This window comes from Candidatus Thiosymbion oneisti, from assembly GCF_004359955.1.
Classification (GTDB): Bacteria; Pseudomonadota; Gammaproteobacteria; order Chromatiales; family Chromatiaceae; genus Thiosymbion; species Thiosymbion oneisti.
In genome coordinates this window covers 1-43,088 of the sequence record NZ_SMSC01000032.1, presented here as the reverse complement: position 1 = coordinate 43,088, position 43,088 = coordinate 1, and the positions used below count along the sequence as shown (strand labels likewise).

Below are 43,088 nucleotides of genomic sequence, written 5' to 3'. Positions count from 1 at the left end.
TTGAAAGTAAATCTTTGCTGATATCTCCTTGATGAGGATTTGGTACCCTTAAAGTGACACTATTTCTAATCATAAATTGGTGTTTACCTCCGGAATATGGACCTTCAAAACCGGCATTATTGAGATACGCTATGAAATCTCGCCGTTTTATCGGTCCAAATTTTGGCATTATGCAGCTTCTCTTATTTTTATTTCAATACCATCTATTTGTGGTAATGGCAAATTTTTATAAACCCTGAAAAGTACCCATTCTTCCAAGACCTCTTTAAGTTGTTCACGACACTCTTCCAAGGTGGAGGCATTCGCGTAGACTCCCTGGAAGCCTGGAATTTCTCCGTAGAAACTCTTGTCTTCTTCAAGAATTTCATAATGTGCGTGTCGTAAACTTGTTTGTAGATATTCTACCAGCATAATACTCTCCACATTACGGTAAGCTCAACGGCACAGGCTTATGAGCGTCCGCTAGAGCTTTTTATTAGAGCAAAGGAACAATTTGCCCTCCCTGAATCATAAAACTTTTTCCTTAATGTCATTAATGGAATAGAGGCTAGGTTCATCTTCCATGCCATGCATTGCGTTTGATATGCTAATATTTGCCCATTCTTGGTCTCCATTGTCTTTTTCAGACTTCAATTCGAGGAATTTCACAAAATCAAGCACCTCAGCCTGAGAAGATTCCGGAAGACGTTTTACATGGCTAAGGATTTCTTTTGCTAATTGCATATCAATCGACTTTTTTTATCGCAGATTGCGCAGATTCTTGCAGATTGTTTTTTCATCTGCGGGAATCTGCGCAATCTGTGGATAAAACATGTCCGTGATGCTGCGGTTCGCTGGCCGCCTGCGCGCCCTGCACGCAGACAGGCGCTCACCACATCCTACGTCGCCCCCGGAAGTTGGGCAGCAGCAGGACGGCCAGGAGCAGTAGGGGCAGATAGAAGCGTTCGTTCCAGATCCGGGTGCGCTCGTCACTTGCCTCCGGGGGCAGACGGGTGATGGCCGCCGCTTCCAGGATCTCTTCCGTGTCGTCGTCCCGGTAGTCCGCCACCTGGTAAATCCCTTGGCCGGCAGCAGCCAGCTCCTCGAGCAGGGTTTCGTTGAGGGAGGAGAGGACAGGCTGGCCGGTGCGGTCGAGGATCCACCCACCCTGCTGCGCCGGGATCCGTGCGCCTTCCTCGGTACCGATGCCGAGCACATGAAAACGGATGCCCTGCCCCGCCAGCTTTTCGATCCGTGCGGTCAGCCCTGGTTCGTCCAAGTCACCGTCGGAGATGAGTAGGATGGAGCGGGCACTGTCCTCCGGCAGGCTGCCGAGCAGGTTCTCGGCGCGGTCCAGGGCCTGGTGCAGGCGGCTGCCCTGGAGCCGGGCCAGGTCCGTGGACAGGGCCGGGAGGGAATTCAGAATAGTGTAGGTATCCTCGGTGATGGGGGAGAGCACATGGGGCACCGAGGCGAAGGCGATCAGCCCGAGGCGTACCTGGCGATTCTGTAGGATCAGGTCCTGGATCTCCTGGCGGGCGCGGCCGAGGCGGCTGGGAGGCACGTCGTCTACCTGCATGGAGCGGGAGATGTCCAGGAGGATCAACAGGTTATTGCCGGGATGGAAGAGGCGGATGTCTTCGTAGTCCCATCTGGGCCCGGCCATGGCGAGGATCAGCAGTGCCCACAGACCCGACCAGCGCAGGAAACGGCCCCAGCGTTCGGTGGTCTTGAGCGCCCGGGTACCGGTCAAGTGGGGCAACAGGTGCGGGTCGGCGTAGCGGTGGATGGGTCCGCGCGCGGCCTTGGCGGAGCTGCGCCATAGCCAGACGGCCACCGGGACCAGGGCCAGCAGGGCCCACAACCAGCCGGGCTGCTCGAAGTGAAAGCCGGTCTCAGGCACTGGCTACCCTCGTCACGAAGCGTTTGCGCCCCTCCGGGAACAGGCCGAGCCCCAGCAGGGCCAGCAAGGCCAGGGCCAAGGGGATGCGGTACAGGGGCGTGGGCAGGAAGGCGGTACGGGCCTCCGCCTCGGTCTTTTCGAGCTGACTGATCCGGGTGGAGATTTCTTCCAGGGCCCGGGTGTCGGTGGCGCGGAAGTAGGCCCCGCCGCCGATATTGGCGATGCGTTGCAGGGTGTCCTCGTCCATGGTCAGGTCGTCCCGGTATTTGATGACCCCCTCTTCCACGATGGGGATGCGTTCCTGCTTGCTGCCGACGCCGATGACATAGATGCGCACCCCCGCCGCGCGGGCCAGCACGGCCGACTCGAGCGGCGCGAAGCCCCCGGCGGAGTTGTCGCCGTCGGCGATCAGGATCATGACCCGGGAGCCTTCGGGGCGCTCACGCAGCTTCTTCACGCCCAGGGCGATGGCATCCCCCAGGGCGGTGCCTTGACCCGCAATGCTGGGCACCACGCCGTCCAGCAACTGACGCACGGCCAGCCGGTCCACGCTCAGGGGCGAGAGCACGAAGGCCTGGCTGCCGAAGACGATGAGCCCGATGCGGTCTCCCTTGCGGGCATCCACGAAGCGGCCCATGACCCCTTTGACGACCTGCATCCGGCTCACCTGCCGACCCTCGACGGTGAAGTCCAGGGCGTCCATCGAGTGGGAGGCGTCTACCGCCAGCATCAGGTCATAGCCCGGGGTGCTGACTTGGGTGTGGGGTTCGAGCCATTGGGGACGCATGAGGGCCAGGACCAGACCGGCCCACAGCAGATACAGCAGGGCCTTGTGAAACCAGCCGGCGAGCCGGCGGCGTGGTCGGCGGGCCTGGAAGGCGGACTTAAGCTCCTGCAGATGGGGATGTAGCAGGGTGGTCCGTTGTCCTTCCAATTCCTCATCTCGGCCTGCGCGGCGATCCGGCCACAGGAAGGGCAGTAGCAAGGGGAGCGGCAGGAGAAGACCGACCCAGGGCCAGTGGAACTCAAACATCCGGTTTTCTCCGCGCCTCTTTTTTCCGCTCCTCTGTCTCGACCCAATCGTAGGCGGCATCGATGAGCACGAGCAGCTCTTGGGAACGCTTGGGGTCCGCAGGTGGGGCGTAGGGGATCTCCAGCAACGCCTGTCCCCGTCGGGACCAGTCGAAACCGCTGGGGTCATTGCCTTGGAGCCAGGCCAGCCAGTCTTGGCCCGTGAGTCCCGCGCAGGCATCACGCCCCAAGCGGGCCATGGCGATCCGCCGCAGCAGCTCGGAGAGCTCGCCCGCGGTCTGCTTGCTGTCCTGGGTGCCAGCGCGTTTGCGCAGGTCCCGTAGCCGCCGGGCCGCGTCCCAGCGCCAACTGCCGACAGTGAAGAAGGGAACGGGCGGTATCGTCACACGGAGCTTGGCGCGAAAGCGCCAGATCAGAAAGGCCAGCGCCAGCACCGCCGCCGTCAGGAGCCACCAACCGAGTCCAGGCGGCCACCAGGGCACGCCCTGGATGCCGTGGATATCGCGCAGCTGCTCTACACCCGGGAACATTCAGACCGCCCGCGACCGTGCCCGGTGCTCCAGGTCGTGGATGAGGGTAAGGTGGATCTCCTGGTCGGTGCGGACCGGCAGGAGGATGATATTGAGCCGGTAGGCCATGGCTTGGAGCATCTTCCGCCGCTCCTCCCAGGTCTCGCGGTAGATCAGCCGCGCCTGAGGGTCATCGGTGTCGATCTCGATCAGCTGGCCGTCGGTGCCGGTGAAGGTGGTCACGCCCATGGCCGGGATCTCCCAATCCGCCGGGTCATCCACCGGGATCAGGGCCACCGCGTTGCGTTGAACCAGGGTGCCCAGGACCCGCTCCAGGTCGATGGCCTCTCGGTTGAGATCGGCGATGACGAAGACCAGGGATCCGGTCGGCAGGCCGCGGGTAGCCCGCCGCAGGGCGCCGCCCAGGTAGTCGCTGGGGGCATCGCCGGCCGCCGCCGGTTCGGTGAGGGTGCGCAGGAGCCGCCACAGGGCGCGGCGGCCGCGGGCGGGCCTGAAGTGCTGTAACCCTGCCTCCACGTCACCGAAGACCATACCGCCCACCCGGTCGTTGAGGCGGCTTGCCGCCCACCCGATGAGGGCGGCGGCGCGGGCCGCCTGCACCGATTTGAAGGTACCGCGGGTGCCGAAGCCCATGTGAGGACCCCGGTCCACACACAAGACCACGGAGCGCTCGCGCTCCTCGCGGAAGACCTTGAGATGGGGCTCGTTGGTGCGGGCCGTGACCTTCCAGTCCATGTAGCGGATATCGTCGCCCTCGCGGTACTGGCGCACCTCCTCGAAGTTGACGCCGGCGCCCCGGAACACCGAGGCGTAGAGTCCGGCGAAGGTGGAGCTGACCAGGTGGTGCGAGGGCAAGCCCAGGGTATGGGCCTGGTGGCGGAGCTCCAGCAGGTCGTCGAGGCGGGGATAGAGACTCATCGAGTGGGAGGCTTGTCCCTCAGGGAATCGCGACCAGATTGAGCAACCGATTGATAAACTCGTCGGTGGTGATGCCTTCGGCCTCCGCCTCGAAGGTCAGGAGCAACCGGTGGCGCAGGATCTCCGGGGCGACGGCCTGAATATGGTGCGGGGCGACGAACTGGTCGCCATCCATCCAGGCCCGGGCCCGGGCGCACCGGGCCAGGGCGATACTGGCGCGGGGCGAGGCCCCGAACCGACACCAACGGCCAAGATCCGGGTCATAGACCTTGGGATTGCGCGTCGCCTGGATCAGATCGACGATATAGTTGTTGAGCTTAGGATCCAGATACAGATTGGCCACGTCCCGACGCATCGCGAACAGCTCGGTCTGGGACAGGGGCTTGGACGGTGCCGTATAGCTGGTCCGTTGCTGCTGGAGGTCGAGCTCCAGGATCTTGAGTTCTTCTTCCCGGGTGGGATAGTCCACCACCGCCTCCATCAGGAAGCGGTCGAGCTGGGCCTCCGGCAGATGGTAGGTACCTTCCTGCTCCACCGGGTTCTGGGTCGCCAACACTATGAACAGCTTGGGCAGGGGATAGGTGCGCTGGCCCACAGTGATCTGATGCTCGGCCATGGACTCCAGCAGGGCCGATTGCACCTTAGCCGGGGCCCGGTTGACCTCATCGGCGAGCAGCACATTGTGAAACAGGGGGCCGGGACGGAACTCGAACTCACCCTTTTCGTGCCGGTAGATGTCGGTGCCGATCAGATCCGACGGCAACAGATCCGGGGTGAACTGGATGCGGTGAAAATCCCCTTCCACCGCCTCCGCCATGGCCTTGATCGCCGTGGTCTTAGCCAGGCCCGGCATGCCCTCCACCAGGAGATGACCGTCGCTGAGCAGGCAGATGAGCATGCTGTCGACGAATCGCTGTTGGCCGATGATGCGTGCGGCGATGTGATCGCGGACTGGCTTGAGATCTTCGGGGGTCATGCGGTACGACTTCGGCTGCTTGGGGCGATTGCCATCAGACAATCGCCCTTTAGATGGATGGGACGGCCATTCCGGTAAGCGCCATCTTCCCTCTGGACGACCGCTCGCAGATACCAATCCTGACTGCTTTTCGGGTTGAGTGCAACCCCCGGATAAATCGCAACCGAGCGAGCCTGTATAAACCTTGCCCGCAGACATGACCCTGGCGGGTCGGTTTGAGTCGCCGGTAGGGTGGGCTGTGCCTCAATTCTCGTAGGGAACGCCCGACCCGGCGTTCTGAACCGCCTGCGGAACGACTCTGCGGAATGGCAGGTCGGCCGTTCCCTACAGGAGATTCCATTAACAACCGGAAAGAGAACCACGGATGAACACGGATCGACACGGATGGAAACCAATCCGTGTTGATCCGTGTCGATCCGTGGTTCGAGAGGGCTAACGCCGTTGCGGATGCACCGCCGGCGGGGTGCGACCGGATTGAACTTATACACATCCGGGCCTTGACATCAGGACGATTGCATGAAACCCCAGCTCGGCCTAGATCGGTCTATTAGAAAATCATTTAAGTCTTTGATTAAAATTGAAAATCAGGGGGCTGATAAAAAAGCGCCAATCCCTCTAATAGCTTGATTTCTCGCCGTGTTCGGCACCCTGCACAGGGATTATTCACAGAGATATCCACAGATTCTGTTGGTAAGTGGAAATCTCTCAATTCCTACAAGCAGCTTGTATCTGTAACCGAAGAAACAAGGTTAACAAATGCTGCCAACTGATTACGATGGGAAGGGTGATAGGGGTTCGCTACCGCGGGCATCCTGACTCCACACCGGGGTGCCGCTGAAGCCCGGCAGAAATCTGTACTCGCCCTCGGCCTCCAGCTGAATATGGCCGCCCGCGCGCCCTGCCAGGATCTTGCCCAAGCCCGGCACGCCCTGGTCGTGACCCTGGGGAAATCCCTGAGTGGTAGTGGTTAATATCTAAGTTGGAACATGACCAACAGCACTGGCCGCTATGCCCCCTCTCCCGCTGGGAGAGGGTTGGGGAGAGGGGATCAAAAAGATGAACCGCTCTACTTTAACACTTATGAATTTGCCACTACCGAAACCTCATTTGGGCAATCCGCCCGACGCGGGCTATATTTTCCTATACTCAATATAGGTCTTTGGGGCTCAAATTGTCCTGCGGCCTCATCGGAACCGGACGAGTCGGTGGGCACAGCCCACCCTACGGGTAATAGGCCCTGTCGGCAGCGGGAAGTCCATCCATCCAGCGCCGGATATGGCCTGCCAGCACGGGCCTAAGCGGATGCTCGAGCTTCGGATGCTCGGGCGCGAGGGAATCCAGCTTCTTCCGCAGCAGGACAATGTGGTCGTGCAGGACCGGCATCTCCTCGATCCAGGCGATTGCCTGCTGCAAATCCTCCGCCGCTTCACTCCCGCTCCGGCGACTCCCGTCCCGGTGCCGGGCGGCCTCGGAGAGCGCATCGGACTCCCCCCGGCAATCGCCTTGTCCCTCGCCGCTCTGGGCTGGACCCATCAGGAAATCGCCGCTGCGGGCCAGATCACCTGGGAATCCGAGACCGCGGAGGGCCTCTTCCGGCATGTCCTGGCCCCCTCTCCTATCCAAGTGCTTCCCACGCCGATCTCCCATTTCTTCGATTCTTCACGAACGGCAATGGCACTCTTGTCACCAGGGCTCAATTTCGGCGCCGTCCTGTTCGGGGCTATGACGGCGCCGCGGGGCGAGGGGTGTTTTCCAGGCATTAGGGATCTGCTGGGTGCTCTCCACTTTGGTTGGCCATTTTCCCAGTATGTCCGTCACTCGGTCCTGTTGAGGATGGGATTGCGGGACCAGGCTTCCGCCTCCGAGGCGACCGATCGGGACCCCACCAGGGTCGAAACAGTTTTGCTGCGATCTCTGGCTCGGGCTCGGGATCGGAATTGGGATCGGGTTCGGGCTCTGGCTCGGGCTCTGGCTCGGACTCGGGCTCTGGATCTGGATTGGGATCGGGATCGGGTTCGGGCTCGGGCTCTGGATCTGGATCGGGCTCCGGATCTGGATCGGGCTCTAGATCTGGATCTGGATCTGGATCTGGATCTGGATTGGGCTCTGGCTCGGGCTCTGGATCTGGATCTGGATCTAGATCGGGCTCTGGATCTGAGGGTATCCTCCGCGAACAATCAATTGTCCGATGTCACAAGGGCCGTTTGCCAAGAGCTGATCGGGGATACCGAGCGCCGGTCGCTGCTGCTCAATCCCTTCTGCGATCTGCTGCGCCTGGAGCCCAAGGCCCACTGGAAGATGCTACTCACCCGCCGTCATCTGCCCCGGATCGGGCAGGCCATTACCCTGGTGGATCCAAATTTCTGGCGGGCGACCGAGACGGCCATTGCCTCCGGCGAGCCGTCCCCGGTCCAATGCGAGAATGCCGCCTGCCTGCTGCTGCTCGACAGCTGGTTGTGGCTCTACGGCGGCTACGAAACCCCGGAGGAGACCCTGTTCCCGGACTTGATCGAAAAGAGCCGTCCCATGGACCACCCGGCCCTGCGGGTGGCCCATGTGCTGCGGGATCTGGCCTATGGCGATGAGAGCCGGGTGGAGGAACTTGAAGCACTAGTCAAATCCTCGGACCCGGCCTATCGCCAGCTCTTTGTAGACGCCTGCTGGATCGATGGGTAGGCTGGGTTGAGGAACGAAACCCGGCACAGACGGCTCACTCATTTGGAGTGCGGCGGCAGTCGGCTACCTCGGTCGTAATCGGAACCTTAGGGTGCTCGCTGTTACCAAAATCCTGTCGGCATGGCACAGACCCGCCGCCGCTTTGGATTAAAACAAAGCGCCGTCGCCGCGGTGCCTGGGGAATGCGACACCCCTGATCCCTGGTGGTCAAGTTTCGCTGGGTGCATCCCGGCGAGTAGCCGGGGCTTAAGAAACCTCCGTGGAATGACCGGACCTTAGAGGACACCGAGAAGGGCACAGGCCAATTCTCTGCCTTCTCGGTGTCCTCTGTGGTTCAAAATCAAGAAGGATGCAGCCCGCGTAGGCCCGCTGCGGGTGCGAGAAGGCTTGCCGAGGGTTTAGAAAAACCCGCCGAAAGCGCAAGAAAACTATCGGCGATTCGGGAGGGCCTGCCGCGGGTCCGGTAACGCCAACCGGAGGTTCGATAATACCTGCCACGGGTTCTGAAAAGCCCATCGGAGGCGTGGGGAAACCGCTAAAGGCTCGGGAAGGCTTGCCGAGGGTTTAGAAAAACCCGCCGAAAGCGCAAGAAAACTATCGGCGATTCGGGAGGGCCTGCCGCGGGTCCGGTAACGCCCGCCGGAGGTTCGGTAATACCTGCCGAGGATTCGGAAAAGCCCATCGGAGGCGTGAGAAAACCGCTAAAGGCTTGGGAAGGCTTGCCGAGGGTTTAGAAAAACCCGCCGAAAGCGCAAGAAAACTGTTGGCGATTCGGGAGGGCCTGCCGCGGGTCCGGTAACGCCAACCAGAGGTTCGGTAATACCTGCCGCGGGTTCTTCTCGTCCCCACGCGCCGCGTGGGGACGTGGAAGCTCCGCGCTGCGGAGAAGTCGGGTCGAAACAGCCTCTTGCCGGCAAATCCTGGCCGGCAGGATGCCGGCGTTCCCAGCGCCGCGGCGGGATGCACCACGCTTTCCCGCCCTACGGTCCTGTTATCCAATTAGGGCGTGTTGACATTTAGCAGGTCCGCACAGCGGACCCTACAGTCAATCAGATGGTTAGCGTAGGGTCCGCTGTGCGGACCGCCGGAATGTTGCAGTCATTCAACAGGTGAAAACAGTCGATTAGCATTAAATGTCAACAGGATCTAGTACAGGATTTCCAGGATTCACAGGATTTTTCTTCGTTTTAATTTCGTATCCCATTTCACCTGATTTTGCTATAGGGAATGCCCGACCTGGCATTCCAAACAGTTTATGGAACGGCGGGTCGGCCGTTCCCTACAAAAATGCCGTTCCCTACAAAAATAAAGAATCTTGTTAATCCTGAAAATCCTGTGAATCCTGTCCGATTGGAACTTTGCAATGAGCGTTCAGAACTGGATCACTACATGTTGAGCACTACCGAGTTGGCTTAAGAGACGCCGGAGCGTCAGGATTTGCTCCCACGCCGGCGCGTGGGAGCCAGAAGGAAGAATGAGCTTTTTCGGGACCCCTAGCCGCGGGAAGCCCCGGACCAATCACATGCGGAGAAACCACCATCATGGCGATGTTTCCAAAGGCCGAAACCAAGATCCAATCCCTGGCCCACGAGATCCTCACCGGGCTCAAGGCCCACACGGACCTGTTTCCGAGTCCGCCGATCAGCGCAGAGGAACTCAAGCAGACGCTCGACGCCTTTCTCGACGCCCTGGACGCCGCCAAGGAGCAACAGGCGGCGGCCAGCCATGCCGTCGACCGCAAGAACGAGGCCCTGGAGGCGTTGACAGACCGGATGAAGATGATCCTGAGATACGCGGAGAACGTGACCCATTTCGACGACGCGAGCCTCCAGGTCCTGGGCTGGGGCGGACGCCGGGACGCCACGGCCCTGGCGCCGCCGGGCCAGACCCGCACCCTGGAGGCCCCACGCCAGGGCCGAGGCTGGATCTTCCTGGATTGGAAGCAACCGGACGCCGGCGGCAAGGTGGCGGCCTACAAGGTCCAACGCCGCGTGGAGGGTTCGGAGGACTGGATGGATGTGGGCACGGCGCTCACAACCGAGGCGACCCTCACCGACCAGCCGAGCGGTCAACAGTTCGTCTTTCGCGTCCTGGCCATCAACAAGGCGGGACAAGGCGCGCCCAGCAATGGGATCCTGGCGGTGTTATAAGCCCGCGTAGGGCGGATAAGCTGGCGCCATCCGCCGGATGCCGGCCACCTCCGTCGCCCTGGCCTGACCCCATCTACGCGGGCTCTGATGAATCCGGGATGGATTCATTCAGGGCTTCCCTAGCCACTGAGGCCGAGTACCAGCGAACAATGAGCAAACCATTACAGCAGCGCGTGGAGCACATCCTGGACACGGTCCCCGGTGAGAAGCTGGATGTGATTGTCCAAATGGAGGCGGACCGCGCGATCACCGCCCGTCTGGCCAGGGCCGCCGGCCGGGCCGTCAGGCACCGGCGGCTGGCCTTGACCCCCCGTGATCTGTTGCCACAGCCCTACGGCAAGCCAGCCGTCAAGCCACGGAAAATGGAGGAGACTGCCAGTGACCGCGCCCGGCTCGACCAGGCCCGCGCGGCGACCTTTGCCCTGAAGCGCATCCAGGAATCCGGTTGGCACTCAACCGATGCCCTGATGAACAACCCCATGGTACAGGGCGCGCTGGATCGGATGCTGACCCCGACCCGCAAGAGCAGCCTACCGAAAGGAGAAGGGCCCAATCGCTTCTGGACCTCGCGCGCCATGCCGCTGCGCCTGACCAGATGGGAGCTGGCAAGGCTCCCCGACAAAGTCGCGGGTATCGAGGACATCCACCTCAACCGTCGCCTGAGCGTCCCTGCCCTGCTGCAAACCCGGCGGCCCGAGGTGGAGGAAAAAGAGGTCTTTCATTCCACCTGGGGCCTGGAGCGCTGCAACGCCCTGGCCGCCTGGGGCCTCTTCGGCAACCGGGGCCGGGGCGTGACCATCGGTCTGTTGGACACCGGCGTGGACGCGGAGCACCCGGACCTGAAGGGCAAGATCGCCCACTGGGCCGAGTTCGACTATGCGGGTAACCAGGCAGACAAGTCCCAGCCCCATGACAGCCATACCCACGGCACCCATTGCGCCGGGACCCTGGTCGGCGGCGACGGCTCCGGGCGCTGTATCGGCCTGGCCCCGGAAGCAAAGATAGCGGCCGCCCTGGTGCTGAACGGCGAGCAAGGCGGCACCGATGCCCAGGTATTGGCCGGGATCGATTGGGCGGTCGATCAGGGCGTGGATGTCATCAGCCTCTCCCTGGGCGGCCTGATGATGGACCCGGAGACACCGTCCACCTATACGCAGGCGATCCTCTCTTGTGTCGAGGCCGGCATCCCGGTGGTGGTCGCCATCGGCAACGAAGGCGAACAGACCACCGGCTCGCCAGGAAACGACCTGTTTGCCCTCAGCGTCGGGGCCACCGATCCGCAGGACCGGGTGGCCGCCTTCTCGGGGGGCCGGACCCAGATCATCTATGAGAGCGACTACATCGATCCGGCCGATCTGCCCCTGATTTACTCCAAGCCCGAGCTGACCGCGCCCGGCGTCGCCGTCTATTCGTCCGTGCCCGGCGGCAGCTACCAGTCATTCAGTGGGACCTCCATGGCTACCCCCCACGTGGCTGCCGCCATTGCCTTGCTCCTGAGCACAACCAGTATCCGTGACAAGAAGGCCGGCCTGGAACGGGTCTCTACCATTCAGGACCTTATCATCGGCTCGGTGACGGATCTGGGCGAGTCGGGACCGGACCATCGCTATGGCTTCGGCCGGTTGGACGTACTGCGTGCCATCGGCTTTGCCAAAAAGCTCGGTTATTGAGTCCCTGGTGGCAAGTGGCTGGCCAGGCTTCGCCTCAGACCGGCGAGGTATGAGTCGCTATGGACAAGAACCACGAATGGACACGAATGTTAAATGGCCGCAACATCCAAGCGGTCCGCACAGCGGACCCTACATCAATCAAGTAGGGTCCGCTGTGCGGACCTTCTGATATGTCAACCTACTCTGGCCTCACCACCGAAACCACAACGGAGGCGGCGGTTCCCACCAGCCTGAAACCCTGGCTTTCCGATGAGAAAGGGAAGGCCCGGTCACTGATCGTGGAGGTAAAGGTGCCTGAGCGCCGAGTCGCCTTCGAGCGCGGCAGATTGACTGACAGGGTATTTCCCAAGCGTTTGGTCGAGAGTGACCGGGAGGGCCGCCGTCTTGCCATCCGGGCGCTGGCGGATTTCCTGGAGCATGAAATCGGATTGCAGGCCCGGGTGCTCGAAACCGCCGGGGCGATTGTGGTATCGGCAACCCCCGACCAGGTCCGCCGTTTTCTGCAGCATCCCTTGACCAAAGGGGTCCATCCCAACCGCGCCCTGGCCCGTAGGATGTGGTGAGCCGCCGGGCGCGTCCCGCGCCCGGCGGCGAACCGCATCTTTGGACTATTACCTGACGGAAGATTCCGAACCAACCGCAATGGCTTCATCGATGCATTTCACCCGCATTTACGCTCCGGCAGCGGCGGAGCGGGATACCGCCCGATCTTAAGGTTCCAGTAGGTCCATGAACGGGCGTCGAACACCCCCGGCGGGGCGTTGCGCGGATCGCCTCGGCCAACTCCGCGTCGGAGACCTGCTGCCGCAAGGTCTGCATATCCTCGTGGGTGCCGTAGGTCAGGACATGGGCGATGAAATGCACCGGCTCCCGGACTGCCTCTGCGGGCGACTTGAACTACAGGGTCCGCCGTGCCACGCGCTCCAGCGTGGAAACGCCGTCTTGTCCGCTCCCGCGGACTCAGCTCCTGTGTGCTGATCGGCGTTGGCGGTTAGCCTACCGAGGCGCTTAATCGACGCTGGAGCGTCGGATCCCTCCTCCGTCGGGACCAGGTCTGCTCCCACGCTGGAGCCTGGGGAGCCAGCCGAAAATCAATGCCGGTAGAAAATCAATAGGTTAGTTTTTAGACAGCCTCTAAGCGTTACCGGTCAGCGAAAAAGAGGAAAGGCTCTTTATGGATTCCGGACTGCCAACGATCATGGAAGGGTCCCACCGGACCTTTTGGAGTGCGGCGGCAACCTGACCCCGAGGCTTACCGGAACCTACAGCGCCAGGCATAAGTGGGGGGGCGGCCAAGTGGCACCATCCTGCCGCCGCTTTGGATTTGGCGAGGTATCCGTTCCCAACAAAGCTGTTGCGGCCAGGGGAAAGCGCCGTCGCCGCGGCGCGGGTGGAACCTCAGTGCCCGGATTCCCGGCCAATGCCGCTGGTATCCCCCGTGACTGAGGTTCGATGCAGCCGCGCCGCTTTGCCGGCGCACTCCAAAGCAGTCCGGAATCCATAAAGAGCCACCTTCCGTAATTGAGAGTAGCTGTACTAGGGTGCGTTCTCAATTGAGCTGAATCCTCATGAAAATCAAGCACATCAGGCCCATGCAGCAGTGGCTGCGAGTTTCCGAGACACTCCGCGGCGCGGAGCTTCCGCGTTCCCACGCGGCACGTGGGAACGAGAGAAAATACTTCTCTTAAATCCCACATGAGACAGAATTTAGTATGAAATATGGTGGCTTCATCCCACCACTTCCGGGAAAAACGAATTCTTTCACAGTCTCTGGAGCGTGGGAACGAGCGTGAAAGATCTCTCCCTTCGGTCGAGATGACAGGGAGTGGTTTTACCATGAAATTTTCGGTGAAACCGGGTACTAGGCCGGATGCTCGGCCAGCCAATGCCGGGCGATCGCTTCGCGCCGGCAGATCCATGTCCGGTCTCGGCTCCGCACATAATCGAGAAACCGCGCCAGTGCCAGCGCCCGGGCTGGATGACCACTGATGCGACCATGCAACCCGACGCTCATCATCTTGGGGCAACGCTCGCCTTCCTGCCACAGGATGTCGAAGGCGTCTTGCAAGAGCCGGAAGAAGTCGTCCCCACAGGCAAGACCGTTCGGGAACAAGTACCGGGCGTCATTGTTGACCAGGGTGTAGGGGATCACGAGATGCGGTGGGGATGATCCGGCAAGCCAGTAAGGCAGATCGTCGTTGTAGGCGTCCGAGTCGTAGAGAAATCCGCCCTCCTCCCGCAGCAGGCGGCGGGTGTTGTGACTGACCCGCCCGGTGTACCAACCCACGGGGCGTTTGCCGCACAGCCCCTCGATGGTCTCGATGGTGCGGCGGATGTGCGCGCGCTCTTCGTCTTCAGGGATCTGGCGGTAGTCGAGCCAGCGGTAACCATGCCCGGCGACCTCGTGCCCGGCAGTACGCAGGGCATGGGCGATCTGTGGGTTGAGCGCCAGGGCCAGGCCGACGGCAAAGACGGTCAGCGGCAGACCGCGGGCCTGAAAGAGCTCGAGGATACGCCACACGCCTGCACGTGAACCGTACTCATACATCCCTTCGACGCTGAGGTCCCGCTCTCCGATCCGCGGCGGGCGGCCCGGCAACTCGTGTAGCCAGGCCTCGGATCGGGCATCGCCATTGAGGATGTTCGACTCCGCGCCTTCCTCGATATTGAGCACAAACTGCACGGCGACGCGGGCCTCGCCGGGCCAGCGTGGAGGGGGTGGGCAACCGCCGTAGCCGACGAGGTCGCGCTCGGTCATCAGCCCAGCTCAAAGGTGGTGACGCCGAAGATGCGCCGGTGGGCAATAGCCGGGGCCGGACCCAGATACATCCGGGCACAGCCGAAGACCTCGACCATCCGGTGTCGGTGTACCAGCTCGAGCGCGGCAGGGTTGTTCTCCGGGGCGTCGAGGAACAGGAGGCCGCCGGCGGCACGCTCGGCCAAGTGCGCGTAGAGGGCTTGGGCGGCTTGGGCGTCGTCGGCGAACAGTGGACCGATCTTGTAGCCTTGGCCACAGCGGCGGACCACTCCGTATCCGCTCAGGTTCCCAGCGCGCCGGCAGCCGAGGGCGGCAGCGCCGGGTTGGGATAGCCACCCCTTCAGGAAGGTCGCGCGCGGGGCGGGAAAGCAGGCGCGGTCGTAATCGAGGACCTGATCGAAAGGGACCTCGACCAAGGGGACGATCTCTTGGTTGCCGACGGTCGGGGTAACCGGTCGCGGGGTAATTGGTCGCTTGGGGATCTCCGCGCGAAAACGGAGGTTGCGATGGGAGAAGACGAAGCCACCCTTGGCGTAGTAGTCCTGCATCGTGAGGACGCCATCCAGACCGATGCTCGCACCCGGGCGCAGCCGTGCGAGCAGACGCTCGCGGCGGGCGTGCCAGAGAGTATTGCCGAGCCCCTTGCCGCGAAACTCGGGCCGGACGATGAAGAAGCCCATGAAGCCGAATTCACCCTGGTAGGCGGTGATGGCGCCACCGCCGATCAATTCTCCTGCGAGCTCGGCGGCGATGAAGGCGTCGGGATCGGTAGCCCAGAAAAGCCGGGCATCGTTGAGGCCGGGGTTCCAGCCCTCGCGGGCGGCCCAGCCGACGAGCTCGTCCACCTCGGGACGGGTCATGTTGCGGATTACAAGCTCCTGGGTCATGGTAAGGCCCTCGTCGGTTGGTTATCGCCGCTCCGGAGCTCGCCCGATGCCCGGCATGTGGACGCCGGAAACCGTACGGAGTTTGTCCCGAATTCGGCTGGCTCCCCACGCTCCAGCGTGGGAGCAGACTTGTCCCGACGGAGGAGGGATCTTGACGCTCCAGCGTCGATTAAGCACCTCGGTAGGCTAACAGCCAACGCTGATCAGCACAGGAGCTGAGTCCGCGGGAGCGGACCAGACGGCGTTCCCACGCTGGAGCGTGGGAAGAGCGCGAAATTACAGATTTTATGCCCTAAAATCAGCGTCTTAATTTTTAGACAGCCTCTAAGCCCAAACGACGCGATGGAAAGCCGAAACCAGGAGCCGTCAGGGCGTTGCCGGTTTGTCGCGGCGGCCCTTCCGCAGCAGGACCACCGAATAATACTCACTGCTGAAACAAGATCTTGGCCTGGAATCGAGTCGGGTAGATTGGGCACAGGGGCCAAAAATAGCCCGCCTGCCTGTGCGTCCCGCACGCAAACAGGTACCCAATACCCTGAATTTTCGGCCTGATAGCCACAGGTGATTTACTCATCTGTGGCCACTCGGCCATGAGTCAGGCGGTCAACACGATACGATAGCGGACCTTGTTTGCTGCTACCTTATCCATTGCCTCATTCACTTGGCTCAACGGCATTGTCTCGACCATGGGCGTGATATCGTGGACCGCCGAGAAGTTCAGCATTTCCCGCACGAATCTCCGTCCACCCACGATACTACCGACAACCGCCTTTTGTCCGAATACCAGCGATGTTACCGGAACCTCGATCGCACAAGTCGGCAGTCCGACGATACACAAGGTACCGTTGTTGCCGAGTAGATTCAGCGCGGTTTCGAAATCGGTAGCCGCAGGAGCGGTGTTGATGATGAGATCCTGGCTACTATGGGCCTTTTTCATCTCATCCGCATTTTCCCAAATCTGGAAATGATGGGCACCGAATTCCTTTGTTTCGGCTTCCTTATCGGGCGAGGTCGAAAAGACCGTGACCTCCGCCCCCATGGCCTTGGCATACTTGACCGCCATGTGTCCCAGACCGCCGATACCGATCACACCTACCTTCATCGCGGGCCGGGTCACATATGTACGTAGCGGCGTATAAACGGCAACTCCCGCGCATAACAGCGGCGCGGCGGCGGCGGAATCCAATCTATCGGGGATCTTATAGGCAAAGTCGGCCGGTGCACGAAGCTTGTCCGCAAAACCACCGTGATGCCCTACGATAAGCCCGGTATAACCATTATGACAGATATTTTCTTCGCCTCGTATGCAATGATCGCACTGCCGGCAAGCATCTCTGATCCAGCCAAAGCCCACACGGTCGCCAACCGCCAGGGAAGTGATATCCTTTCCTGTTTGCGTCACCACACCCACGACTTCGTGGCCCGGCACCAGGGGATAGGTACTGATGCCCCAGTCGTTATCGCGCATGTGAATATCGGTATGGCACAACCCATTATGGGTGATCCGAATCTCGACCTCTTCTTCTCCTAATGGTGCCGGTTCATATTCCCAATGTTGCAGACGCCCTCCGGGTTCCAAAGATGCGTAGGCTTGAAACATCGTTTCTGACATGACGTTTTTCTTCGTGTTTGACAAAGGGTGAGGGTGCGGATAACCGTGGGGCTTAGCACCACGGGAAAGGGGTCAAGTCTTGATCTGTGCCTTCAAGGATCACGGATCAAGACCTGATCCCATTTCCGTAACGGCTTGGCTCAGGCGCCCAATGCCGCGTGGCACTGAGCTTGAAAATTACTGAGGAGCCGGACCGCGGCATTGGGTCGTTTGCAGCCAAATGTTAGGCGAATGATCTGTGAAAAACGACCCATCAATTGAGCCTGGCCCCTTTTCTAGTTAGCCTATTTGGGTTCTATAGTTTTTGAATTTCTTCTATTGGAAGTTGGGTATACTTTTGAATTTCTTCTGTTGTTTTTTTATCTTTCTTCATTAGCTTTGCCATTTCCATTTTTTCTTCTTCTTTGCCTTCATTCTTGTATCTCTCCTTGAGTTTATAAGGTAAAATCCATTTTTCGCTTGCCTGAAGTTTCTTGAAGATCCCCGACTCGACAAAGCTATGATAGGTTTCGTCGCTGATGATTAGATGATCGATCACTTCGACCTTGAGAAATTTACCCGCCTGAATAAAATGATCGGTGAGATCCTTGTCTTCCTCGGAAGGTATCACATTCCCGCTGGGATGGTTATGGACCATAATCACCTGAACGGCCAGCTTGTAAATCGCCATGCGGAAGGCTTCTCTGGGGTTGATGTTTGCCATGTTAGAAGACCCCAGAGCAACCAACTCGATATAGAGGATCTTGTTGGCTTGATTCAAACCCACCATCCAGAAGTGTTCCTGACCTTGACCGATTTTATTCTCTCTACGGAGAATCTGGCGCATGATCAGATAAATGTCTTCCGCACTGTTTACGGTGACTTTTTGTTGCTTGCTTAATTTGACTTCCATTGCGATGCCTTTTATACGAGGACTAACGCCAAAAATCAGGGGCCCAAAACGCGGCACCACTGAGCTTGAATTCACCACGAAACGAGCGCCGCGTTTTTGGGGCCGCTGGATTTTTTTGTTATGCTTTCTATTTTAATACCTTGAAAGTGGGAGTTATGCCTAATTTACTGGCTGCCTTGCAGAACTCCACGTCAAAGGTATGAAGTAAGCTCTCCCCGCAAATACATAGATGCATGGCATCTGCAAAATCTGCCCCCAACTTGTACCATTCGAGGGCTTGTCCAATTTCTGTCGAGTTCTCTATGACAAGGTTTTCAGTTACCAGGGTATTCTCGAAGAATGACGCAATGTCATTGCGGCTTTTCTTATAAACCGAGCGAAGAACCCACTCGGTCTCCAGTAGCACGGTTCTTGAAATAAAAACTTCACCACTATTAATGAACTGTTCAGCTATATCTGCTTGGCACTCATCATCATTGACCGCAAGGCGCACCAATAGATTAGTATCAAATGCGATCATTCGTATACTCGACGGGTTTGCATAGTGTCTCAGTTGGAACAGGCTCACCTGTATGTTGTAAGAACCCCCGCAGGGATTTCGCTGGAATTTTGTGTGTTTGAGGTGCCTTAGTCTGTAACATGACACCATGCTTTGTTGTCACCAATGTCAGTTCAACCCCTACACCCCAGTGTAGTGAGTCCCGCACTTCTTTAGGTATGACAATTTGTCCTTTGCTGGACAGTCTAACAGTCGCCGCCATCATAAGTATTAACTCCGGTAAGACGATTGGTAAGAACTTTGATTATGATGGAGGTGATGTCAGATTACAAGCATAACGTTTGGGCTCAGGCGCCCAATGCCGCGTGGCACTGAGCTTGAAAGTCGCTGAGGAGCTGGACCGGGGCATTGGGTCGCTTGCAGCCAAATGTTAGGCGAATGAGCTGTGAAAAACGACCCATCAATTGAGCCTGGCCCCTTTTCCTCGCTTGACTCTTTGGTTATGCCTTGTTTAGATTTGGCTAAAACTTTTAATTTTTTCTCTGCACAATTTTTCTGTTAACTCTTTCAACCGGCTTACACACCCAGCTAGCCACTCCAATTGCTCTTTTGTAATTGTATAACTCGGTTTATAGCGAGCATCCACGTAGGCTTTTCGGAGTAACTTAAAGCACTCTTCTTCTTCCTCTGTGGCTTTTGGAAATACTGACAAGAACCTAGGCTCAATGCTTCCCACTCTCTGACCAAGCTTTTCTAAATCATGGGTACTTGGTTTGTATCGAGTAAACACGAGTAGAACTGTTCCGTAAAGTTTCTCTGTTACCTGGTGAAGCTCAAAGGCTGCCAAGCTATACTTTTGCCTATTGAAGTTGAACTGATACGTATCAAAGAAATCTTGGGCACTATTAAACCAATACTCAAAATCTTGTTTTGCAAGATTTTGTCTTTCTAGATCTGTGATTTCTTTTGGCTCCGCCAATTCAAACTTACCTGAATTAAATAGAAGAATACCTTCCCTTAAAATATCAATATAGAAATACTGGCTTTTCTTGAGCCGCCGATTTACAAATTGGATGTCTTCGGCAATCAAGCTGACTGGAGTTCGATGAATAGCTTTGGCTAATTTTTTGGTAAGCTGGCTATTTTGCTCAATTTTGTTGGCTTGGCGGGGAGTTTCGGTAACAACCAAAAGATCAAAGTCACTTTGATAGCGGTAAAGGAGGGTTTCCGAGTCAAAGTCTTCTACCCAGTCACCACGGGCATAGCTACCAAAAAGAATGAGCATATCGAGATCAATTTCTTCTCGAATGATTTCGATAGCTTTTTGTAATTCCTGCTGTTTTTGCTCTGGCAGATGTTCAAATGATGTTTTCATACTCTAATGATAATTGCTACTCATGTAGATTCATAGCGCCGGTTCCTCTTGAGAGACTCCTAACGACTGAGGTAACCGGGTTGACGGACCAACACGGACGACATTGAAACACGGACAATCGTAACCGAGGAAAACCGAGTTGAAAAACCGAACGGCGAGCCAACTCCGGTTCACCGATTTGTTATGCTCTCTGCAACGCATCAGCGGTCAATCGCTCAGCGTCTCTTGGTTGTTGTAAGGCCGACCGCAAACATCCTTTCGCCCAATGTGTCCCCTTTTGTGTTGACGTGAACAACGCGGACAAGAAATGACCTCGTCATAGCACCTCCAAAAAAGCCCCGTGTTTATGACCCAGGGCGAAAGTGACGCTTCGAAATAGCAGTAAACCTTATCATCCCGGCCGACACAGGCGTTTCGTTCGCAACGACATGTCCCTTCCCTCGCGATCTGTTCCCGCGGAACCCAGTATCCACTGTCGAGGATAATAACATCGCTTGGGACACCGACTATAGCTGGATCATCGACAAAAGCTTGTAGCAATTCATCTAAGTCACGCACAGTTATTGTTTGCTTCTCCAATGCCGTGAAAACCGTCTTGAATACGTTGTCTTTGGCAGCATTCGATGACACTGCACGCGCCGTGCGTTCGGCCTTGGGTGCCGTGTCCCGAAGGGCATCAATTATTGCTTTGTTGCCGGGCACGAAGACAGGAATCTTGTTGCCCTTGCTCTGGTTGCAGTGGTTGTGACACGGAAGCCAGTTCTCGTAGCCGTTGATGTTGAAGTCCTGCGGTAGACCGTATTCAGCAAGGATTTCCTTCCGCTTCTCCTCATCGTCCAGTAGGGATTCCGGTAGTACGTGGTCAATGGTAACCTCGACGAGTCGAAGTGGCTCGCGGCACCACCAACATCTCCGCCCGTTGCAGTGCCAGATAGCGTAGCGTTCTGGATATGAGAATCTGCGCTTTCCTCTGTTCATCGTAGTTTGGTTGTCCCATTAGGAGCAGTCCCATTAGGAGCATAACTACAAGTAGACCTCAAAAGCGACGTAAGAAAATACGTCGAAAGTGAGATCTAATCTGCTTGCCTGTTCGCAAGTACCTGTATATATTGCCAGTATATAGGACAACCTGTCAGATACTGACATGGAAAATACCCCCTCCGCTGGAACGCAGACCAAGCCCCGCCTGCTCGACCAGGTGCGGGACAAAATCCGTTTTCCGGTCCGTTTTCCCGCCCGTTTTCCTCGCATTTCACCCGAATTTACGCTCCGGTAGTGGCGGAGCGGGATACCGCCCGATCTTGAGGTTCCAGTAGGTCCATGAACGGGCGTCGAATACCCCCGGCGGGGCGTCGAGGATCGCCTCGGCCAGTTCCTCGTCGGAGACCTGCTGCCGCAAGGTCTGCACATCCTCATGAGTGCCGTAGGTCAGGACGTGGGCGATGAAATGCACCGGGTCGCGGACCGCTTCTTCGGGGGATTTGAACCAGAGTGTACGCCGTGCCACGCGCTCCAACTCTTCAGTGAGCTGCAGGGGCTTCATCGGCCATTCTCCGGATCTTTGGGCGTCCATGGGCGTATCGGCTCAAGGCGTGGCAGTCGGGACAGATCGACAGCGGCCACGGCATGCACCAGCCTGTCTTTGGTCTCCTGCGGAATAGAGGATTAGGTCTCCGTCGTGGAAGTAGCACAACGCCTTTAGCGTGAGTTGGGCATTGAACTGCCGCCCGTAAATCACGGACGCGGCGGCAAGGGCGGTCGGAAGATCAATAACGCCTGCTTCGAGTATGGCGGCGATATCGAGGTAATCCTTGGCTTCGGCCCGGTGCGGAACCGTGGCGGCCTTCATGCCCGCAAGATCGACCAAGGCGGCGATTTTAAGACCATTGTCAGGGGCGCGCAGTGGTTCCGACACGCGGCCCAGGCTCGGCAGGCCAAAGAAAGACACTTGCACCGGCCCACCCCGATCCACAAGACAGGTCAGGGTGTCGGGTTTGCTCTGGAGCACTTCCGCGCCATCCAGAAACGGCAAGGCCGCATAAAGACGATCCGGCGCGAAAGAGGCGGTCGAGAAAAAATCGAAATCCAGGCTTGCGCGGTGGCTCAGCTGCAAGGCGACGGCGGTCCCGCCGTAAAGCGTGAAGGCTTCCGGCACCTCGCTCAGCTCACCCCACAAACGGCGCTGTGAGGATGGCAGGATATCCAGACGTGGTTTAAACGCTTGCGCCATCTTTCATTTTGTATATAAAAAGCGCGTTTTCTTCGGCGACCAAACCCTGCGACAATATAGCCTTCAGCTTATCAGATATCCTTAGCTCGGATACCGGCACCAGCCGCGGGCGGGCTTGTCCCCGAAAAGTGCGATTTTCCGCCTTTTCCCGGCGGTTCGCCGTCTACGCTAATGATAGGATCAGATCGACGGTGATCTGCGTCATAGGCAACATCGGATTTCCTCCGTACCTTACCCGCCTTGATTCCGGGGACCTCGCTCAACGATCCTTGAAGCGGCATGCGGCCCGGCTGGAAACAGAGTAGCTTTTATGAGCACAGCAGCAACCAACCCCCTAAGTCCGCAGGAACAGACCGACCCACCGTCCGGCGCACAACGCATCGGCGAGCATATCGTCGAGATCGTCAGCGATTCGGGCGAGGGGGCCCAAAAGGCCGGCCAGACCTTCGGGACCATCTGCGCCCGGATGGGCAACGGCGTCTGGACGGTGGAGATCATCCCCGCGGAGATCCAGCCGCCGGCCCGCTCCCCCGCGGGCGCGAGCGGCATCCGGATCCGCCTCGCCTCCCATGATGTCACCAATATGGGGGACGAGGCCGACATCGTGGTCGCCTTCAACGAGCAGGTGCTCTACTCGCGCATCGCCAACGGTGCCTACAAGCGGGGTACCATGGTCCTGCTCGAAGACAAATGGCGCGACGACCCGGTCCCCGAGATCCGCGATCAGTACGCCAAGGCGGTTACCGAGTTCCGGAACAACGGCCTGATCGTCCACGAACTACCCATCGAGCAGGCCTGCCTGGAGATCATGTCCAACCCCCGTCGGGGCAAGAACATGTTCGTGCTGGGTATGCTCTGCCACCTCTACGCGCGGGACGTCCAGAAGGCCAAGGACGAGATCACCACCACCTTCAAGCGCAAGGATGCGGAGGTCATCGCCCTAAATCATCGCTTGTTCGATGCCGGCCTGGCGTTCGCCGCCGAGCACCTGGACGCCCGCTTCGAGGTCCCGCCGCGACCGCCGGAGGAGACGGAAGGCAAGCGCTTTATCGTGACCAACGGCAATCAGGCCCTGGCGCTGGGGGTCATGGCCTCGGGGATGGAACTGGTGTCCATGTACCCCATCACCCCGGCCACCTCGGCGTCGCACTACCTGGCCGATGTCTTCCACGAGGTCGGGGGCTTCGTGCACCAGGCCGAGGACGAGATCGCCGCCATCGGTTTCGCCATCGGGTCTTCCTTTGCGGGCAAGACCGCCTGCACCATCACCTCCGGTCCCGGACTGGCGCTCAAGACCGAGATGGTGGCCCTCGCGGTCATGGCCGAGATCCCCCTGGTGTTGGCGGTGGTGCAGCGCGGCGGTCCGTCCACGGGTCTGCCGACCAAGGTCGAGCAGGGGGACCTCTTAGCTTCCCTGTACGGCGAGCCGGGGGACGCGCCCAAGGTCGTCATCGCCGCCGCCACCATCCAGGAGTGTCTGCACTTCGTCATCATGGCGCGACGCCTGGCCGAGGCCTTTCGCACCCCCGTGATCCTGCTCACCGACGCCAACCTGGCCACCGGCGTGCAGCCCTATCCCCGCCCGGAACCCACCCCCGACTGGCTGGCGCCGCCCATCGACCAGTCGGAGTGGGACCAATCCGTACCGCCCTACGACTGGGACCCGGAGACGGGGCTCTCGCCGCGTCCTATCCCCGGTATGCCCGGCGGCCAATATATCCTCACCGGCCTGGCCCACACCAACTTCAGCAAGGTCGCCTACGACTCGGATTCCAACCAGCAGGGCTGCACCATGCGCAGCCGCAAGCTGACAGCCCTGGCCAGTACCCTCAAGCCGCCCCAGGTGTACGGCGACCCGGAAGGCGACCTGCTGCTGGTAGGCTGGGGCTCCACCCTGGGCGCCATCGAGGAGGCGGTGGACCGGGCGCGGGCCCAGGGGCATCGGGTTTCCTCCCTGCACCTGCGTTTTCTGTCGCCCATGGAGCCGGGGCTGAAGGAGATCTTCGCCCGCTTCGGTCGGGTCATGACGGTGGAGATCAACTACAGCGATGCCCCCGACGCCCCGCTGATCACCGACGAGACCCGGCGCTACGCCCAGCTCGCCTGGGTCCTGCGGGCCCATACCCTGCTGGACATCGACTGCTGGTCCGTGGTCTACGGCCACCCCCTGCAACCGGGGATGATCCACAACGTGATCCTGCAACGCCTGACGGCCCCGCAGAACGCCGGGGACGCTGATGAAAAAGAGAGAGGAACCGACTGATGTTCGGACTCAAAGCGGACTGGTCCCTCGAAGTCTTCGAGCGCTACTTCACCATCGGCGACTACGCCGGCGGCGAGGCCCGCTGGTGTCCCGGTTGCGGCGACCACGGGGTGCTCACCGCGGCCCAACGGGTGCTGCGCGACGAGCAGCAGAAGCCCGAGCGCTCGGTGTGCGTATCCGGCATCGGCTGCTCCAGCCGCATGCCCCACTACCTGGGTACCTACGGCTTCCACGGCCTGCACGGGCGCGCCCTGCCCCTGGCCTGCGGTATCAAATCCCGCCGCCCGGACCTGGACGTCTGGGTCGCCACCGGGGACGGGGACTGTTTCTCCATTGGCACCGCCCACTGGATCCACGCCCTGCGCTACAACATGGACATGACCCTGATGGTGTTCGACAACGCCATCTACGGCCTCACCAAGGCCCAGACCTCCCCCACCAGCCCTATCGGCTTCAAGACCAACACCCACCCCTTCGGGGCCATCATCGACCCGCTCAATCCCTTGACTGTCACCTTAGGGGTTACCAATGTATCCTTCGTGGCCCAGGTCGTGGACTGGAATCCGCCCCTGCTCTACGAGACCCTCAAGGCCGCCTACCGCCACCGCGGGACCGGCTTCGTGCGCATCATCCAACGCTGCCCCGTGTACGCGGAACAGGTCTCGAAGGCCTTGCAGGGGGATCCGTCCGGGTTCCTGCTGCTCGAGCACGCGCAAGGCATACCGATCGACCCCAGCGCCCAGCGCCAGTTTCCCCAACGGCTGGAGCACGACCCCAGTGATCTGGCCCGGGCCTTCCGGCTCGCCGCGGACCCGGCACTGATTCCCGTGGGCCTGATCTATCACAACCCGGACGCCCCCTGTTACGAAGACCTGTCCAGCCAAGGGACCGACATGACGCCCCAGGAACGGCTGGAGCGCTTCGATGGGGTCCTGGACCGTCTCACGGTTTAAGAGGCTGTCTAAAAACTCAAGCCCTGCCGCGCGGTCCAGGTGAGCCGTGGTCCTGCAAGGTTGGCTACGGCCAAAAGCCCCTCGCCCCTGGCGGGAGAGGGGTTGGGGAGAGGGGGGAATCAATGGTTTCACTTCGAGACGGTTAAGGACTCCATACCAAGCCAAATCAAAGGGTTAGTTTTTAGACAGCCTCTAAGTCAAAGCCCCAAAGCCTCCCTCCCACCGGAAAAGGGTCTACCCTTTATTGAACTGAATGGAAAAATCCTGTGCCGCCAGCCGCCCTGGTGAGATATGCGGGCTAACGCCCATCAACTATCGCCAAGATGTTCAGTTAGTTTTTGAACCGATACTTGTGGTATATAAGGCATTCCGAAGTACTTAAACACGGCGACTCGCCGTCTACTACCTGTTAGGCAGTTGTAACATCCCGTCTGCTGCCAAACCCCAATTAATCGGGATGCTATCAAGAGGAGTAAGAAACAAATGAACTGGTATATCGAAGTATTGAAAAAATATGCAGTGTTTACGGGCAGAGCTCACAGAACAGAATATTGGATGTTTCTCCTCATCAATATCATTATTGCGTTTGCAATAGGTTTTATTGAGGGTTTTATGGGAAGTCCAGGAGTGGTTGGAATGATATATAGTTTGGCAGTGTTATTACCTGGCATTGCAGTTGGGGTTCGTCGGTTACATGATACAGACAGATCGGGATGGTGGTTGTTAATTGGTTTAATACCAATCATCGGTGCAATCGTGCTAATCGTATTCTTTGTTCAAGATAGCACACCAGGCCAGAATCGATTTGGATCAAATCCGAAAGGAGAACGATCTTCCGTTTACTATGCTGAAAGCAGTAATCAAATCAACAAAAACGAAGGAGGGGCTATGCTAACTCCATGCAATGCATGTGCATATCAAGACCAAAATAGGCCAGATGGTAGCAGGGGAGATTACTGCTACCAATACAACGTCAACCTCGGAAACTACGGCGACGCTAAACGCCCCCCAGGATATGATTGTAGTGGTTTTGTGCTTCTAGAAAGAATGAGACAGTATTACCCTGAACTTTCAGATTATTCCGGACCTACGAGTTCTAAAGGACTAAGATAAGGGGGAAAGCGAAAAGGAGCAAAAGGAGCCAGACTCAATTGATGGGTCGTTTTTTACGGCTCATTCGCCTAACATTTGGCTGCAAGCGATCCAATGCCGCGGTCCAGCTCCTCTGCGACTTTCAAGTTCAGTGCCACGCGGCATTGGGCGCCTGAGCCACGCCGATAGGCGTTCTACGCCCAGCGGTTAACTTGTATTCTTCAACCAGGCATTGGAAAGACGAAGGGATTATCATAAGAGAATGAAAACCTCCCTTGGACACCTGCCTGAACAAAAACAGCAGGAACTACAAAGGGCCATCGAGATTATTCGAGAAGAAATCGATCTCGATATGCTTATCTTGTTTGGGAGTTATGCCCGTGGTGACTGGGTTGAAGACCTCGACCCGGAAACGCTTCTCTATCGCTATCAAAGCGACTTCGACCTTCTGGTTGTTACCGAAACACCTCGCCAAGCCAGCAAAATCGAGCAAAACAATCAGCTTGCTCAACGCTTAGCCAAAACGATCCACCGAACCCCAATCAGCCTGATTGCCGAAGATATCCAGTTCATAAATCGTCGTTTAAGGAAAAGCCAGTATTTCTATATTGATGTCGTGCGTGAAGGAATCCTTCTCTATGATTCAGGAAAATTTCAATTGGCGAAGCCAATTGAAATAACACCGGAAGAAAGGAAAAAATCAGCTGAAGAGGATTTCGAGTATTGGTTCAATAGTGCTAAAGAGTTTTATGCTACATACCAAATAATGCTTGAACAGAACTTTCATAATAAAGCAGCATTCATTTTGCATCAAGCAACAGAATGTCTTTATGGAACTATTCTATTAGTATTTACTCGCTATAAACCAAGCACTCATGATTTAGAGAAATTAAGTCAAAGAGTCTCAAGCATAGAGCCAAGGTTCCTACCTATATTTCCGCGTTCCACAAACGAAGAAAAAGAACGCTTTAAGTTACTACGTAAAGCCTATGTAGATGCTCGATATAAACCAAGTTATTCAATCACAAGAGAAGAGCTTAATTGGCTTGCGGAGCGAGTACAAGAATTACAGGCTTTAACTGAAAAATTGTGTAAGGAGAAAATAGCAAGCTATGAACAGGAATCAAGTAATTTGGCATAACAAAAAGTTACACCCGACCAACCGGCCATTAGCGGCATTTCAAGTGCGGTGGTTTCAAATGCCTTCATCACTCAGTCAAGTCATGTGGGAGATGAGGAGGCTCGATTGCCGTTTTTAAAAATCGGATAACGTCTTTTCCACCAATCACCTAACCGATATGACCACCAACCAAACAGCAAGGGGACAACAGACCCAAATCCCCGGCTCGCAACCGGAGAGCATCCCGGCCCTGCCGACGGCGGTAAAAGACGCCAAGGCCACCCGGGAGCTCATGTTCACCCTGCGCCACTTCCACCTCGGCGAACCGACGGCCAAGGACCAGCTCGAAGCGGCGCCCGATGATATCCTGCCGGCCCTGCTCGACCCCTTCCGCGACACCTCCAAGCTGCGCTACGACTACCCCCTGTTTCTGTTTCCACCCAACGCCGGGGACGGCCATCAGGATGCGGACGACCTGGAGCAACCCCTGGCGGAATGGTTCGCCCGGACCGTGCAGGGATTCGCCCCCGGCGACAATGAGGCGCGCATCCTCAAGGACCACCTGCACTGGCTCGAATACCACCTACGCCAAACCTTGCGGGAACGCGAGGGACCGGCGCCGGCAGCGCCCGTTCTGCGGCGGGCAGGGCTGGATCTGCAACACCGTTTGAACCTGGACCAGGCCAACCGCGAGCGCCTCCAGGAAGACCTGGATCAGCTGCGGGACGCAGCCGGCGCAGGTCGGATCATGGGCTATGGCCGCTACCCGGCCCTCCACCTGCTGATCCATGCCGTCCGTAGTCGGGTCATCCCGCGCTTGGCCCAGTTTCAGTCCCAGGTCGACCAATCTATCCGCGGTCTCCGGGCCCTGTTCGACGTGGAATGGGGTAAGTCCGACGAGGCCATCGAGCCGCGCCAGGCCCGCGACAGCGTGGGACCCGAGGGCGAGCGCTTCGACCCCGCCGCCCTCTCGGCGGTGATGGACCACTCCAAAGGCACCCAGGAGATGCCGCCGGAACGGCGCGCGCGGATCGAACGCGTCCTCGAGATCCTGGAGGCCTGGCAACCCGACCCGATCCGGGTCCGGTTCGTCCACTTAGGGGGTGTGGCAGGGCACTGGCTGTCCGAGAGCTACGACACCAAGGACCTGATCGACTCGGACCCCTGCGCCCGGGCCACCGAGCTCTTCGACCACGAGGCGGCTAAGCTCGCCGGCGTCTTTGCCGCCGTGCGCATCGCCCAGCTCGAGATCGAGGGCATCTACGACCCGGCGATCCACGACCCCTGGTTCGACAACTTCCAATGGGAGGCCTTCTCCCAGGAAGAGCTCCTGCTCGTACCCAGCATCATTGCCCTGGACGACGCGGATCGAGTCGCCAGCACCGGGCTCCACTCCTTCTCGCGCCTGCTGAGCTCGGGCCGCCCGGTGCAGATCATGATCCGCATCCAGGCCCACAACAACCCCGGTGCGCTGCCGGACGAGAACCCCTTCCAGGCCTTTCGCACCGAGCTCGGGTACCTGGGGATCAGCCACCGCCAGGCCGTCGTGACCCAGTCGTCCGCGGCCCGTCACCGCCACCTGATGCGCTGCTTCCTCGATGCCCTGGACGCCACCCACACCAGCCTGAACCTGATCACCATCGGTATCCGGTCCCCAGACCCACTGGTTCGCCTCAACGCTTGGCTGGTGGCCGGGGCCGGCATCGAAGGGCGCGCCCACCCCTTCTTCCGCATCAACCCGGCGGCCGGAGACTTCGCGGCCACCCGCATGGATTTCAGCGAGAATCCCCAGGAGACCCGCGACTGGCCGGTACATCCCTTCCGCTACCGGGACGAGAACGGCAACGGCATCGAGGCCCAGCTGGCCTTCACCTTCGCCGACTACGCCCTCCTCGTCGAGCGCCTGCGCGACCACTTCCGGATCATCCCACCGGGCTGCGACTCGTCAGCCCTGGTTCCGGTGGCCGACTATTTGGCCCTGCCCCCGGAAGAGGCCAACCGCCTATTGCCCTTCGTCTGGGCCGTGGACGGCAATAACCTGCTGCACCGCTTGGTCATCTCCAGGGAACTCATCCTCGCCTGCCGGGATCGGCTCAACTTCTGGCACACCCTCCAAGAGCTGGCCGGCGTGCGCAATCCCTATGTGGAACAGGCGATCACACGCACCCAAGACGAAGAACGGCAACAGGCCACGGCCGAACGCGAGCGCCTCCGGGCCGAGTACGCCGTCGAGTTGGAACAAGTCCGTGAGGCCGCCGCCGGCGAGGCCATGCAACGGCTCACCGACATCCTGCTGGGGATGGATCTGACCAGCACCTCCGGTGGTGGGTCCATCCTAGCGAAACCGGCAAGCCCTCCGCCCGCGGAAGAAGAGACAGCCCCGCCCATAGAGGAAGACGACGGTGAAATCGGAGAGCCAATCACACCCGAGCCTGCTCTGAGCTTCGACGAACCCTGGATCGACACCCCCCTGTGCACCAGCTGCAACGACTGCACCAACCTCAACCCCCTGCTCTTTCTCTACAACGAAGACAAACAAGCCATGCTCGGGGATTTGAATGCAGGTACCTACGCCCAACTGGTAGAAGCTGCCGAACTCTGCCCCGCCGACTGCATCCATCCGGGTAAGCCCTGGAACCCGGACGAGCCGGGACTTGAGGAGTTGGTTGAGCGGGCGGTGCCTTATAATCAGTAGCCTGCGTAGGCTGGGTTGAGGAACGAAACCCGGCTTACAGGTTCTCAGCAGCCCTAACTTTTTCAAGAAAATTCCACGTAATCATCCGGGACCTGACAGGTAGTACAATAGGTTGGCACACTAACCATTAACTGTTAGACTCACAACAAGACAATGAAAAAAGGAACAAAACTATACCTTGATAATTGTTGCTTCAATAGACCGTATGATGATCAATCATCTCTACCCATACGGCTTGAAACTGAAGCGAAGCTGGATATTCAGGAAAAAATAGAATCGAACGAGCTTTCTTTGGGGTGGTCTTATATCCTTGACTTCGAAAATAATGCCAACCCTTTTGTAGAAAGGAAAATTGAAATTCAAAGATGGAGAGAATTAGCTAATTCATTTGCCCTTGAATCAGAGGAAATTCTTTTTGAAATGGATAAATTAACTGCTATTGGCTTGAAAGCTGTTGATGCCTTGCATGTAGCATGCGCAATCTATCTGAACTGTGAGTACTTCTTGACAGTAGACAAAGAGATAATAAAGAAGGCTTATAAAATATCACAGATTAAAATAGTAAATCCTATAACCTTGGTAATAGGGAAGGCGTCGTAGCAATGAGAACAGATTCCGAAATAAAAATGTCCGGGTTTGAAATATTGAATCATCATCTTGGTATAGTTGAAGCTGAGAAATTTATCGCTCTTATTCAAAGAGAAAAATTTGACTATACAAAATGGAGAACGAATATTTTTGAAGGATTGAGCGGAAAAGAAATAAGTAGAAGAGCTATGGAGTTTCAGAACAGTTTAGATGCAGGAGAACGAGAAAATGGAGACAGATCCTGATGCATCCCCATGGAAAACATGGTCTGTCCCTATCGCAACAACCAGTGTATTTGGTATGGGGCAGACCACACCTTGAGGAGACTAAGAATAAAAAGACACCCACTTTGTCCCGCGGAAGAAGAGGCAGCCCCGTCCATAGAGGAAGACGACGGTGAAATCGGAGAGCCAATCACACCCGAGCCTGCTCTGAGCTTCGACGAACCCTGGATCGCGATACCCCCCTGTGTGTACCAGCTGCAACGACTGCACTAACCTCAACCCCCTGCTCTTCCTCTACAACGAAGACAAACAGGCCATACTCGGAGACCTGAACGCCGGTACCTATACCTAACTGGTCGAAGCCGCCGAACTCTGCCCCGCCGACTGTATCCATCCGGGCAAGCCCTGGAACCCGGACGAGCCGGGGGTTGATGAGTTGGTTGAGAGGGCGGTGGCTTATAATCAGTAGGTGGTGACGCTAAAATTCACAGGATGCTACAAGACACTGAAAGAGAAAAAGACATCTACGCTACTTTGGTGTATGCAACCTGGAGAACCGAGGAAGAGGTGTCTATTGCATGTTAGACATGAAATTGGGATCTGTGCAATTCTTCAAGTATGAAGGTCAAAGAGCTCATTGCGCTAATCGAGGCTGACGGCTGGCTGCAGGTGCGCCACAAAGGTAGCCATCGTCAGTTCCATCATCCAATGAAATCGGGGACGGTCACTGTTTCCGGAAAACTCAGTATTGATGTCCCGCCCGGCACACTCAACAACGTGTTGAAACAGGCCGGGCTCAAGTGAGAAGCTCACATGCGTTACATGGTTGTCATTGAGAAAGGCCCAAGTAGTTTCGGAGCATATGTCCCTGATCTTCCTGGCTGCATGGCGGCGGCGGAAACCAGGGAAGAAGTCCTTGAACTCATCCAAGAGGCCATCGAATTTCATCTTGAAGGCATCAGGGAAGAAGGCGCGCCAGTGCCTCAGCCACATTCGTACAGTGAATTTATTGAGGTGCATGCCTGACAAATCGCTCCAGCTGATCCCGGCTCTGCTCCATTGATATAAAGTGATATAAAGAACACCCATTTTGTTCAGCGCATAGGTTAGGGTGAGGTACGAAACTCAGCTTAGAGGCTCAATATGTGAACGGAATATCTAGCCGCGTTAAAAGATGGAAACCTAGCCAATGAAAATTGAGGGGTTCATATGGTATAGAAGTATTATTGACAAATTGCTATGGAAGCACGATGTAACCCATGAAGAGGTTGAAGAACTTTTCAATAATAGCCCAAAATTCAAACTTGTTGAAAAAGGAAAAGTCAAAAATGAAAATCTGTATTCTGCTCGTGGACAGACGAATGCCGGTCGATATTTGGCTGCTCTATTTATATACAAGAAAACAAAAGAAGCCTTAATCGTCACCGCACGTGACATGGATCCAAGAGAGAGAAAGAACCATGGCAAAAAGTAAGCAACAAATAGAAGCTTTGCCGGAACAATTTGATAATATAGAAGCAGCTGCCGAGTTTTGGGATACTCACAGTTTGGTAGATTATGAGGATTTACAGAGAGATGTAGAATTTGACGTGGAACTAAAATCGGGGAAAAACTATTTTGCCATTGATAAAGAACTATCACGCGATATTGATAAATTAGCTCAATTGGAAGGGATTCTTCCTGAAACATTAGTAAACTTATGGCTTAAAGAAAAAATTCTTGAAAAGAGAATTCAAAAGGAGAAAAGGGGTCAGGCTTAATTAAGAAGAAATTGAACCTGGTCCCTTTTCCTACAGCTTACGGGCTCAACACGGTGAGGATAGGCTATGAAACACGAATATACGGCTATCGTTAAAAAAGAAGATGATTGGTGGATAGGTTGGATTCAAGAAATTCCTGGAGTGAATTGCCAAGAAAAAACCTATGATGAATTAAAAGATACGTTGGAGGTTACTCTCAAAGAGGCATTGGACTTTAATCGGCAAGATGCTTTGGTAGCAGCAGGTAGCGGATATAGAGAAGAGAAAATCGCAGTATGAAAAGAAAGGAACTCCTAAAATACCTCCGCAGCCAAGGACGCGAACTGCTTAGGGAGGGTGGGAAACATTCATGGTGGTTCAACCCAGAATTAAACAAGCGATCTGCAATTCCAAGACATTCAGAGGTTAAAGATATCGTGGCAAAGAAAATATGTAAGGATCTTGGTGTAGAATCAGTCAGATAGCCGTTAACAAATGCTTGCAGAGTATAAACACAAAAAGGATATCCATCTTGGCAACAGCCCGTAGGTTAGGGGCAAGGAATGAACCCCAACGCCATAGTTGAGAGATACTTACGGGTGTGGGTTACCGGCGTACATCGGTCGAAGGAGAAACCTTAATTCTTATAGGTAGTTGCGTCTCGGTTGAGCTGGATGGATGTGGATCGAGGTTGTGTGGATGACTTCCTAAATAATTTCGGTGAACGAGATCAATAGAGTTGTTCCCGATGCGAGTCTTTAAAAATCAATCGGTTATATTGGAACATGAGGCCGACACGGTGGTCGTTGACCAGAAAACAAAGGGTTAGACGCCAAATGGTCCTCGTAACATACTGATTTTAAAGAATGTTACAAAGGGAACAACTCTAATAAAGAGAAGTAATATGGAAACTAATGATGAAAAGATAGTTGTAATGCTATCCGGCGCCAACAGAGGAATTGGTGAGAAAATAGCAAAGAGACTGATTTCCGAGGGGTATATTTTAAGTCTTGGCGCACGTAGAATCGAGATGCTTCAAAACAAGTTCAATGCATTTGATAGGAATACGGTATTGTGTAACTGGTATGATGCCAAAGTACCTGAGTCAGCGACGAAATGGATTGATGCTACCATAGTAAAATATGGTCATATCGATGTCTTGATAAATAATGCCGGCATCTTTCGCTCAACTACAATCGAAGAGTTTGATGAAGAAATTGTGGATGAACTATGGACTGTAAACGTCAAAGGTCCATTGCGTTTGATAAGCTTGGCTTTCCCCTATTTGAAGAAAGCAGGAAGGGGCAAGGTGATTAATTTAGTTTCTTTGTCCGGAAAAAGAGTAAAAGGGCAATCGGTAGGGTATGCGATGAGTAAATTCGCGCTCACGGCACTGACACATTCAGTAAGATATTCCGGTTGGGAACATGGCATTAGAGCAACAGCAGTTTGCCCAGGATGGGTCAATACACAGATGGCCGAAGATGCCAGCCGAAGTATTATTGAGCCAAAACAAATGACGCAACCGGAAGATGTGGCTACTCTTATTTCAACACTTCTTAAGTTGCCGAATACTGCATCTATTTCGGAACTATATGTCAATTGTGTTCTGGAAAGTTCATATTAACACCTTTGATTGATAGAATATGTTCGCTTTCGGTCGCAAGAAATCCGCCCGTTTAGGGCTGGACATCGGTTCTACGGCAATCAAGCTAGTGGAGTTGTCCCAAGCGAGAGGCACCAGCTTCTCTGCAATTCACGTAGAAAACTATGCGATCGAGCCACTACCCCCGAACGCGGTTGTAGAGAAAAAGATAGCGAACGTACAGGCCGTCGGTGCAACGATCAGAAAAGCGGTCGCGCGTTCCGGAACCAAGGTCAAGCGTGCGGCTACTGCACTATCCGGATCGGCGGTCATGACTAAGGTCATTCCCATGTCGGCCACCCTGAGTGACGCGGAGATGGAGGCGCAGATCCAACTCGAGTCGGATCAATACATCCCCTACCCCATTGAAGAAGTCAACACCGACTTCGGTGTCTTGGGTCCTTCCGATTCGGGTGGTAATCTGGTCGATGTCTTGCTCGCCGCGTCGCGCCGGGAAAACGTGGACGACCGGGTTGCCGCCCTGGAGATCGGTGGCTTGAGCGCCGCTATCATCGATGTGGAGGCCTACACCATGGTATCCGCCTGCACCCTGCTGTCTGACGCAGGCATGGACCGGACGGTGGCCATCGCCGATATCGGCGCCGCCACCACGACCCTGCACGTGCTTCACGAGGGTCAAACGGTCTATACCCGGGAGCAGGGCTTCGGTGGTCACCAACTCATCGAAGAGGTCCAGCAGCATTACGGCATGGACCGCGACCAGGCACTGCAGCAAGTGATTGAGGATAACCTACCGGATAGCTATGCCACCGAGATTCTGGATCCCTTCAAGGAGGCACTAGCGCAGCAGATCAGCCGGGCACTCCAGTTCTTTTACTCCACCGGTACCTTCAACCGCGTGGACCGGATCGTCCTTGCCGGGGGCGTGGCCGGTACCCGGGGCATTGGCGCCTTGCTGGAGGAGCGCCTCGGCATTCCAACCGCCGTAGCCAACCCTTTTAGCCGCATGTCCCTGTCGTCCAAGGTCGGATCAGCGGCGTTGAATCGGGACGCGCCGGCGATGATGATCGCGGCTGGCCTGGCCCTGAGAGGGTTCGACTAGATGGTGCGCATCAACCTGTTGCCGTGGCGCGAGCTCAAAAGGCGCCGGCGCCGGCGCGAGTTCGCCGCCATTGCGGCGACCGGGCTGACGGCGACTCTGACCCTCGGTTTGGTGCTGCACCTGAATCTGGAGGGACTGATTTCCGGCCAACAGGACAGAAACCGGTTTCTGCGCAACGAGATCGGCCAACTCGATGGGCAAATCCGCGAGATTCGGGGTCTGGAAAAGACCAAGGAGCGGTTGTTGGGAAGAATGTATGCAATCCATCGACTGCAGATGAGCCGCCCGGAGATGGTCCACCTCTTCGACGAGTTGACGACCGGGACCCCCGAGGGTATCCATCTGACCAGGATCAGCCAGAGCGGACGCTCCATAGTCCTGGAAGGACGCGCCCGCTCCGACGCCCAGGTTTCCGCCTTCGTGCGCAACATCGAGGCATCCCAGTGGATCGGAAAGCCCGCATTGCTGCTTATCGAGCATAGAGACAAAACAGGTACGGGATTGAGCCGTTTTCGACTGCGTTTCGAGCAGCTTGCGGAAGCCGGAAGGGAAGCGGAAGAAACCTGAACACAACCGGCGCGAGAACCGGCAGTGGACCTCAATCAACTGACCGAGCTGGACCTGGAGCAAATCGGCGAGTGGCCAGGTCTAGCGAAGGCGATGCTGATACTTCTCCTCTGCGGGGGCATCGCCGGGGCCTGGTATGCTTTCGATACCAAGGGTCAACTCCAGCGCCTGCGGACCGCTGAGCAGGAGGAAATGAGCCTGCGCCACGAGTTCGAGTCCAAACAACAACAGGCCGCCAACCTGGGGGCCTACCGGCGGCAACTCGCGGAAATGGAGGAATCCTTTAGTACCATGCTGCGCTGGCTTCCGAACCGGGCAGGGGTCGCGGCACTGCTGGCGGACATCTCGCAAACCGGGCTCGCTGCCGGACTGGAATTCGAGTCCTTTCAGCCCGCGGACGAAACGCGCCAGGATTTTTGTGCCGAGCTCCCTATCCATATCCACGTCACCGGGCGCTTCCACGAACTTGGCCGTTTCATCAGCGGATTGGCTGCGTTACCCCGGATCGTTACCATCCACGACATCGACATCGGTGCCCGCCAGGGTGAACACGATGCATCCGGCACAGGGGTACTCCTGAATCTCAAGGCCACTGTCAAGACCTATCGGTATCTCGACGAGGAAACGGCCGAATGAGCCCCCGCGCTTACTTCGCTGTGCTGGCCTCGATGGTCCTGGTCGCTTGCGGCAACGACAATATGACCGATCTGGAGGAATATGCCCAACGGGTGAAGGGACGCAAGCCTGGTCCCATCGATCCACTACCCGCGCTCGAGCCGATCGACAGCTTTTCCTTCGAACCCAAGAACCGACGCGATCCCTTCGTACCCGAGCGCCGAAATGTGGCCGCGGTCGTCGCACCCGTCGTCCACGGCATCGGACCTGATCCGTTGCGGCGCAAAGAAGCGTTGGAACAGTTCCCCCTCGACGCCCTCACCATGGTGGGCACCCTGGCGCAGGGGGGAATCATCTGGGCCTTGATTAAGACGCCCGACCGGACTCTGTTCCATGTGGACGTCGGTAATTACATGGGCACGAACCAAGGCCGGATCACACGCATTACCGAGGATGAAATCGAGCTGACCGAGCTTGTCTCCGATGGCGGCGAATGGCATGAACGCCGGGCCACTCTCGCCTTGAATCGCTAGTACAGATGCTCTCAACTACCGAATAACATCGAGCCGGTAGGCCCCTCACGGATTAGCCGCAAATCGACGCAAATGGCTTAAGAACGGTCAATGATGACGGCCGATTGCGACCGATTCGCGTTTATTTGCGGCAAAGACAACCCCCATAGATGTACGCTGCACCACAGATGTTATCGGTACTTCGGTACTGCTGTACTGGCCTGCGGAAGACCAAGGCGCGATGAACGGTTTGTCGCTTGCCTCGATTCGGCGCCGGACCGATCATGTCTCATTATCGGAAAAGTGCCTGTACAGGTCTGCGATACTGGTACTCTTGCTGTGGCAGGTTCCGTGGACGCTGGTGATCGCCGCACCTCTATTGAAGGATGCAGAGTACGCAGCCTGGCCTGGGAATCGATCGACGGCGGATCGCCCCCGATCTCGATCCGGTGTCCCCAACGCCGGCATCGGCACCGTCCAGTCCTTTCCTCTGAAGTCGCCGCCTTCGGCCAAGCCGGGACGGAAGGACCGGAGCCGCCGAGATGGCAGATACACGGGGGATCGCATCTCCCTGAACTTTCAGGACATCGAGGTACGTGCGGTGCTCCAGCTCCTGGCGGACTTCACCGAGCTCAACCTGGTTGCCAGCGACACGGTGACCGGTAATGTTACCCTGCGGCTAAAAAACGTCCCTTGGGATCAGGCCCTGGACATCATCCTCAAAGCCAAGGGACTCTCCATGCGGCGCATGGATAATGTCATCATGGTGGCCCCTACCCTGGAGATCGTCCGGCAGGAAGAGGCAGAGCTTTTGGCTAACCAGAAGATCGCAACCCTGGCACCGCTGCACTCCGAGTTCATCCAGATCAACTACGCCAAAGCGGACGAGCTGACGGCGCTCTTAAAATCGAAGGAGAACCAGTTGCTCTCCGAGCGCGGCAAAGTCACCTTTGACGAGCGTACCAATACCCTCCTGGTGCAGGATACCCAGGCCAAGTTGGAGGACATCCGACACATCGTCCAAAGACTGGACGTGCCGGTGCGCCAGGTTATGATCGAGTCACGTGTGGTCGTCGCCAACAACGATTTCGCGCGGGATCTGGGGGTGCGTTTCGGGTTCAGCCGGTGGCAAGAAAATGTCAACACAGGTAACTTCAATGAGATCACAGGCGCCGTCGAGGGCCATATCCAGGATACCGCCAATGTCCATCAAGTGCGGGATCCCGCCCTTGCCGGCGTCGGCACGATCCAAATCCCTAACAGTACCGTCCCCCTCATAGTCAATCTCCCCGTTGCCAACCCTACCAGTGGGGCCAACTTTCTCCTCGGCAAGATTGGATCTTATCTGCTCCAGCTCGAACTCACTGCCATGCAACGAGAAGGGCGTGGGGAAATCATCTCCAGCCCGCGGGTGATTACTTCCGACAACCAGGAGGCGACCATCAAGGTTGGGCAAGAGATTCCCTATCAGGAACACCAGGAACTGGGCAGGACCACCGTGGCCTTCAAAGAGGCCGTGCTCGAGCTCAAGGTCACCCCCCAGATTACCCCCGACGACCGGGTCATCATCGGCCTCAAGGTCAAAAAGGACAGTGCGGACTTCACCCGCGAGGTTCAGGGCGTACCGCCGATCGATACGCGCTCGGTAGAGACGAACGTGCTGGTGGACAACGGCGAGACGCTGGTGCTCGGCGGGGTATTCGAGCGCACCAAGGAGTTCAGCAAGAAGCAGGTACCCTGGCTCGGTGACCTGCCCTTGCTCGGCCACCTCTTTAAAGCCACCACCCGCAGAGACAACAACAACGAGCTCTTGATCTTCGTCACCCCTAAGATCCTGAAAGCGAGCGGCGCCGAACCCTGAGCGTTCACTGCAAACATGCGGGATAATAACCCCAGGCTGGCCTCGTCCGCTGCACGCGCGAGACGATGATACAGTCGCCGGTCCCTGATCGGTCCCATCCGCGTCCTCCATAGCGCGGTGATGGCACAACCAATTAGTCTCGTACCGATCTTGCCCGCGACGACAAAATCTGGCATACCTTTAGTACATGATGCGGTTCAAAAATATCTTTCTCGTAGGTCCCATGGGGGCGGGTAAAAGCACTGTGGGACGCCAACTGGCTGCGGCCCTGTCTTTCGAGTTCAAGGACAGCGACCAGGAAATACAGCGCCGTACCGGCGTCGATATTCCGACCATCTTCGAATACGAGGGTGAGGAAGGATTCCGACAACGGGAGCGGCAAGTGATCGAGGAGCTGAGCGGGCAAAGCGGCATCGTAATGGCCACCGGCGGCGGTACCGTACTCAGGTCGGACAATCGCCGGGATTTGACATCCCGAGGCGTTGTGGTCTACCTGCATTGCAGCCCTGAGCAACAATATGCGCGTACCGCCCGCGACCGCAACCGACCGTTGCTGCAGACCGAAGAGCCCTTGGCACGCCTGCGTCAGCTCACGGAGGAACGCGACCCCCTGTACCGACAGGTCGCCGACATCGTGGTTTCCACCGAACGCCGGGGTACCCCATCGGTGGTCAAGGAAATCCGCCGTCGCCTCGAATCCGACACCCCGTAAGCCGGATCGAGCACGTGTTCAGAACCCTCGAAGTCGACCTGGGTCCGCGCAACTACCCCATCCACATCGGCCCTGGGCTGATTGACGAGCCGGCAATCCTCGGGGCCCGGATCGTCGGACACCAGGTCATGGTCGTCACCAACGAGACCATCGCCCCCCACTATCTGGACCGGATAGAGCGTGCCCTCGGCACCTATCGGATCGCGCGGGTCGTACTCCCGGACGGCGAAGCATACAAAACTCTGGAAACCTGGGGCCACATCATGGACGGCCTCCTGGACCACCGCTTCGCGCGCGACTGCACCCTGATCGCGCTCGGGGGTGGCGTGATCGGCGACATCGCCGGCTTCGCAGCAGCCTGCTACCAACGGGGGGTCGCCTTTATCCAGGTACCCACCAGCCTCCTCGCCCAGGTCGACTCCTCCGTCGGCGGCAAGACCGGCGTCAACCACGCCCAGGGCAAGAACATGATCGGCGCCTTCCACCAACCCCGCGCCGTGATCGCGGACACGGACACCTTGGACACCCTACCGGACTCCGAGCTAGCGGCAGGGATCGCCGAGGTGATCAAATACGGCCTGATTCGGGACCCGGCGTTCTTCGCCTGGCTCGAGGCAAACATCGAGCAGCTGCGTGCCCGGGATCCGGATGCGCTCGCCTATGCGATCGAGCGCTCCTGCCGCAACAAAGCGGAGGTGGTTGCCGCCGACGAGTTGGAGGCAGGCGAGCGGGCCTTGCTGAATCTGGGCCACACCTTCGGACATGCTATCGAGACGGGCGCCGGCTATGGTACCTGGCTGCACGGCGAAGCAGTCGGAGCCGGCATGTGCATGGCCGCCGATCTCTCCGCCCGCCTCGGCTGGCTTGATGACAACTCCGTCCGGCGCATTCGGTCACTGATCGCCGCAGTCGGGCTCCCCACCGCCCCCCCGGCGAATACCAGCCCGGCGCGCTTGCGCGAGCTGATGGCCATGGACAAAAAGGTCATGGACAACCGACTGCGCCTGGTACTCCTGCAAGGCATCGGTAAAGCCCTGGTCACCGCCGATTTCGATCATGTAAAGCTCGACGAGACACTGACCGAAGCAGCAGACCTACGTGCCGCGGAATCGCCTGAACCGCAGAGACACTGAGGGCGCAGAGAAAGCGATAATAAAGCGTGTTTCTGCGATCAATGCGCAGCGAGCAATCCTTAATTCAATGCCATTAAATCAAGTTCGGATGATGGGCACCGGCCGTCCCTGGCCCTTTGCCCATCCTACGAGCTGGCAGGTCAAGAACCCCGCAACCGGCCGTCTCGAACGCCTCCCTGCCGAGACCTTTGGCCCCATCCCCGGCCTGGACCCGTAGGGTGGGCTGTGCCCACCAACCCACCCGGATGAGGCCACGGGACAGTTTGAACCCCAAAGACGCATATTGAGCACAGGAAAATACGGATAGGTTGAACAAGGCGTAGGATGCGGTGAGCGCAGGAAATCTTTCAGGATGGCACTGCCGGGTGGCGCGAACCGCATCAATGGTGTGGTGAGCGCACCGAACCATCTTGCACAGCGAACCACATCTTTGGATGGCCCGCCTGCCTGTGCGTCCCGCACGCAGACAGGTGCCCAACATTTTTGTCATCCCGAGCGCAGCGAGGGATCTTGTTGGACATGCCGCCTGCCTGCCGGGAGGTACCCATCATTGATGGGCACGCTGCGCTCTGTGCATCCGATCAAGCAGTCGTGACCCAGAAACCTCCGTGGAATGGCCAACCCTTAAAACTATCCTGATGGGCGCTTGCTTTGCTCATCCTACGAGCTGGCAGATCAAAAATAAAAAAAATAAAAGGACACCCATTTTGTTTGATAAGGCGCGTCTGTGGTGGTCATGCCGGCTGCGATGATTGGCGTGCCGTCACCCGACGCAAAGACGATTGTCGGGTGGCGGCCATCCCTGGCCTTACCCGACCTACGCGGGCTTGAATTCTTGCCCCTAATATGTTTGCCTTCTATCTTGGCAAGCGCAGGAAAGGTAGAGGTCGCTTCCCGCAAGTGGCAGCCCGTATGGGTGGGATCCTCGGTTCCTGGGGCCAACAATCACAAGCCTCCGAGGTTTTCGACGTCGGGGGCTTTTGCTTTTATGGTGGCGTAACTCTCTGGCCACACCTTGATGCCGTAGCCCATCAGTTTCCCCTTGTGGCGGTAGAGCGTCTTCCTCAGATGCGGCAGATAGCCCGGTTCCGTCTCTCCGTAGCGGTTCACCTTTACTCCGAAGTGGATGCCGGATGCCACGGCGTCCGCTACCTGCAAACCGGCCAGCTTGGAATGCTCGACTGAGCGAATCCGGTCCGGGTTAATCACCAACGGCTCAATCTGCACCTTCTGTGGGTCCGAACCGTGTTGGCGGAGCAACAGGCGCAGGTAGTCACGTATTTCCTCGTAGGACATGTTGCTGCGGTTGGAGAAGATAATCTCCGCGAAACCGTCGCCCTCACCTTCAACCCGCGTATCACGGCAGGACCAGGAGACCCGCTCCAACAGCATCCGCGTAGCATAGCGATAAGCAGATACTTGGTGTTTTGAAACTTCTCCGGCTCCCGGATCAGCGGCTTGTAGATCGCCACGTTCAGGGTACGGATGGGCAGACCACCTACCCGGCGGATATAGGGCACCCGTTGCTCATGCTTGAGATCGACAAAATGCAGTGGTGTCTTGGGCGCTCTGCCCAACAGGGTCCGCACTTCCTTGAGACAGGAGACCAGCTGCAAATCGTTGGCCTTGCGGATCGTTGGCCTTGCGGATCACGGCGGCCGACAGGACCAGCCAACGGGAGCTACCGCTACCGTCGTCGCTGAAGACGAAACCTTCGTCCCCCGATTCATCGAGGTACACGACGAAGCTGGAGCTCATGAATCCACCCCTCGCCGCCTTAGGGAAAATGGGAAAAAGGGGCCAGGCCTGGGGTATCCCCACGAAATCGATTCCAGAATCAGTCGCTTGCGCCTCAAGGCGTGGCCTGACCCATACCAAACACTGGTTGTTGCGGTAACCGATTGATTTCAAAAGCTACTTTGTGGGGATACTTCAGGGGCCAGGCTCAATTAATCTCGCAATTATCTCGGCGGTAGACAGATACCCATCAATGATGGGCGCGGTGCGCCGTTGATGCATTGCGCCTTCCTCTATCCTACCCTGCTCTTGGCCGCGAAATAGCCCAGGTCGGATTGAGTATGGGAAAAATTGATCCGGTAGCTTCCAGGAGGCCGCGGAATAGCTCGCGCACTGGGGTTAACGAAGCCTAACCCACCTGCACGTATAGAACGGAAACGTTTCCCGCCACCAAAGGCTTTGTCATGGTTGCGTTTTTGCAC

47 protein-coding genes and 1 pseudogene are annotated in these 43,088 nt (G+C 57.4%); 26 read left to right on the top strand and 22 right to left on the bottom strand.

Annotated features, from left to right (window positions below; translation table 11 throughout):
• Positions 1–168: 168 nt before the first annotated feature.
• The 9 genes from E1958_RS16575 to E1958_RS16540 all read right to left on the bottom strand — a co-directional run bounded on the left by E1958_RS16575 (position 169) and on the right by E1958_RS16540 (position 6,871).
• The gene (locus E1958_RS16575) at positions 169–411 is read right to left on the bottom strand and encodes a type II toxin-antitoxin system HicB family antitoxin (RefSeq protein WP_133512859.1); all 243 of its coding nucleotides are present in this window, start codon (positions 409–411) and stop codon (positions 169–171) included.
• Positions 412–507: 96 nt separating this feature from the next.
• Positions 508–723, bottom strand: coding sequence for a DUF2281 domain-containing protein (locus tag E1958_RS16570; RefSeq protein ID WP_133512858.1), 216 nt, complete (start codon positions 721–723; stop codon positions 508–510).
• A 145-nt stretch (positions 724–868) separates the two neighbouring features.
• Entirely contained in the window at positions 869–1,882 is a 1,014-nt protein-coding gene (locus tag E1958_RS16565) for a vWA domain-containing protein (RefSeq protein ID WP_133512857.1), read from the bottom strand.
• A complete protein-coding gene (locus tag E1958_RS16560; protein WP_133512856.1) occupies positions 1,875–2,915 on the bottom strand; it encodes a VWA domain-containing protein in 1,041 nt (346 codons plus the stop codon). Before E1958_RS16560 ends, E1958_RS16565 begins: the two co-directional genes overlap by 8 nt.
• Positions 2,908–3,444 carry a DUF4381 domain-containing protein gene (locus E1958_RS16555; protein ID WP_133512855.1) on the bottom strand — a complete coding sequence of 179 codons (537 nt, stop codon included), beginning with the start codon at positions 3,442–3,444 and terminating at the stop codon, positions 2,908–2,910. Before E1958_RS16555 ends, E1958_RS16560 begins: the two co-directional genes overlap by 8 nt.
• The gene (locus E1958_RS16550; protein ID WP_133512854.1) at positions 3,445–4,362 is read right to left on the bottom strand and encodes a DUF58 domain-containing protein; all 918 of its coding nucleotides are present in this window, start codon (positions 4,360–4,362) and stop codon (positions 3,445–3,447) included.
• 19 nt (positions 4,363–4,381) lie between these two features.
• Positions 4,382–5,338: an AAA family ATPase gene (locus tag E1958_RS16545; RefSeq protein ID WP_089728806.1), complete on the bottom strand. Its 957-nt coding sequence runs from the start codon at positions 5,336–5,338 to the stop codon at positions 4,382–4,384.
• A 770-nt stretch (positions 5,339–6,108) separates the two neighbouring features.
• The gene (locus tag E1958_RS20485; RefSeq protein ID WP_165742188.1) at positions 6,109–6,255 is read right to left on the bottom strand and encodes a hypothetical protein; all 147 of its coding nucleotides are present in this window, start codon (positions 6,253–6,255) and stop codon (positions 6,109–6,111) included.
• A gap of 304 nt (positions 6,256–6,559) precedes the next feature.
• Positions 6,560–6,871, bottom strand: a complete 312-nt coding sequence (locus E1958_RS16540) for a hypothetical protein (protein WP_133512853.1) — start codon at positions 6,869–6,871, stop codon at positions 6,560–6,562.
• Here E1958_RS16540 and E1958_RS20995 point away from each other — a divergent pair.
• The 4 genes from E1958_RS20995 (at position 6,842) to E1958_RS16520 (ending at position 12,397) form a co-directional block, all read left to right on the top strand.
• The gene (locus E1958_RS20995) at positions 6,842–8,014 is read left to right on the top strand and encodes a hypothetical protein (protein ID WP_207787897.1); all 1,173 of its coding nucleotides are present in this window, start codon (positions 6,842–6,844) and stop codon (positions 8,012–8,014) included. The two genes, E1958_RS16540 and E1958_RS20995, sit on opposite strands and share 30 nt — an antisense overlap.
• A gap of 1,541 nt (positions 8,015–9,555) precedes the next feature.
• A complete protein-coding gene (locus E1958_RS16530) occupies positions 9,556–10,164 on the top strand; it encodes a fibronectin type III domain-containing protein (RefSeq protein WP_133512852.1) in 609 nt (202 codons plus the stop codon).
• Between the two features lie 149 nt (positions 10,165–10,313).
• On the top strand, positions 10,314–11,834 hold the full coding sequence (locus E1958_RS16525; protein ID WP_165742186.1) for a S8 family peptidase: 1,521 nt from the start codon (positions 10,314–10,316) through the stop codon (positions 11,832–11,834).
• A 170-nt stretch (positions 11,835–12,004) separates the two neighbouring features.
• The gene (locus tag E1958_RS16520) at positions 12,005–12,397 is read left to right on the top strand and encodes a hypothetical protein (RefSeq protein WP_133512850.1); all 393 of its coding nucleotides are present in this window, start codon (positions 12,005–12,007) and stop codon (positions 12,395–12,397) included.
• 1,298 nt (positions 12,398–13,695) lie between these two features.
• Here E1958_RS16520 and E1958_RS16510 read toward each other — a convergent pair.
• The 10 genes from E1958_RS16510 to E1958_RS16465 form a co-directional block, all read right to left on the bottom strand.
• Complete coding sequence (locus E1958_RS16510; RefSeq protein ID WP_133512849.1) at positions 13,696–14,592, bottom strand: polysaccharide deacetylase family protein; 897 nt, start codon at positions 14,590–14,592, stop codon at positions 13,696–13,698.
• On the bottom strand, positions 14,592–15,479 hold the full coding sequence (locus tag E1958_RS16505) for a GNAT family N-acetyltransferase (RefSeq protein WP_133512848.1): 888 nt from the start codon (positions 15,477–15,479) through the stop codon (positions 14,592–14,594). Before E1958_RS16505 ends, E1958_RS16510 begins: the two co-directional genes overlap by 1 nt.
• Positions 15,480–16,074: 595 nt before the next feature.
• The gene (locus E1958_RS16500; RefSeq protein WP_133512847.1) at positions 16,075–17,091 is read right to left on the bottom strand and encodes an NAD(P)-dependent alcohol dehydrogenase; all 1,017 of its coding nucleotides are present in this window, start codon (positions 17,089–17,091) and stop codon (positions 16,075–16,077) included.
• Positions 17,092–17,386: 295 nt separating this feature from the next.
• Complete coding sequence (locus E1958_RS16495; RefSeq protein ID WP_133512846.1) at positions 17,387–17,983, bottom strand: JAB domain-containing protein; 597 nt, start codon at positions 17,981–17,983, stop codon at positions 17,387–17,389.
• 127 nt (positions 17,984–18,110) lie between these two features.
• Complete coding sequence (locus E1958_RS16490; RefSeq protein ID WP_133512845.1) at positions 18,111–18,503, bottom strand: type II toxin-antitoxin system VapC family toxin; 393 nt, start codon at positions 18,501–18,503, stop codon at positions 18,111–18,113.
• Entirely contained in the window at positions 18,490–18,744 is a 255-nt protein-coding gene (locus tag E1958_RS22130; protein ID WP_424945093.1) for an AbrB/MazE/SpoVT family DNA-binding domain-containing protein, read from the bottom strand. Before E1958_RS22130 ends, E1958_RS16490 begins: the two co-directional genes overlap by 14 nt.
• 249 nt (positions 18,745–18,993) lie before the next feature.
• Positions 18,994–19,857, bottom strand: a complete 864-nt coding sequence (locus tag E1958_RS16480) for a HEPN domain-containing protein (protein ID WP_133512843.1) — start codon at positions 19,855–19,857, stop codon at positions 18,994–18,996.
• A 207-nt stretch (positions 19,858–20,064) separates the two neighbouring features.
• Entirely contained in the window at positions 20,065–20,835 is a 771-nt protein-coding gene (locus E1958_RS16475) for an HNH endonuclease (protein ID WP_133512842.1), read from the bottom strand.
• A gap of 274 nt (positions 20,836–21,109) precedes the next feature.
• Complete coding sequence (locus E1958_RS16470) at positions 21,110–21,400, bottom strand: hypothetical protein (RefSeq protein WP_133512841.1); 291 nt, start codon at positions 21,398–21,400, stop codon at positions 21,110–21,112.
• Between the two features lie 42 nt (positions 21,401–21,442).
• Positions 21,443–22,087, bottom strand: a complete 645-nt coding sequence (locus E1958_RS16465) for a nucleotidyl transferase AbiEii/AbiGii toxin family protein (RefSeq protein ID WP_207787826.1) — start codon at positions 22,085–22,087, stop codon at positions 21,443–21,445.
• Positions 22,088–22,397: 310 nt separating this feature from the next.
• Between E1958_RS16465 and E1958_RS16460 the strand changes: the two genes are divergently transcribed.
• From E1958_RS16460 to E1958_RS20470, 22 genes and pseudogenes are all read left to right on the top strand, one after another.
• Positions 22,398–24,350: a 2-oxoacid:acceptor oxidoreductase subunit alpha gene (locus E1958_RS16460; protein WP_133512840.1), complete on the top strand. Its 1,953-nt coding sequence runs from the start codon at positions 22,398–22,400 to the stop codon at positions 24,348–24,350.
• Positions 24,350–25,303, top strand: coding sequence for a thiamine pyrophosphate-dependent enzyme (locus E1958_RS16455; RefSeq protein ID WP_133512839.1), 954 nt, complete (start codon positions 24,350–24,352; stop codon positions 25,301–25,303). The genes E1958_RS16460 and E1958_RS16455 overlap by 1 nt, the downstream gene beginning before the upstream one ends.
• Positions 25,304–25,786: 483 nt before the next feature.
• A complete protein-coding gene (locus tag E1958_RS16450) occupies positions 25,787–26,416 on the top strand; it encodes a DUF805 domain-containing protein (protein WP_133512838.1) in 630 nt (209 codons plus the stop codon).
• A gap of 241 nt (positions 26,417–26,657) precedes the next feature.
• The gene (locus tag E1958_RS16445) at positions 26,658–27,536 is read left to right on the top strand and encodes a HEPN domain-containing protein (protein ID WP_133512837.1); all 879 of its coding nucleotides are present in this window, start codon (positions 26,658–26,660) and stop codon (positions 27,534–27,536) included.
• 157 nt (positions 27,537–27,693) lie between these two features.
• Entirely contained in the window at positions 27,694–30,210 is a 2,517-nt protein-coding gene (locus tag E1958_RS16440; protein WP_133512836.1) for a ferredoxin, read from the top strand.
• 153 nt (positions 30,211–30,363) lie between these two features.
• Positions 30,364–30,810, top strand: a complete 447-nt coding sequence (locus E1958_RS16435; RefSeq protein WP_089726326.1) for a PIN domain-containing protein — start codon at positions 30,364–30,366, stop codon at positions 30,808–30,810.
• Between the two features lie 2 nt (positions 30,811–30,812).
• Entirely contained in the window at positions 30,813–31,043 is a 231-nt protein-coding gene (locus E1958_RS16430; RefSeq protein ID WP_133512835.1) for a hypothetical protein, read from the top strand.
• A 597-nt stretch (positions 31,044–31,640) separates the two neighbouring features.
• Complete coding sequence (locus tag E1958_RS16425; RefSeq protein ID WP_133512834.1) at positions 31,641–31,826, top strand: type II toxin-antitoxin system HicA family toxin; 186 nt, start codon at positions 31,641–31,643, stop codon at positions 31,824–31,826.
• Positions 31,827–31,835: 9 nt separating this feature from the next.
• Positions 31,836–32,048, top strand: a complete 213-nt coding sequence (locus tag E1958_RS16420; protein ID WP_133512833.1) for a type II toxin-antitoxin system HicB family antitoxin — start codon at positions 31,836–31,838, stop codon at positions 32,046–32,048.
• Between the two features lie 163 nt (positions 32,049–32,211).
• The gene (locus E1958_RS16415) at positions 32,212–32,496 is read left to right on the top strand and encodes a BrnT family toxin (protein WP_089725499.1); all 285 of its coding nucleotides are present in this window, start codon (positions 32,212–32,214) and stop codon (positions 32,494–32,496) included.
• Positions 32,483–32,782, top strand: coding sequence for a CopG family antitoxin (locus tag E1958_RS16410; RefSeq protein ID WP_089725497.1), 300 nt, complete (start codon positions 32,483–32,485; stop codon positions 32,780–32,782). The genes E1958_RS16415 and E1958_RS16410 overlap by 14 nt, the downstream gene beginning before the upstream one ends.
• Positions 32,783–32,848: 66 nt before the next feature.
• Entirely contained in the window at positions 32,849–33,061 is a 213-nt protein-coding gene (locus tag E1958_RS16405; RefSeq protein ID WP_089725495.1) for a type II toxin-antitoxin system HicB family antitoxin, read from the top strand.
• Positions 33,058–33,246 (top strand): type II toxin-antitoxin system HicA family toxin, encoded by a 189-nt coding sequence (locus E1958_RS16400; RefSeq protein WP_133512832.1) that lies wholly within the window; start codon positions 33,058–33,060, stop codon positions 33,244–33,246. The genes E1958_RS16405 and E1958_RS16400 overlap by 4 nt, the downstream gene beginning before the upstream one ends.
• Before the next feature lie 419 nt (positions 33,247–33,665).
• Positions 33,666–34,388: an SDR family NAD(P)-dependent oxidoreductase gene (locus E1958_RS16395; RefSeq protein ID WP_133512831.1), complete on the top strand. Its 723-nt coding sequence runs from the start codon at positions 33,666–33,668 to the stop codon at positions 34,386–34,388.
• Positions 34,389–34,407: 19 nt separating this feature from the next.
• Complete coding sequence (locus tag E1958_RS16390; RefSeq protein WP_133512830.1) at positions 34,408–35,469, top strand: pilus assembly protein PilM; 1,062 nt, start codon at positions 34,408–34,410, stop codon at positions 35,467–35,469.
• Positions 35,470–36,036: a PilN domain-containing protein gene (locus tag E1958_RS16385; protein WP_133512829.1), complete on the top strand. Its 567-nt coding sequence runs from the start codon at positions 35,470–35,472 to the stop codon at positions 36,034–36,036.
• A 24-nt stretch (positions 36,037–36,060) separates the two neighbouring features.
• On the top strand, positions 36,061–36,672 hold the full coding sequence (locus E1958_RS16380; RefSeq protein WP_133512828.1) for a type IV pilus inner membrane component PilO: 612 nt from the start codon (positions 36,061–36,063) through the stop codon (positions 36,670–36,672).
• On the top strand, positions 36,669–37,184 hold the full coding sequence (locus E1958_RS16375) for a pilus assembly protein PilP (RefSeq protein WP_133512827.1): 516 nt from the start codon (positions 36,669–36,671) through the stop codon (positions 37,182–37,184). The genes E1958_RS16380 and E1958_RS16375 overlap by 4 nt, the downstream gene beginning before the upstream one ends.
• Positions 37,185–37,683: 499 nt before the next feature.
• A pseudogene (locus E1958_RS16370) lies at positions 37,684–39,024 on the top strand (type IV pilus secretin PilQ); the annotation flags it as partial.
• Between the two features lie 187 nt (positions 39,025–39,211).
• Positions 39,212–39,736 (top strand): shikimate kinase AroK, encoded by a 525-nt coding sequence (gene aroK, locus E1958_RS16365; RefSeq protein WP_089726860.1) that lies wholly within the window; start codon positions 39,212–39,214, stop codon positions 39,734–39,736.
• Positions 39,737–39,750: 14 nt separating this feature from the next.
• Positions 39,751–40,869 carry a 3-dehydroquinate synthase gene (gene aroB / locus E1958_RS16360; protein WP_133512825.1) on the top strand — a complete coding sequence of 373 codons (1,119 nt, stop codon included), beginning with the start codon at positions 39,751–39,753 and terminating at the stop codon, positions 40,867–40,869.
• Positions 40,870–40,936: 67 nt separating this feature from the next.
• Positions 40,937–41,086: a hypothetical protein gene (locus E1958_RS20470; RefSeq protein WP_165742218.1), complete on the top strand. Its 150-nt coding sequence runs from the start codon at positions 40,937–40,939 to the stop codon at positions 41,084–41,086.
• 728 nt (positions 41,087–41,814) lie between these two features.
• On the opposite strand, the gene E1958_RS20990 is transcribed toward E1958_RS20470, so the two are convergent.
• The 3 genes from E1958_RS20990 to E1958_RS20980 all read right to left on the bottom strand — a co-directional run.
• On the bottom strand, positions 41,815–42,261 hold the full coding sequence (locus tag E1958_RS20990) for a hypothetical protein (RefSeq protein ID WP_207787909.1): 447 nt from the start codon (positions 42,259–42,261) through the stop codon (positions 41,815–41,817).
• 135 nt (positions 42,262–42,396) lie between these two features.
• Positions 42,397–42,627, bottom strand: a complete 231-nt coding sequence (locus E1958_RS20985) for a DUF3800 domain-containing protein (RefSeq protein WP_207787910.1) — start codon at positions 42,625–42,627, stop codon at positions 42,397–42,399.
• Between the two features lie 272 nt (positions 42,628–42,899).
• Positions 42,900–43,088: hypothetical protein (locus E1958_RS20980; RefSeq protein WP_208108611.1), on the bottom strand; the 189-nt coding region annotated here is incomplete at its 5' end.

What these genes read in the sequence shown, in the direction of transcription:
- E1958_RS20985 (WP_207787910.1), bottom strand. Translation starts at nt 42,627, where the DNA reads ATGAGCTCCAGCTTCGTCGTGTACCTCGATGAATCGGGGGACGAAGGT.
- E1958_RS16445 (WP_133512837.1), top strand. Translation starts at nt 26,658, where the DNA reads ATGAAAACCTCCCTTGGACACCTGCCTGAACAAAAACAGCAGGAACTA.
- E1958_RS16575 (WP_133512859.1), bottom strand. Translation starts at nt 411, where the DNA reads ATGCTGGTAGAATATCTACAAACAAGTTTACGACACGCACATTATGAA.
- E1958_RS16375 (WP_133512827.1), top strand. Translation starts at nt 36,669, where the DNA reads ATGAGCCCCCGCGCTTACTTCGCTGTGCTGGCCTCGATGGTCCTGGTC.
- aroK (WP_089726860.1), top strand. Translation starts at nt 39,212, where the DNA reads ATGATGCGGTTCAAAAATATCTTTCTCGTAGGTCCCATGGGGGCGGGT.
- E1958_RS16430 (WP_133512835.1), top strand. Translation starts at nt 30,813, where the DNA reads ATGAGAACAGATTCCGAAATAAAAATGTCCGGGTTTGAAATATTGAAT.
- E1958_RS16385 (WP_133512829.1), top strand. Translation starts at nt 35,470, where the DNA reads ATGGTGCGCATCAACCTGTTGCCGTGGCGCGAGCTCAAAAGGCGCCGG.
- E1958_RS16500 (WP_133512847.1), bottom strand. Translation starts at nt 17,091, where the DNA reads ATGTCAGAAACGATGTTTCAAGCCTACGCATCTTTGGAACCCGGAGGG.
- E1958_RS16495 (WP_133512846.1), bottom strand. Translation starts at nt 17,983, where the DNA reads ATGGAAGTCAAATTAAGCAAGCAACAAAAAGTCACCGTAAACAGTGCG.
- E1958_RS16440 (WP_133512836.1), top strand. Translation starts at nt 27,694, where the DNA reads ATGACCACCAACCAAACAGCAAGGGGACAACAGACCCAAATCCCCGGC.
- E1958_RS16420 (WP_133512833.1), top strand. Translation starts at nt 31,836, where the DNA reads ATGCGTTACATGGTTGTCATTGAGAAAGGCCCAAGTAGTTTCGGAGCA.
- E1958_RS16570 (WP_133512858.1), bottom strand. Translation starts at nt 723, where the DNA reads ATGCAATTAGCAAAAGAAATCCTTAGCCATGTAAAACGTCTTCCGGAA.
- E1958_RS16470 (WP_133512841.1), bottom strand. Translation starts at nt 21,400, where the DNA reads ATGAAGCCCCTGCAGCTCACTGAAGAGTTGGAGCGCGTGGCACGGCGT.
- E1958_RS16525 (WP_165742186.1), top strand. Translation starts at nt 10,314, where the DNA reads ATGAGCAAACCATTACAGCAGCGCGTGGAGCACATCCTGGACACGGTC.
- E1958_RS16435 (WP_089726326.1), top strand. Translation starts at nt 30,364, where the DNA reads ATGAAAAAAGGAACAAAACTATACCTTGATAATTGTTGCTTCAATAGA.
- E1958_RS16410 (WP_089725497.1), top strand. Translation starts at nt 32,483, where the DNA reads ATGGCAAAAAGTAAGCAACAAATAGAAGCTTTGCCGGAACAATTTGAT.
- E1958_RS16510 (WP_133512849.1), bottom strand. Translation starts at nt 14,592, where the DNA reads ATGACCGAGCGCGACCTCGTCGGCTACGGCGGTTGCCCACCCCCTCCA.
- E1958_RS16480 (WP_133512843.1), bottom strand. Translation starts at nt 19,857, where the DNA reads ATGAAAACATCATTTGAACATCTGCCAGAGCAAAAACAGCAGGAATTA.
- E1958_RS16530 (WP_133512852.1), top strand. Translation starts at nt 9,556, where the DNA reads ATGGCGATGTTTCCAAAGGCCGAAACCAAGATCCAATCCCTGGCCCAC.
- E1958_RS16390 (WP_133512830.1), top strand. Translation starts at nt 34,408, where the DNA reads ATGTTCGCTTTCGGTCGCAAGAAATCCGCCCGTTTAGGGCTGGACATC.
- E1958_RS16550 (WP_133512854.1), bottom strand. Translation starts at nt 4,362, where the DNA reads ATGAGTCTCTATCCCCGCCTCGACGACCTGCTGGAGCTCCGCCACCAG.
- E1958_RS20470 (WP_165742218.1), top strand. Translation starts at nt 40,937, where the DNA reads ATGCCATTAAATCAAGTTCGGATGATGGGCACCGGCCGTCCCTGGCCC.
- E1958_RS16455 (WP_133512839.1), top strand. Translation starts at nt 24,350, where the DNA reads ATGTTCGGACTCAAAGCGGACTGGTCCCTCGAAGTCTTCGAGCGCTAC.
- E1958_RS16405 (WP_089725495.1), top strand. Translation starts at nt 32,849, where the DNA reads ATGAAACACGAATATACGGCTATCGTTAAAAAAGAAGATGATTGGTGG.
- E1958_RS16545 (WP_089728806.1), bottom strand. Translation starts at nt 5,338, where the DNA reads ATGACCCCCGAAGATCTCAAGCCAGTCCGCGATCACATCGCCGCACGC.
- E1958_RS16425 (WP_133512834.1), top strand. Translation starts at nt 31,641, where the DNA reads ATGAAGGTCAAAGAGCTCATTGCGCTAATCGAGGCTGACGGCTGGCTG.
- E1958_RS16505 (WP_133512848.1), bottom strand. Translation starts at nt 15,479, where the DNA reads ATGACCCAGGAGCTTGTAATCCGCAACATGACCCGTCCCGAGGTGGAC.
- E1958_RS16555 (WP_133512855.1), bottom strand. Translation starts at nt 3,444, where the DNA reads ATGTTCCCGGGTGTAGAGCAGCTGCGCGATATCCACGGCATCCAGGGC.
- E1958_RS16400 (WP_133512832.1), top strand. Translation starts at nt 33,058, where the DNA reads ATGAAAAGAAAGGAACTCCTAAAATACCTCCGCAGCCAAGGACGCGAA.
- E1958_RS16560 (WP_133512856.1), bottom strand. Translation starts at nt 2,915, where the DNA reads ATGTTTGAGTTCCACTGGCCCTGGGTCGGTCTTCTCCTGCCGCTCCCC.
- E1958_RS16465 (WP_207787826.1), bottom strand. Translation starts at nt 22,087, where the DNA reads ATGGCGCAAGCGTTTAAACCACGTCTGGATATCCTGCCATCCTCACAG.
- E1958_RS16540 (WP_133512853.1), bottom strand. Translation starts at nt 6,871, where the DNA reads ATGGGTCCAGCCCAGAGCGGCGAGGGACAAGGCGATTGCCGGGGGGAG.
- E1958_RS16460 (WP_133512840.1), top strand. Translation starts at nt 22,398, where the DNA reads ATGAGCACAGCAGCAACCAACCCCCTAAGTCCGCAGGAACAGACCGAC.
- E1958_RS16520 (WP_133512850.1), top strand. Translation starts at nt 12,005, where the DNA reads ATGTCAACCTACTCTGGCCTCACCACCGAAACCACAACGGAGGCGGCG.
- E1958_RS16490 (WP_133512845.1), bottom strand. Translation starts at nt 18,503, where the DNA reads ATGATCGCATTTGATACTAATCTATTGGTGCGCCTTGCGGTCAATGAT.
- E1958_RS20990 (WP_207787909.1), bottom strand. Translation starts at nt 42,261, where the DNA reads ATGCTGTTGGAGCGGGTCTCCTGGTCCTGCCGTGATACGCGGGTTGAA.
- E1958_RS22130 (WP_424945093.1), bottom strand. Translation starts at nt 18,744, where the DNA reads ATGGCGGCGACTGTTAGACTGTCCAGCAAAGGACAAATTGTCATACCT.
- E1958_RS16450 (WP_133512838.1), top strand. Translation starts at nt 25,787, where the DNA reads ATGAACTGGTATATCGAAGTATTGAAAAAATATGCAGTGTTTACGGGC.
- E1958_RS16415 (WP_089725499.1), top strand. Translation starts at nt 32,212, where the DNA reads ATGAAAATTGAGGGGTTCATATGGTATAGAAGTATTATTGACAAATTG.
- E1958_RS16395 (WP_133512831.1), top strand. Translation starts at nt 33,666, where the DNA reads ATGGAAACTAATGATGAAAAGATAGTTGTAATGCTATCCGGCGCCAAC.
- E1958_RS16475 (WP_133512842.1), bottom strand. Translation starts at nt 20,835, where the DNA reads ATGAACAGAGGAAAGCGCAGATTCTCATATCCAGAACGCTACGCTATC.